Consider the following 57,671-nt stretch of genomic DNA (forward strand, 5'->3'; position numbering starts at 1 on the left):
CCCCCACCAAACCCCCCCTCTTCCACCCCCCCCCCCCCCCCCCCCCCCCTCCCCCCCCCCCTCCCCCCCCCCCCCCCCCCCCCAGGCGGGGGTGTGGGTGTGTCCGTGGTTGCTACGCGGGGGCCGGGTGCCCGTTCCACCGCGTCGTCACACGGTTCGGGTCCCGGGTCCGACGGTCGGTCGCGATCCGCCTCGGGCGCATCGCCGATCGACGACTGTCGGCAAGTCAGTCAGCGCAACACAGGCAGGTCTGCGTGCGGCACAGGTCCACTGCGCGCCGCTTGGTGAGGTCGTCCGCCTGTCGCTTCACACCATCGATCGTAGGGAGGGTGGGCCACTCGTGTCATGCACGGCCCAAGATGTGAGACAAAATTGTCCGCCCATTGAGATGGGCGGACAATTGGCACCGCTTTGTCATGGTTGGGCGGGCGGGATCTCCAGCAGTTCCGCGCCGTCGCCGACGGTTTTGACGGCGAATCGGGTGATCTCCCCGACCGGGATGCTGGTCGCGCCCCGGATCGGGTCGCCGGGGCCGTAGTCGCCGTTCGGGACCACCCACGAGGACGCCGTCTCCACCCGCCCCCGGGTGCCGTAGACGTCGAGCTGACAACGGGTGCCCGGCCGGATGCCGGACAGCGACAGGTCCACGCTGCTGCCCCACGCGGTGGCGGCGTAGCGCAATTCGGCGCCCATGCCCGAGCGCGGGTCGCCGCCGCGGGCGATCCGAAGGCCCGGCAATCCGGGCGGCGCCGCGGTCCCGGCCGGACCGGCCGTCGCGGTCGGGCGCCCCGGGGGCGCGGTCGTCGACGGTGCGCCGGCCGCGTCGCCGGTGTCCGAGGAGTCGCCGAGGGCCCAACCGGTGAGCCCCGCGAGGACCATCAACACGGCCGCCGCGGCGGCCACCGCATGGCGCGACCGGCGGCGCCGATCCGCCTGTCGGGCCGCGGCGGACAACACGCGTGCGGGCACGACGCCGTTCGCGGCCGCGCCGCTTGCCTGCGCCTCGGCCGCGGTCAGCCGGGCGAGCAGGGTGGGCAGGCCCGCGAGTTCTTCGTACTCGGCCCGGCAGCGCGGGCACGTGGCCACGTGTTGACGGACCCGGGCGGCCTCGTTCTCGTCGAGGGCGCCGACCACGAACGCGCCGAGGTCCAGGCGGGCCACCGCGCAGCCCAGCCGGGCGGGTGGGCCCGCCGGCTTCGGCGGATGCGCGTCGGGAGCGGCGCCGCTCGCCGCCGCGTTCTCGTCCCCGGTGTCCGTCACGGGACCAACCCCCTTTCCTCCAAGGCCACGCGCAGCGCTCGCAGCGCGTAGTACGTCCGTGATTTGACCGTGCCCTCGGGTACTCCCAGGGCCTTGGCCGCGTCGGCCACCGAACTGCCCCGGTAGTAGGTCTCCAACAACACCGCGCGGTGCTCGGGGCTCAGCGCGGCCATCGCGTCGGCGACGTCCCACGCGAGCACGGCCCGGTCGAACTCGGCCTCGGCGCCCTCGTCCGCCACCGTCGCCAGCGCCGCGTCGCCGGTCTCGGGCGGGCGGGCCTTGCGGGCCCGCCCGACGTCGATCACCACGTTGCGGGCCACCGTGCACAGCCAGCCCCGGACCGAGCCTCGGGTGGGGTCCAGCGCCTCGGGGTGGCGCCACGCGCGCAGCAGCGTCTCCTGGACCACGTCCTCGGCCCAGGCCCGATCGCCGCCGGTCAGCCGCAGCGCGAAACCCAGCAGCGGGCCGCCGTGTTCGAGGTAGAGCGTGCGGATGACCGCCTCGTCGGCGGTGGATATTCGGGACGCCGAGTGCAGCGGGTCGGCGGCGGGACGGTCGTCCCCGCGAGCGGGACGGGCCAGGAAGGCCCGAGCCGCCGCCGGGTCCGCCTGCGCCTCGGCGCCGAGCAGTTCCGAACGATGCGTCACACCCGCCATACGGGCGGGCGGGTCCGGCGGTTCATCCCGGCTCCCGGGGCGGGACCGGCGGTATATCCACGGCATGGCCGCATCCTCCCGTGGCGGAGCCGCCGCCGTACGGTCAATCAGCCGATCATGACCCGTCCCAGCAGGTACGCGGCCGGCGCGGCGAGCGCGAGCGGCAGGGACACACCGGCGGTGAAGTGCACGAACCTGGACGGATGGTCGTAGCCGGCGATCCGCCGGCCGAGCAGCCCGAGCGCCGCGGCGCCGGCGCCGAGCAGCGCGGCGTACGGCGCCTCGCCGCCGAGCGCGATGCCCGCGCCCGCGCCGGCCGCGGCGCCCAGCAGCCAGGACGGGATCGGTGCCACGGCCGGCGGCAGCGGCACCGCCCGGACCAGCGTCGCGACACCGGCCGCGAACACCGCGGCGACCACGGCCGCGCCCGCGTCGATCGGCCCGCCCTCGAGGTCGCCTGCGACCAGGTAGGCGACGTCGAACGCGGCGATCAGCGCGGCGGACGTGGTCACGGTGAGCGCGGGCAACAACTCGCCCGGTCGGGCTCCGCTCCGGGCCTGGAGCGCGAGCACCACCAGCAGCGTGCAGGCGAGCACGGCCGGCACGCTCGCGAGCCCCTGCTCGCCCTTGGCGTACACCGCGATGTCGGTGGCGAAGGCGGCGAGCACGACCAGCGCGATGCCCTGGCGCGCGGGCCACATGCCGTTGAGCCGGAACCACCCGGCGGCGGTGAGCACTTGCAGGAACGCGACGCCGAGCACGAGGGCCGGCTTGCCGGCGATCGCGGTCACCGCCAGGACCGCGGCCAGGCCGACCGTGCACAGCGCCGGCAACATGCCCGGCGGATCCCAGATCGGCGTCCGGGGCGTCCGCGCGGCCCGCGTGGACGGCTCGCCCGTGCGCTGGGCGGGCACCCGCGCGACCCGACGACCGGTGCCGACGGCGGGCTCGAGGGCGGGCTCGAGGGCGGTGGCCCCGGCCGCGTCGAGGGCGTGGTCCGCGTCGTAGTCGGTCCCCGGGTAGTCGGTCCCGGAGTAATCGGTCCCGGAGTAGTCGGTCCCGGAGTAATCGGTCCCGGCGTAGTCGGCGCGCCCCTCGTCGTAGAGGTCGACCTCGGCCCCGTACCCGCCGGAGTGGTCCGTCCCGGCCTCGGGAAGCGGCTCGACGATCGCCGGCAGCACGCTCGTCGCGCCGTCCTGGTCCGGGTATCCCGAGCCGTACGCGTCGTCCCGGCCGGATTCGGCGAGCGCGGGCGACATCTCCGTCGCGTCCGGGTAGCCGTACCCCCCGCCGGGCCCGCTCGGGACCGGCTCGGCGTACGCCTGCGGAGGGGACTCCTGCGGATAGGACCCCTGCTGGGGGTAGGGCTCCTGTGCATAAGGCTCCGGCGCGTAGGACTCCGGCTCGTAGCCCTGCGCGGCGTAACTCCCGTGCGACCCGTCCGGCCCGGCGTAGGACTGTTGCGGGTAGCCGTGGCCGCCGTGCTCGACGGGCTGCGCGTACGGCCCGGGCTCGGCGTGGCCGCCGCCCGGGTGTGGCCCCCCGTACGCCTCGCCGGCCGGGGCGCCGTACGGCTCGCCGTAGTGCTCCCCGGCCGGTGCGAAGGCCGGTTCGCCGTAGCCGGGTCCCGACGCGCCCGGGTCGGCCTGCGGGTCGCCCTGGTACATCGCCGCCGGGTCGTACCCGCCCGGCTCCTCGTATCGGTCGCCCGTCGGGCGTCCGCGTCGCCCGCTCATCCGCCGGCGAAGGGGGGCAGGACCTCGACGGTGCCGCCCTCGGTCAGGGTGATCGCCGAGTGGTCGCGCAGTCCCACCGGATCGCCGTCCACGAGGAAGGAGCAGTTCGCGACGACCGCGCCGAAGCGGGTCGAGTCGCCGTGCCGCTCTCGGGCCCGCCGCAGCGCGTCGGCGAGGGTGACCGCGTCGTACGGCTCCTCGGGCGTGCCCGCGGCTTCCTTCGCCGCGGCCCAGTACCGCATGGTGCCGACCGCCATCGCGCGCCCTCCCGTGTGTCCGTGTGTGCGTCCGCGGCTGGTGTGCCCGAACGGCGCCGAAGTGTGCAGCATCCATGATGACGCCTCCCGACGGGCCGTTCGGTCCCCCGGCACCCGGATCACCCCTCGGCGTGCGCCCGGGCCCACCGCGCGATCCGGTCCACCAGGTCGGCGCCGACCGCGTTCTCGGCGTGGCCGAGGCCGGGCTCGACCCACAGGTCCTTCGGGGCTCCGGCCGCGTCGTGGATCTGTCGGGGGTGGTCCAACGGGAAATACGGGTCGCTGTCGCCGTGCACCACGAGCAGCGGCGTGGGCGCGATCGCCGCGGCGGCCTCGAACGGGGCGAGCGGCACCGGATCCCACGTTCGGGCGGAGATCCGGGTGCGCAGCACGAAGCGGGCCACCGCCCGCCCGGTCCGGCGCTCGATCGCGAAGTGCACCCGGCGCATCGGCGGGGTGTCCCGGTAGTACCAGCGGGCCGGCGCGCTCACCGCGACCACCGCCGCGACGCCGTCGTACAGCGCCGCGTGCCGCAGCACGACGCTGCCGCCCATCGAGAAGCCGACCGTGACCACCCGTCGGTAGCCGAGCCTGCGGGCCCATCCGACCGCCGCCTCCAGGTCGCGCACCTCGCGATCGCCCACCGTGCTCAGCCCCGTGGACGCGCCGTGGCCGCGGAAGTCGAAACCGATCACCCCGCCGTGCGCGCGCAGCCCGTCCAGCACCGCGCCGACGGCCGGCCGACGCCACGAACCGGTGAACCCGTGGGCGACCACGAAGACCCGATCGCGGGTGCCGACATCGGCTCCGGGTCGGTGGACGGCGCTGATCCGCACGTCGTCGTCGGTGATCAGGACGGCCTGCTCGGGTGCAGGCATTCCGGTGAAAGACGGACCCGAAGGTGTCCGCAGTGCGGGAAGATCCCCGGGTAGGTCGGTTCCTCGAGACATGTTCGCTATCCTGACCCCGCAGGCTCACCTCCGATGACGGGCACACCCCACGGACCCCAGAAGTGGTTCCCGAACGGTTACGGAATCGGACGAGCCGGCGACCAATGAAGGATCCGGGCGACGATGCCCCGGGTCCTTTCGTGTTTCTGTGCCTGTTTTGGGAGGTGTCCCGTTGAGTGCACTGCTGCTGCTCACGAACGCGCTCCAGCCGTCGGCCGAGGTGCTGCCCGCGCTCGGTCTGCTGCTGCACCAGGTACGCGTGGCCCCGGCGGAGGCCTCCGCGCTGGTCGACGCGCCCGCCGCGGACGTCATCCTGGTCGACGGCCGGCGTGACCTCCCCCAGGTGCGCAGCCTGTGCAGGGTCTTGCGCACCACCGGGGTCGGTGCCCCGCTGGTGCTGGTGGCCACCGAAGGCGGCCTGGCCGCGCTGACCGCGGACTGGGGGGTCGACGACGTCCTGCTGGACACCGCCGGGCCCGCCGAGGTCGAGGCCCGGTTGCGGCTGGCGATCGGCCGGCTCCAGGCGGCGCAGGGTGCGGAGGACGAGCCCACCGAGATCCGCAACGGCGACCTGAGCATCGACGAGGCCACCTACAGCGCGAAGCTGCGCGGCCGGGTGCTCGATCTGACGTTCAAGGAGTTCGAGCTGATCAAGTACCTCGCGCAGCACCCGGGCCGGGTGTTCACCCGGGCCCAGTTGTTGCAGGAGGTGTGGGGATACGACTACTTCGGCGGCACCCGCACGGTCGACGTGCACGTACGCCGACTGCGCGCGAAACTCGGGCCCGAGCACGAGTCGTTGATCGGCACGGTGCGCAACGTCGGCTACCGGTTCGTGGTGCCCGATCGGGGCGTGGGCGAGCCCGCGCTCGCCGACCGCACGTGATCCACCCCTCGGCGCCGGGCCCGTCGATCGACCCGACGGGGCGTCACATCCCTTGCCCACACGCACAAAGCAGACTTATCCGGAGCAACACGGAGGACCATCCCGTCCCGCGTCCAGGTTGTGAACTCCCGTGAGTCGCGCCGGTCGCCGTCCCTACAATGACCGGGTGCCCAAAGTGACCCGCGACGACGTCGCCCGCCTCGCGGGGACCTCCACCGCGGTGGTCTCCTACGTCGTCAACAACGGCCCGCGCCCGGTCGCGCCGGCCACGCGCGAGCGTGTGCTCGCGGCGATAGACAAGCTGGGTTACCGGCCCGACAGTGTGGCCCAGGCGATGGCCAGCCGCCGGACCAACCTGATCGGCCTGGTGATCCCCGACGCCCGACAGCCGTTCTTCGCCGAACTCGCGCACACCGTCGAGCAGGCCGCGTTCGAACAGGGCCGGTTGGTGCTGATCGGCAACTCCGACTACGAGGACGACCGCGAGCTGCACTACGTGCGCGCGTTCCTGGGCATGCAGGTGTCCGGACTCGTGCTGGTCAGCCAGGGCCCCTCCGAGCGCGCCGCGCGCGAGATCGCCACCCGGGACGTCCGGGTGGTGCTGATGCACCGTCAGCCCGACGCGCTGGGCGGCGACGCGGTCATCGTGGACGACGTGGAGGGCGCCTACACGGCGGTCCGCCACCTGCTCGACACCCACGGCTTCACCCGGGTGGACTGCCTGGGCGGCCCGCCCAGCACACCGGACTCGGGCGACCCGGTCACCGACCACGTCACCGGTTGGCGGCGGGCGATGGCCGAACGCGGGCTGCCCACCGACGGTCTGCTGCACGAGGCGCCGTTCGGCCGGTTCGGCGCCTACCAGGTCGCGCTGTCGCTGCTGACCGGCCCGGATCGGCCCCGGGCGCTGTTCTGCTCGACCGACGACCAGGCGATGGGTGTCCTGCACGCGGCGCGCGAGGCGGGCCTGCGGGTACCGGACGACCTCGCCGTGGTCGGCTTCGACGACATCGCCGAGGCGGCGATCGCCGATCCGCCGCTGACCACGGTGACCTCGGACCGGCCGGGCATGGCCCGCGCGGCGGTCGAGCTGGCCCTGGAGCGCGAACCGGCCGCGGCCGGCGACCCCAGGGTGCGTACCTTCCCGTCCACGCTGGTGGTCCGGCGAAGCTGCGGCTGCGGCTGACGGCGGCGCGACGACCCGAGGCGGCGCTCAGTACCGTAAAGGCCATGGACCTCGCGGATGTGTCGATCGAGACGGTGAATCGGGCCTCGGCGCAGGACGCCGAAGCCGTACTGGCCCTGGCGGAGACGGCGGCCGGCGTCGACGGTGCCTCGCCGCTGTCCGAACAGTCCCGGCTGGAGTTGCGGCACGGCGCGCCGGCGGCGCGCGAGGTGCTCGCCCACCACGGCGACACGATCGTCGGCTTCGCGCACCTGGACGGCTCGGACCCCGTGGACGGTCCGTCCGCCGAGTTGTTCGTCGCACCGCACGCGCGCGGCGGGGGCCTGGGCCGGGCGCTGCTGGAAGCGCTGGTGACCGAGGCCGCCCACATCGACGGGGACGGCAGGCTGCGGGTGTGGGCGCACGGCAAGCTGCCCGCGGCCGAGCGGCTGGCCGCGGCACTCGGCTTCACCGCGTTCCGTGAGCTGTGGCAGATGCGTCGCGCGGCCGGTACCGCGGTGCCCGACCTGGACGTGCCCGCCGACGTGCGGCTGCGCGCCTTTACCCCCGGCACCGACGACCGGGCCTGGCTGGCGCTCAACGCCAAGGCCTTCGCACACCACCCCGAGCAGGGCGCGTGGACCGCGGACGACCTGCGCCGGCGGTTCGCCGAGCCGTGGTTCGACCCGGCCGGCTTCTTCCTCGCCGAGGACACGAACAGCGGCGAACTGCTCGGTTTCCACTGGACCAAGACGCACCCCGCGACCGCGGACTCGGGCCCGCTGGGCGAGGTGTACGTGGTCGGTGTCGACCCGGCGGCCCAGGGCCGCGGGCTGGGCGCGCTGCTGACCTCGGTGGGTCTGCGGCACCTGGCCCAGCACACCGTCGACGGTCGTCCGCTTGCCGAAATACTGCTTTATGTGGACGCGGACAACGAGGCGGCGGTCAAGGTGTACACCCGTTTGGGCTTTCGCGTGCATACCGTCGATGTGATGTACCGACGCTGAACACCGTGTGAAACCTGGCGAACATCTGTTTCGGGTCGGGGTCGCACAGGTGCACATAGACCATCGCGAAAAGACAATGGTCTGATGAACGCCGAAACTCCCGCCGCGCGATCCTCCCGACACCTGGCCGTGGCCGTGCCCCCGGCGAAGGCAGGCGCCACGGCCACGGTCACCGCGGCGGCGCCGCGAGTGGAGGCCGACCTGCCGCCGGACCGGTTCCTGGACCGCGAGGGCAGTTGGCTGGCGTTCAACGAGCGGGTCCTCGAACTGGCCGAGGACCCGAGCACGCCGCTGCTGGAGCGGGCGCGGTTTCTGGCCATCTTCGCCTCCAACCTCGACGAGTTCTTCATGGTCCGGGTGGCCGGCCTCAAGCGCCGGATCGCCACAGGCCTGGCGGTGCGCGCGGCCAGCGGGCTCCAGCCGCGCGAGGTGCTGGAGAACATCTGGTCGCGCAGCCGTGCGCTGATGGCCCGGCACTCCACGTGCTTCCACCACGACGTGCTGCCCGCGCTCGGCGAGGCCGACATCCAGTTGCTGCACTTCGACGACCTGACCGACGGCGAGCGGCAGTCGTTGTACGCGCTCTTTCGCGAGCGGGTCTTCCCGGTCCTGACCCCCTTGGCGGTGGACCCGGCGCACCCGTTCCCGTACATCTCCGGCCTGTCGCTGAACCTGGCCGTGATCGTGCGCAATCCGCGCTCGGGCAACGAGCACTTCGCCCGGGTCAAGGTGCCGCCGCTGCTGCCGCGCTTCGTGGAGACCTCGCCGGCCCGCTTCGTGCCGCTCGAGGAGGTGATCGCCGAATTCCTCGGCGACCTGTTCCCGGGCATGGACGTGCTGGGCCACCACGCGTTCCGGGTCACCCGCAACGAGGACCTGGAGGTCGAGGAGGACGACGCGGAGAACCTGCTCCAGGCGCTCGAGCGGGAGTTGATGCGCCGTCGGTTCGGGCCGCCGGTCCGACTCGAGGTCGAGGAGAACATCGACCCGCACGTACTCGACCTGCTGGTACGCGAGCTGGGCGTGGGTGAGAAGGAGGTCTACCCGCTGCCCGGTCCGCTCGACCTGACCGGGCTGCACGCGATCGCCGACCTGGACCGGCCCGAGCTCAAGTTCGGCCGGTACGTCGCCGGCACCCACCGCGACCTGGCCGAGGTGGAGACCGCGCAGGCCGCCGACGTGTTCGCCGCGATGCGCAAGCGCGACGTCCTGGTGCACCACCCCTACGACTCGTTCGCGACCTCGGTGCAGGCCTTCCTCGAGCAGGCCGCCTCCGACCCGCACGTGCTCGCGATCAAGCAGACGTTGTACCGCACCTCCGGCGACTCGCCGATCGTGGACGCGCTGGTGGACGCCGCCGAGTCCGGCAAGCAGGTACTGGTCCTGGTCGAGCTCAAGGCCCGCTTCGACGAGCACGCCAACATCACCTGGGCGCGCAAGCTGGAGCAGGCCGGCTGCCATGTCGTGCACGGCGTGGTGGGGCTCAAGACGCACTCCAAGCTGAGCCTGGTGGTCCGCCAGGAGGGCGACACGCTGCGCCGCTACTGCCACATCGGAACCGGCAACTACAACCCCAAGACGGCCCGGCTCTACGAGGACCTGGGCCTGCTGACCGCCGACCCGCAGGTCGGCGAGGACATGTCGAACCTGTTCAACCGGCTCTCCGGCTACTCGCGCGCGCAATCGTTTCGGCGGTTGCTGGTCGCCCCGCACTCGCTGCGCAACGGCCTGGTCGAGCGGATCGAGCGCGAGGTGGACAACCACGAGCAGGGGCTGCCGGCGTACGTGCGGCTCAAGTCGAACTCGCTGGTCGACGAACTGGTGATCGACGCGCTGTACCGCGCCTCGCAGGCCGGGGTCCCGGTCGATCTGTGGATCCGCGGCATCTGCGCGCTGCGCCCGGGTGTTCCCGGACTGTCCGAGACCATCCGGGTGCGCAGTATTCTCGGGCGATTTTTGGAACACTCGAGGGTATGGGTGTTCGCCGGCGGCGGCGAACCGGAGGTGTGGATCGGCAGTGCCGACCTGATGCACCGCAACCTGGACCGCAGGGTCGAGGCCGCGGTGCGGCTGCGCGGCGATCGACACCGCGACGAGATGACGTCCTTCATGGACCTGGGGATGAGCCCGGAGACCGCGTCCTGGCATCTGGACCGGGACGGCGTCTGGACCCGGCACGCGACCGCCGCCGACGGGACCCGGCTTCGTGACGTGCAGGAGCACCTCATCGAGACCCGGAGGCGCAGACGTGGCCCGGAGTAAGCAGGCGACGACCATCCCTCGGCAGCGCGCGGCGGCCGAGGACACCTCGGCCGGCGCGATCCTGCTCGCGCATCTGGTCGGGGAGGCCGGGGCGTTCATCGACGAGTTGCCCCGATTGAGCGCGGGCGAGGAGGAGGCCGCACACAACGCGCGGGTGGCCGCCCGGCGCATCCGCAGCGCGCTGGCCACGTGCGGACCGCTCCTGGCGCCGGAGCCGGCCGCGCTGCTGCGCACCCGGCTGCGCGACGCCGCGGACGCGCTGGCGGGCGAGCGCGACGCGGAGGTGCTCCTCGAACGCCTGTCGGCCGACCTGGACGCGCTGCCCGAGCGGCCCGGCACGGCCAGGGCCCGGGCGATCCTCACCCGCCGGCTGCGCGGCGATCAGGGCGCCGGCCGGGCCCGCGCGCTGGACGCGCTCGGCTCGGGGGTGTTCACCACGCTGTCCGCGGACCTGGTCGAACCGGCCCTGGGCCTGACCTTCACCGAGCGCGCCGCGGCCCCGGGCGCCGAGGTCGTACCCAAACTGGTCGCCCGCACGCTGCGCCGGCTCGACCGCGCCGCAGGGGCGCTGCCGCTGGAGGCGGCCGGGGTGCCCTATCCGCCGGACCACGCCGGGTTCACCCCGTACGCGGGCACCGACGACGAGGCCTGGCACCGGGTGCGGATCCTGGCCAAGCGGGCCCGCTACGCGGCCGACATGTGCGTACCCGCGTTCGGGCCGCCGGCAGCCCGACTGGCCCGGCGGCTCAAGGCGGTGACCGAGGTGCTCGGCGTGCACCAGGACGCGACCATCGCCGCCGACGCGATCGCCGAGCTCGCCGCCGGGCCCCGGGTCGGCGGGCCGGCCGCCTTCGTGTTGGGCGAGTTGTACGCGCACGAGCGGCAGGTCGCCACCGCTCGGCGGTACGCGTTCACGCGCGTGTGGCCCAGGGCCTGCACGCCGGACGTGCGGGCGTGGCTCGATGGATGACCCCGCTCGGGTCGCGCACACCGGGCGCGACCCGGTGCTCGCCGCGGGCGGGGTGTTGTGGCGCCGGTCCGGGGACGGCGTGGAGGTCGGGCTGGTGCATCGACCGCGCTACGACGACTGGTCCTTCCCAAAGGGCAAGCTGGAGTCCGGCGAGCCCGCGGTGGTGGCCGCCGTGCGCGAGATCGCCGAGGAGACCGGTTACCGGGCGATCCTGGGACGGGAGTTGGGCGTGCTCAGCTACCCGATGCACTCGCGCGATCGCCTCAAGATCAACCGCTACTGGGTCGCCGAGGCGGTTGCCGGCGAGTTCGCCCCCAATCCGGAGGTGGACCGGATGTGGTGGGGCCCGCCGGAGGAGGCCGCGACGTTGACCGGGACCCCGGACTACACCGCGTCGCTGACCGACGCGTTTCGCACCGGACCGCCGCCCGCGACGGTCCCGGTGCTGGTGCTGCGCGCGGGTCCGGCGTACGCGCGGGACCTGGTGCCGATGCTCGCCGCGTTCGGTCCGGTCGAGGTGCACGGCGCCACGACGCCGGCCGCGGTGGCGACGGTGGCGCCGTATGTCGCGGCGGTGGGCGCTCGGATGCGCTCTACCGCGTGCTCGGTGGCCGACGCGCTGCGCGGCGGCCGGCCCACGCTGCTGTGCGCGCCGGTTCCGGACCTGCCCGGCGGCGCTCCCGGGATGACCGCCGCGCGGCTGGCCGCCGAGCCCCTGCTGCCCGGGGAATTCGCCGTGTTGCACGCGTGGGCGGGCCGCGTGGTGGCCATGGGCCGGTACGCCCCCTACCCGACGGGGAGCTGAGCACTCGGTCAAGTCGTGATCACGGTTCACTGAACGTCACCCGGCGTGCATCTGAACAGTGGGTGAACGCGATTCGGCGTGCGCGACAAAGGGCCAGTTCACGGGCGGTAAATGGCTACATGAGCGGACAATTCATCCAGCGGTCGGCTTATCTGACTCGACCGTTCGAGTTCACCCTCGGTTCACTTTGCGCGGCGGATCGCTTCATTCTCACGGCCTAACTTCATGGATGACGGCGACCGTTCGGGTCGTCGCACCACGAGTCGAGTTCGATCGAAAGGGAGCGCCGTGACCATTCGGCCCCGCAGTGTCCGTCGCGGTATCGGCTTCACCGGCCTGGCACTCGCCGGCGCGCTCACGCTGGCCGCGTGCGGCTCCGACGACAACAGCTCGGGGGACGACAACAAGTCGTCGACGAAGGCGGCCTCGGCTCCCGGCGCAGAGGCGCCCAAGGGTGACTGCGGCACGGGCAAGATCGCCGGCGCCGGCTCCAGCGCCCAGAAGAACGCGCTGGACGAGTGGATCAAGGCCTACCAGGCCAAGTGCTCGGGCGCCTCGATCGACTACGCGGGCTCGGGCTCGGGCGCCGGCCGCCAGTCGTTCTTCGACAAGCAGGTCACCTTCGCCGGCTCCGACTCGGCGCTCAAGCCGGAAGAGGTCGCCAAGGCCGGCGCCGCGTGCGCTCCCGGCCAGGCGATCAACCTGCCGATGGTGACCGGCCCGATCGCGGTGGCGTACAACCTCTCCGGCGTCAAGGACCTGGTCCTGGACGCGAAGACGATCGCGGGCATCTTCAACGGCAAGATCACCAAGTGGGACGCCGCCGAGATCAAGGCGTTGAACCCGAACGCGCAGCTGCCGTCGACCCCGATCCAGACCGTGCACCGGTCCGAGGCGTCCGGCACCACCGAGAACTTCACCAAGTACCTCAAGGCCGCGGCCCCCGCCGACTGGACCTTCGACGCCGCGCAGGACTGGAAGGCCCCGGGCGGCCAGGGCGCCAAGGGCAACGACGGTGTCGCGGCGATCGTCAAGCAGACGCAGGGCGGCATCAGCTACATGGAGCAGTCCTTCGCGGAGAACTCCGGCCTGGGCATCGCGCAGATCAACACGGGCGCGTCGGCTCCGGTCAAGCTCACCGCCGAGGCCGCGGGCAAGGCCGTCGAGGCCGCGAAGATCGCCGGTCAGGGCAACGACCTGAAGCTGACCGTGGACTACGCGACCAAGGCCGAGGGCGCCTACCCGATCATCCTGGTCACCTACGAGATCGTCTGCGAGAAGGGCACCCCGGCGGACAAGCTGCCGCTGCTCAAGTCCTTCCTCACCTACACCTCCAGCGCCGAAGGCCAGAAGGTCCTCGCGGGCATCGGCTACGCGCCGCTCCCGACGACGATCGCGGACAAGGTCCGCGCCGCCGTGGCCGGTCTGTCCTAGTCCGAGCCCGCTGAGCGACCGACTCGTACGGAGAGAGATGTCCACCACCACCCCCACCGCACCGGCGGAACCCGAGCGCAAGGCCCCTGCGGCCAAGCGCACCAAGGTTCGGCCGGGCGACCGGATCTTCTCCGGTGCCGCCCGCGGCGCCGGCATCAGCCTGCTCGCCATCATGGCCGCGATCGCGATATTCCTCGTGGTCAAGGCGACGGACGCGCTGTCGAAGAACCAGGGCAGCTTCCTGACCGACCAGGGTTGGGACCCGAACGCGGCGAAGCCCGCCTTCGGCGTCGTCACCCTCGTGTTCGGCACGGTTGTCAGCGCCACCATCGCGATGGTCATCGCGGTGCCGGTCGCGGTGGGGGTGGCGCTGTTCATCACGCACTACGCTCCCCGGCGGATCGCCCAGACACTCGGTTACATCGTCGACCTGCTGGCCGCCGTGCCCAGCGTGGTCTACGGCCTGTGGGGCTACATCTTCCTGGCCCCCAAGCTGCTCGGCCTGCACGCGTGGCTGTCCGACTACCTCGGCTGGATCCCGCTGTTCGACAAGGAGCAGGCGGGCGTCACCGCCCGCACACTGTTCACCGTCGGCATCGTGCTCTCGATCATGATCCTGCCGATCATCGCGGCGGTCACCCGAGAGGTCTTCCTCCAGGTGCCCCGCGCCCACGAGGAGGCCGCGCTCGCGCTCGGCGCGACCCGCTGGGAGATGATCCGGGTCGCGGTACTGCCCTACGGCAAGCCCGGCATCATCAGCGCCTCGATGCTCGGCCTGGGCCGGGCGGTCGGCGAGACCATCGCGGTGGCGATGGTGCTCTCCCCCAGCTTCGTGGTCTCGGTGCACATCCTGGACCCGGGCAACAACACGATCGCGGCGAACATCGCGAACCAGTTCGGTGAGTCCAACGACATCGGTCGCGGTGCGTTGATCGCCTCGGGCCTGGTCCTGTTCGTCATGACGCTGCTCGTCAACGGCGCCGCGCGCGTCGTCATCAACCGGCGCAAGGCGTTCTCTGGAGCGAACTCATGACCGTCCTCGACACGGGCGACAAGCGCCCGGGCATCGGTTCGGACGCGGTGGAGAAGGCCGGTGGTCTGCCGGATCCGCGCGCGGCCTCGCTGACCCGCCGGACCCTCCCGCGCTCGGTGCCGTGGGCGATCGCGGGCGGCGGCGTGGCGCTGACGGTCGTGCTGAAGCTGGTCCTGGACAACTGGGCCCTCGCGGTCTTCCTCGCGGGTGTGGCCTTCATCGTCGCCCTCTCCGCCGTCTCCTGGCGCTACGAGGACAGCCGTCGGGCCCGGGACCGGTTCGCCACGAGCCTGATCTCCACCGCGTTCGTGCTCGCCGTACTGCCACTGATCTCGCTGCTCGGCTACACGATCCAGCGCGGCTGGGACAAGCTGACCCCTTACTTCCTGACCCACTCGATGCGCGGCGTGGGCGCCCGGGACGACACCGGCGGCGTCTACCACGCGATCGTCGGCACGCTGGAGCAGGTCGGCCTGGCCACCTTGATCGCGGTCCCGATCGGGCTGCTCACCGCGATCTACCTGGTCGAGTACGGGCGCGGCCGGCTGGCCAAGACGGTGACGTTCTTCGTGGACGTGATGACCGGGCTGCCCTCGATCGTCGCGGGTCTGTTCATCTACGCCTTCTGGATCATGATGCTGGGCTTCGAGGCGTCCGGCTTCGCCGGGTCGCTGGCGCTGATGATCCTGATGTTGCCGACGGTGGTGCGCTCCGCCGAGGAGATGCTCAAGCTGGTCCCGAACGAATTGCGCGAGGCCAGCCTGGCGCTGGGCATCCCGAAGTGGCGCACCGTGCTCAAGGTCGTGCTGCCCACCGCGTTCGGCGGCATCGTCACCGGTGTCATGCTCTCGATCGCCCGGGTCATCGGCGAGACCGCGCCGCTGCTGCTGCTGGTCGGACTCACCCAGTCGATCAACACCGACCCGTTCTCGGGCTGGCAGTCGGCGCTGCCGCTGTACGTCTTCGACCAGAACCACGCGGGCAACCAGTTCGCCGAGGAGCGGGCCTGGGCCGCCGCGCTGACGCTGATCCTGATCGTCATGATCCTGAACCTGGCGGCGCGGTTGATCGCCCGCTGGAAGGCCCCGAAGGGGAGCCGATGAAGTCCCTGACGACCCGACCGGCCGACCGCGGCACCGACAACCGCACCGATTCCGAGGCAGGAATGACCAAGCGCATCGAAGTTTCCGGACTCAACGCCTACTACGGCTCGCACAAGGCCGTCGAGGACATCTCGATGACCATGGAGCCGCGTTCGGTCACGGCCTTCATCGGTCCCTCCGGCTGCGGCAAGTCCACCTTCATTCGCACCCTCAACCGCATGCACGAGCTGATCCCGGGCGCCTCCGTGGACGGCTCGGTCGCGCTGGACGGGCAGGACCTGTACGGCAGCGAGATCGACCCGGTCGCGGTGCGCCGCACGGTCGGCATGGTGTTCCAGCGGCCCAACCCCTTCCCGACCATGTCGATCTACGACAACGTCGCGGCCGGGCTCAAGCTCGCGGGCATCAAGCGCAAGGGCGACCTGGACGCGATCGTCGAGCGCTCGCTGCGCGGCGCGAACCTGTGGACCGAGGTCAAGGACCGACTGAACAAGCCCGGCGCGGGCCTGTCCGGCGGTCAGCAGCAGCGGCTGTGCATCGCCCGCGCGATCGCGGTCGAGCCGCAGGTGTTGCTCATGGACGAGCCGTGCTCGGCGCTCGACCCGATCTCCACGCTCGCGATCGAGGACCTGATCGCGCTGCTCAAGGAGCGGTACACGATCGTCATCGTGACCCACAACATGCAGCAGGCCGCGCGCGTCTCGGACAAGACCGCGTTCTTCAACCTCGCCGGCCCGGGTCAGCCCGGTCGCCTGGTGGAGATCGGCGACACCGAGACGATCTTCTCCGCGCCGACCCAGGAATCCACGGCGGACTACATCGCCGGCCGGTTCGGCTGACGGTCGAAGCGTCGACGGACGTCGGGATGGACATGCGAGAGGGCCCACACCGGGACGGGTGTGGACCCTCTCGTTCGATATGTCGCCCGCGGGCCGGTTACCCCGTACGTCCTGCATCGCGTACGCGGCACACGGTCCGCGGATCAGCCCGCGATCAGGTGGGTGATCCAGTACACGCAGGCCGCGACCAGGCCGGCGGCCGGCATCGTGGTGAACCAGCCGATCAGGATGTTCTTGGCGACGCCCCAGCGCACCGCCTTGACCCGCCTGGTCGCGCCCACGCCCATGATCGCCGAGGTGATGATGTGCGTGGTGGAGATCGGCGCCTTGAAGACGTACGCCGTGGTGTACAGGATCGAGGCGGCCGTGGTCTCGGCCGCGAAGCCCTGCGGCGGGTCCAGCTCGATGATCTTGCGGCCGAGCGTGCGCATGATCCGCCACCCGCCCGCGTAGGTGCCCAGCGAGAGCGTGACGGCGCAGGCGAGCTTGACCCACACCGGGATGCTGTCGCCCTGTTGATGACCGCTGATCACCAGCGCCATCACCACGATGCCCATCGTCTTCTGGGCGTCCTGGATGCCGTGCCCGAGCGCCATGCCGGCGGCCGAGACGGTCTGCGCCAGCCGGAACCCGCGCTTGGCCTTGTGCGGGTTGGACTTCCGGAACAGCCAGATGATCCCGACCATCACCAGGTAGCCGGCGACCAGGCCGACCACCGGCGACAGGAACATCGGGATGACGACTTTGTCGATCACCCCGCTCCAGTAGACGGTGCTGGAACCCGCGAGCGCGGCGCCGACCAGGCCACCGAACAACGCGTGCGACGAGGACGAGGGCAGTCCGAAGTACCAGGTCAGCAGATTCCAGAAGATCGCGCCGACCAGCGCCGCGAACAGGATGATCAGACCCTGGTCACCTTCGGGGGTGGCGATCAGCCCCTCGCTGACGGTCTTGGCGACGCCTTCGCCGAGGAAGGCTCCCGCGAGGTTCATCACCGCGGCCATGGCCAGTGCCGCGCGCGGAGTCAGTGCCCGGGTGGACACCGAGGTCGCGATGGCGTTGGCCGAGTCGTGGAAGCCGTTGGTGTAGGTGAAGAAGAGCGCGACGCCGATGACGATGATCAGACCAGTGAGTTCCACTGGGTCAGGACTCCTTGACGGCGATCGTCTCGACCGTGTTCGCCACGTGCTCGAACCCGTCCGCGGCCTCTTCGAGCACGTCGACGATGCCCTTGAGCTTGAGCACCGTCAGCGCGTCGTACGCACCGCTGAACAGGTGCGCCAAGAGCTTGCGGTGGATCTGGTCGGCCTGGTTCTCGAGCCGGTTGATCTCGATCCAGTACTCGGTCAGGTCCTTCATCGTGCGCAGCCGGGGCATCGCCTCGGCGGTCAGCTCCGAGGCCCGCACCAGCACCTCGATCTGGTCCGCGACCTGCGGGGGGAGTTCGTCGAGCTGGTACAGCACGACCAGGTCGACGGCCTCTTCCATGTAGTCCATGACGTCGTCGAGTTGCGACGCGAGGGCGTAGATGTCCTCGCGGTCGAACGGCGTGATGAAGGAGGCGTTGAGCTGGCGCATGATCGCATGCGTGGTGTCGTCACCGGCATGCTCGGCCGCGCGCATCCGTTCGGCGATCTCCGGACGAGCGGAGACCTCTGCGCCGAGCAACTCCGTGAGGAGCTTGGATGCGGTGACCAGGTTGCTCGCCGCTGCGGCGAACATGTCGTAGAAGCTCGTCTCCCTGGGGGTCAGACGCAATCGCACTGGAGGTCTCCGGGATAATGAAAGTGGTCGGCGTCGATGCTAGGCGCTCCGGCAGTGCCGCACACAAACCGGGGAGCCGACGCGGACCCCGACCGTACCCGGCGGTAATGCGACGCGCGCGCAGAGCGACGAACGGGCATGCGGAACCGCCCGTTCCGCCGCCCATGGCGCCCGTCACACGGCCAGAGTATGGGTCCGGGCACCCCTCGAAGGACAGAGCGGCCTACGCTCGATCCATGTCGCCCACATCACACGAACCGGAATCGGCGATTCGGCATGACCGCCGGCGGATCGGGTCGACGGGTGCGGGCGGCGCCGTCGGTGCGTGATCGAATGCTTGCCGGATATACCCCCCGGGGGTAAATTTGGAACGTGGACGGTCACCCGATCGGGCCATGGACACGTGGGGAACGGCCACAGAGATACGGGAGACGACGGTGGAACAGGATCCGCAGGCACCGGAGATGGCGGCGACGCACGGCGCATCGGGGCACGGGCACGGCTACAGCGGGCGCAAGGACGAGCACCTCAAGCGACTGCGCCGGGTCGAGGGACAGATCCGCGGGTTGCAGCGGATGGTCTCCGAGGACGAGTACTGCATCGACATCCTGACGCAGGTCTCGGCGGCGACCAAGGCACTCCAGTCGTTCGCGCTGAGTCTGCTGGAGGAGCATCTGGGCCACTGCGTCGCGAACGCGGTGGAAAAGGGCGGACCGGAAGCGGACGAAAAGGTCAAGGAGGCGTCCCAGGCGATCGCACGCCTGGTGCGCTCCTGAGGCCGCGGCGACGGGGGCCGGCCCGGGTGTGGGTCGCCGTCCCCCAGCCGCCGACCAGCCCGAGCACGGCGTCGATCTGAGCCTGCGTCAGCGGACCCTCGCTCGCCGACGCCGCGATCATCAGGTCGCCGTAGAGTTCGATCTCGTCGAGGACGACGTGGTCGTGCACACCGCGATCGGAGAACCGTGACACCCACATCACCTCCTCGTGCGCACCCCGGACGGGCCTCGGCCCATCCAGCGTAGGGGCGGGTCCGCGGCGCGGACATGGCACGCCTGGGTCATATGGGGACCGCCCGGAACGACTCCGCGGGAGTGACTCAGCCGCGCTTGGCGGGTGTTCCCGGCGGGGTCGGCGCGACGTACAGGTCCTTGGCCTCGGGCGGCTTGACGTCGACCACGACCCCGAAGTCGTACAACTCGGCCGAGGAGTGCACCTTCGCGGTCGGCGGTGCCGCCTTGCCCTCCTCCGGGCCCATCACGAACGCGAACGACTCGTCGACCCGGCGCAACCGGCCCGCGTCGTCGAGGTAGGCGTCGAACGGGATCGGCGCGCCGTCGAAGGTCTTCAGCGCCGCGGCCAGCGGCCCGCGCACCTCCGGCGCGGTCAGGTCGTGCGCCTTGCGGATGTCCAGCGTGCCCCGATAGTGCCGCACGGTGTCCGCGCCCATCTTCTCGGTGCCCACGAGCACGACGTCGTCGTTGACCCCGCGCAGTATCTCGAAGGACGTCCCGGGGTCGGTCGCGCCGCCGCTGACCAGGTTGCCGTCGGCCAGCCCGTCGATCGCCAGTCGCACCCACTTGTCCTTCGGGATGCCCGGCGACCCGTTCTTCATGTAGAGCGCCTCGGGGGTGAGGATCTCCTGGAGCGGACCGGCGATGCCGGAGTCCTTGGGCGCGTCCACGGTGAGGGTGCCGATGTGGCGGACATAGTCGAACATGCCCTGACCGGTGAGCTTGACCACCCGGTCGTTGTTCTGCATGGTCATCGTGGTTCGGGTGCGTGAACTCTTCGCGCCGGTGGTGACGTCCGCCGCCTTGCGGACGGCCAGCACCGCCTCGGACGGGCCGCTCGCGGCCCCGCCGCCGCCCTCGACCCGTGCTCCCTGGGGCTGCACATCGTCACCCTGACAGCCGGTGACCCCGGCCAGGACGAGGGCGCAGCAGGCACTCGTGAGCACGGTGCGGACCAACATGTGGGTTCTCCCGGATGCTCTGAATCCTCGCGTGACGGCCGGCCACGCGGCGGCGGCTCGACGGGACAACGAGCGAGGCGGCGCCGGGTTACGGCCGTTCGGGGGACCTCGGGTCCACGAGCGCCGGGTCCGGGACCGGGGCCGGGTTCGGTGTGCGCGACCACTCCAGGTGCCGGCGGGTCAGTTCCTCGGCGCCGGCCGGATCGCGTGCCTCGATCAGGTCGAGCAGCCGGTGGTGTTCGGCCGCGATCAGGCTCCGGTCGGCCGGCTCGGTCAGCGGACGCGGACCGTACAGCCGGGCCTGGGCCCGCAGTTCGCCGACCATCCGGACCAGGCGCGCGTTGCCGGCCAGGCCGAGCAGGTGGGCGTGGAAGCGGTCGTCGGCGTCCACGTAGTCGAGCACGTCGGCGCGGTCGATCGCGTCGGCGAGTTCGTCCACCAGTGCGCGCAGGGCCGGCAGCGCGTCCGCGATGCCGTCCCGGGCGAGCCGCCCGATCGTGGGTATCTCCAGGAGTTCGCGCAGGTCGTGGATGTCCCGCAGGTCGGCCGCGGACACGGCGCGAACCCGGAAGCCCTTGTTGCGGACCGGCTCGACCAGGCCGTCCTTGGCCAGGTCGAGCAGCGCCTCGCGGACCGGGGTCGCGGACACCCCGAAGCGGGTGGCCAGGGCCGGCGCGGAGTAGACCACCCCCGGCTGCATCCGGCCCGCCACCAGCGCCGCCCGGACCGCGCGCGCGACCTGTTCACGCAGGCTCAGCCGCTCGCCCAGGCGTCCCGCGTCGCGGCCGCCCTCGGTATCCGTTCCCATCGTGTGTCCGCCCCCCTCGGCCGCGTCGCCGTCAGCCGGCCGGGCGTGCTCGGTCCGTCACCAGCACCCGCAGCGGGCCGCGTTCCACCTGCCGCACCACCGGTTCCAGGACCCGTCCCACGACCATCGACCCAACCACTGCGACCAGCGCGCCGAGCGCGAACCCGGCGAGCACGTCCGTCGGGTAGTGCACGCCCACGTACAGCCGGGAGAAGCCGGTGAACACCGCCGCGAGCACCGCCAGGATCCCCAGTCGCCGGTCCACCAGCAGGATCCCGACCGCCAGCGCCATCGTGGTCAGCGCGTGGTCGGAGGCGAAGGACGGGTCGGTCTTGCCCTCGACCAGCACGTGCAGCCCCTCGTGGCTGAGGAACGGACGCGGTCGATCGACCCAGTCGCGCAGCGGCGCGTTGGCCAGCTCCGCGACCAGGGCCGCCAGCGGGGCCCACACCAGGCCGGCCACGGCCGCTATGTGGTCGGGGCGGGCGCGGGCCCGCCACCACGCGAGCAGGCCCAGTACGGCGAGTACGGCGAACATGCCGTACTCGCCCATGAACTCCATGCCCCCGTGCGCCCATGAGGTGTGCTCGGTGAGTCCGTTGACGTCCCGCAGGACCTCGATGTCGAGGTTGTCGTCCGTACTCTCCGCCAGGACCTGCAAGGACACCGGTGAACCCCTTCGCGTGGTGCTGTTGGTGCTGTTGGTGCCGTCGGTGCCGTCGCAGCAGCGGACGGAACCGTCGGAGTGGTGTCGCCGCTACTTGCCCTCGTACGCGTTGACGACTTCCTCCATCGGACCATCCATCTTGATCACGCCCTGGTCGAGCCAGATCGCCCGGTCGCAGGTGTCCCGGATCGACTTCATGCTGTGGCTGACCAGGAAGACCGTGCCGGCCTCCTTGCGCAGCTCGCGGATCCGGGCCTCGCTCTTGAGCTGGAACTCGCGGTCGCCGGTGGCCAGCGCCTCGTCGATCATCAGCACGTCGTGTGTGCGTGCGGCCGCGATGGAAAAGCGCAGGCGGGCCGCCATGCCGGACGAGTAGGTCCGCATCGGCAGCTTGGTGAAGTCCTTGCCGTTGTAGTTGTTCAGCCCGGAGAACGAGGCGATCTGGTCGTAGTTGGCCTCGGCCTCGCGCTGGGTCATGCCCATCGCCAGGCAGCCCAGGATGATGTTCCGCTCGCCGGTGAGGTCGTTCATCATCGCGGCGTTGACGCCCAGCAGGGACGGCTGGCCGTCGCTGTAGATCTTGCCAGTGGTGGGCGGCAGCAGGCCGGCGATGCACCTCAGCAGCGTGCTCTTGCCCGAACCGTTGCGCCCGATCAGGCCGATCGCCTGGCCCTTGTAGGCGACGAAGCTGACGCCTCGTACGGCGTGTACCTCGGTGATGCCCGCCGCCTTCTTGCGCAGCGCGAGCCGGGACAGCGCGGACGTGGCACTGCCCTTGCCCGAGGAGGCGCCGTGCACGCGGTAGATCAGGTGCACGTCGTCGACCACGACGGTCGGCGGGATCTCCTCCTGCGGCTGCGCGGGCTGCGGGGCGTTCTGCTCGGGCACCTCGACCTCGGAATTCGCGCCGGCCTCGGCCCAACTCATGATCGCGGGCTGCTCAGCCACGGCCGTACCTCTCTTCCGCCTTCCAGAAGTACACGTAACCACCGATGCCCATCACCAGCGCCCAGCCCACCGCGTAGCCCCACACGTGCAGCGGGAGCGTCTGGTGGCTTTCGATGAGCGAGTCGCGGATCACCTCGATGTAGACCGCTCCCGGGTTCGCCTCCAGCACGCGGGCCACCCAGGCGGGCGCCTTGTCGGTGTAGGAGTCCAGGCTGTAGAAGACGCCGCTGAGGTACAGCCAGGTGCGCAGCAGGAACGGCAGAAGCTGCTTGATGTCCACCAGCACCGCGCCGATCCGGGCCAGGACCAGGCTCAGGCCGACGTTGAAGACGAACTGCAGCACCAGCGCGGGCAGCACGAGCAGCCACTTCAGGGTGAGCGGCTCACCGGTGCCCAGCACGATCGCGCACAGCACGACCATCGAGAACATCAGTTGCTGGAGCTGCACGATCGTGAAGGAGATCGGCAGGCACGCCCGTGGGAAGTGCAGCGCGCGGATCAGGTTGAGCTGATCGCTGATCGCCCGACTGCCCGCGAGCACGGCGCTCTGCGTGAAGGTGAACACGAAGACGCCGGTGACCAGGAAGGCGACGTAGTTGTCGATGCCGTCCTTGGTCTGCACCAGGTAGCCGAAGATCAGGTAGTACACGGCCGCGTTCATCAGCGGTGTGAGTACCTGCCAGACCTGGCCGAGCTTGGCGGTGCTGTACGTCGCCCGGGTCTTGGCGTTGGCGAAGGCCACGATGAAGTGGCGTCGGGCCCAGAGCTGCCTGGTGTAGGAGAGCAGTCCGGGACGGGCCCCGCTGACCGTCAGCTTGTAGCGGGCGGCGAGGTCCGCCAGGGGTTCGGTGGAACCGGGGGGCGCCGACGTCCCCTGTGGGCTCAGGGTGTCGGCCTGCGCGCTGTTGGCCACGTTGACACTTTCGTCTGCGTCGGGTCGAAATCGAAACGGTACGGGGATTCCAGCCTGTCAGATGACCGGCGGACGGCCGAGCCTGGTCATCCGCCAGACCGTGCGCCAGGACATCGGCTTGCGCGGGCCACTCGGGGTCTTCCACCCCTCGCGGAAGCCGGCCAGCCAGGCTTGGGCGTTCTCCTTGGACGGCCGGCGGGCGGCGGTCAGGACGACCCACGTGCCCAGATAGGCGGGCACGATCGGCCACGGCAGGTTGCGCCGGGCCAGGTAGACGCGGTTGCGCGCGTTCATCCGGAAGAACGCCGCGTGCCGGGCCGGGCTGGTCTTGGGGTGTTCCAGCACGATGTCCGCGCGGTAGTCGATCTCCCAGCCGGCGTCGAGCGCGCGCCAGGCCAGGTCGGTCTCCTCGTGCGCGTAGAAGAAGTCGTCGGGCAGCCCGCCGACCTCGCGCAGCACCGCCGCGCGCACCGCGCTGGCGCCGCCGAGGAAGGTGGTCACCGGGCCCGAGCGCAGCGGGTCGCCGACCCGGATCCGGGGCACGTGCCGGCGCTGGGTCTCGCCGCTCTCCGGATCCACGATCCGGAAGCTGACGATGCCCAGGCGCGGGTTCGCCGCGAACGCCTCGCGCAGCAGTCGGCCGGCGTCGGTGCCGGCGAGTCGGCCGTCGTCGTCGAGGAAGAGCACCACGTCGACGTCGTCGGGCAGGCCGGCGGTACCCACGTTGCGGCCGGCCGGGATGCCCACGTTCTCCGGCAGGGTGATGCCCACCACGCCCTCGGGCAGCTCCGGCAGCGGGCCGCCGTTGGCCACCACGACCACCGTCATCGGCTCGCCGTGCTGATCGGCCACCGAACGCAGCAGCCGGTTCAGCTCGTCCGGGCGGTCGCCCATGGTCAGCACCACCGCGCCGAGCGCGATCGCCTGTGCCTTCGCCTCGCCCGCGCGCTGCCCCTCGGCAGCCTCGGCGGTCACCGGAGCCTGCTCGACATCAGCACGCTGACCAGGTGCAGCACGGTCTGCAGGAGCGCGATGGCGGCGAGCGCGCTCACCGCGATCCTGCTGTACAGCAGGCCGCCGTCGTCGGCCACCAGGTCGAGTACACCCGCCAGGAGCAGGAAGATCGACGCCTCGACGGCGCCGACCAGGCGGTGGAACTTGAGCGAGGCGACGATCTTGCGCGCCGACGCGGCGCCCGAGGAACGCGGCACGGCGGCGGCGTCCTGGACCGGCGGCAGGCCGCTCTTCGCCCGCGCGCCGTCGACCAGGTCGGTCTCCGACTTGATCAGGATCGCGCCCAGCGCGGCGACCACGCCCAGCGTCGCGTAGCCGTTGAAGCCGCCGCCGTCCAGGACACCCGCGGCATGCAGGCCCGCGCCGGAGAGCAGCGCGGCCTCGGAGAGGTAGTGGCCGACCCGGTCGAGGTAGACGCCGGTGACCGAGGTCTGCCGCCGCCAGCGCGCCACCTCGCCGTCGACGCAGTCGAGCAGCAGGTAGAGCTGCACCAGGAGCAGCGCCGCGAGCGGCCCCGCGATCCCGGGCAGGATCAGCGCGGCGCCGGCGGCGATGCCCGCGAGGATCATCATGTAGGTGAGGCCGTTGGGCGTCACCCGGGTCCCGACGATGCGTCGGGTGACCTGGAGGGAGATCTGCCGCATGTAGATGCGTCCGGCCCAGTGTTCGCCACTGCGCCGATCGAGCAGGCCCTCGGGGTGTACGACCGAGCGAAGCTCAGCCGCCGTAGGTGTGGACATATTCGGTCACCGAATCCCGGATGGCGTCATTGTCGAGGTCGAGATGTTCGAGGATGGTGAAGCGTCCCGGACGGGTCTGGGGCGCGTGACTCACCGCCGCCACGAATTCGTCGATGGTCAGGCCGAGATGCTCCGGCACGACCGGCAGCCTGTGCCGATCAAGGGCGCTCGTCAAGAGCTTCGTCAGTGCGGTGTCGCCACGCAGGTGGGTGGCGAACGCGGCGCCCAGGCCGACCTGTTCGCCATGCAGCCCGTCGTGGCCGTCGCGCTCGCCGTAGAGCAGGTCGATGGCGTGCGAGATCTCGTGACAGGCTCCGCTGCAGGGGCGGGTGGTGCCGGCGACGGACATCGCGATGCCGGAGAGTACGAGGCCCTCGGCCAGGGCCACGAGGAAGTCGTCGTCCTCGATGCCGCCGGGGCGGTGCAGGATCGAGTCGCCGGAGGTGCGGGCCAGCGCGACCGCGAGGCCGTCCACCGGCTCGCCGGTCTCGCGCTGGGACAGCTCCCAGTCGGCCACCGCGCACAGATTGGACAGGGATTCGCCGATGCCGGAGCGGACGAAGCGCTGCGGCGCCGCGCGGACCAGGTCCAGGTCCACCACCAGGGCGATCGGTGTGGGCACGCCGTAGGAGCCGCGCCCCGCGTCGTTGTCCAGGATGCTCACCGGCGACGCGATGCCGTCGTGGGCGAGATTGGTGGCGACCGCGACCATGGGCAGGCCCACCCGCGCGGCGGCGTACTTGGTCGCGTCCAGGACCCGGCCGCCGCCCAGACCGACCACGGCGTCGTAGGCGCCGCCGCGCATGCGGTCGGCGAGGTCTACGGCGGCGGTCAGTGTGCCGCCGGCGACGGTGTACCACTCGGCGCCGGGCAGGTGCGGCGCGAACCGCTCGCGCAGCCGGGCCCCGGAGCCCTCGCTGACCACGACCGCTATCCGACCCGACGTGGAGACCCGGCGGTCGGCCAGGATGCCCGCGAGGTCGTCGACCGCACCCGCGCGGATGTCGACGGTGAGCGGGGTGGGGACCAGACGGGTCAGTACCGGCACGCGATCTCCCGCGCGACCATGAGGTCCTCGGTGGTGTCGATCTCGGTCCACGGCACCCGGGTGTCCGACGCGCTGATCGGCTGCACGTCGACCCGACCGCCCCGGTTCACCAGTTCCTGGTAGCCGTCCTCGTAGTAGAGCTGTGGGTCGCGCTCGAAGGTCGCGCGCAGCGCGTCGATCAACGCGGGCGCCGCGTGGCCCTCGATCAGCGTGACGCCGATGTACTCGCCGGCCGCCTCGGCCGGGTCCATCAGCTTGGTGATCCGGCGCATCCGGCCGTCCTCGCCGAGGGTGACCTTCATTTCCTCGTCGGCGAGCGGCTTGGCGGTGTCCAGGGCCAGGATGATGCCCTTGGCGTCGGCCCCGGAGGTATCGCGCGCGGCCAGCATCGTCTCCTGGACCGAGACCGGGTGCAGCGTGTCGCCGTTGGCCAGCAGCACGCCGTCCGCGAGATGGTCGCGCGCGCACCACAGGGAGTAGGCGTTGTTCCACTCCTCGGCCTTGTCGTTGTCGACCATGTGCAGCTTCAGACCGTAGCGGCGCTCCAGCAGGCCCTGCCGGTCGCGGATCGCGTCGCCGCAGTAGCCGACCACGATCGCGGCCTCGGTCAGGCCGACCGCGGCGTAGTGGGAGAGGGTGACCTCCAGGATCGACCGTTCGCTGTCCGGCGCACCGGGCGCGCCCACCGGCACCAGGGCCTTGGGCAGCGTGTCGGTGTGCGGGCGCAGCCGGCGGCCGGCGCCGGCGGCGAGAACGAGGCCGATCATGAGAGGTCTCCAGTTCGATCGGAGGCCGCCGCGGCGGCGGCCTCCAGGGGGCGGTACGGCGGCGTCGAGGCCGAGGGAGCCGGTCCCACCGGGGTCACGTCGTCGATGTCGGGGCGCGCGCCGCGCACCCAGAACACGACACTCTCGGTGAGCACGATCGCCGCGAGCACGACGGCCGTCGCGATCAGGCCGGTGCACAGGGTGCCCGAGCCCAGTGCGGCCAGCAAGGTCACCAGGAGCACCCGCCCCTCGTGACCGAGCACCAGCCACACCAGCGCCCGGGGCGGGGCGCCGTAGCCACCGCGCAGGCGGTACACCGTGTCGTAGTGATGGTAGGCCGTGGCCGCGACCAAGCCGAACGCGGCGGCCACCGCGGTGGGCACCACCCGGGCCGCGAGGATGGTGATCGCGGCGTACTCGGCGGCCCGGAAGATCGGCGGCACCACCCAGTCGAGCCGGCGCACCAGTGGCCGGCCGATCGCGATCCCGGCGCACAGCGCGTAGGCGCCGGCACCGGCCAGGCCCCACCACTCGCCCGCGCCGCCCGCGAGCAGCACCGCGACCAGTGCGGCGGTGCCGAGCAGGGCGGCGGCGGGGGCCGGGACGCGCAACCGCAGCCGGCCCACCAGTTCGGCGAGCGGACCGCTGTCGGCGAGTGCGGCGAGGTGTTCGCCCACCTGCGGGACGAACGCGGCGCGGCGCGGCAGCGAGCGCAGGATCCGGCCCAGCGAGGTGTAGCAGGCGGCGAGCACGCAGCCGACGATCAGCACGACGAAGGTGATCCGCGGCGTGGTGGTGGCGGTGAGCACGGCGATCAGCGCCCAGCGCTCGCCGATCGGCAGGATGATCATCCGCCGGGCCCACACGGTCCAGCCGACCGAGTTCAGCTTGCCGGAGAGCTTGGCGCCCGCACCGCCGTCGGCGCTGTCGTCGTCTCCGCCGCCGATGCCGCGTCGGGTCTCGTTGAAGGCGAAGTCGACGATGTGCCGGGTGGTCATCACCACCATCGCGACCAGCGCGAGGGTCCACACGTCGTCGTCGTGCCGGGCCGCGCCGAGCGCGAGGCCCGCGTAGACCGCGTACTCCTTGGCCCGGTCGAAGGTGGCGTCCAGCCACGAGCCGATCCGCGAGTAGCTCACCGCGTAGCGCGCGAGCTGGCCGTCGGTGCAGTCCAGCACGAAGGAGAAGTACAGGCCCAGCGCCGCGGCGATGTATCCCGCGCGGGTGCCGGTCGCGGCCCCGGCCGCCGCCATCAGTGCGACGAACAGCGACGCGACGGTGACCTGGTTGGGGGTCAGCCCCCGGCGGGCGCACCAGCGCGCGAGGTAGCGCGACCACGTGCTCACCGCGAACGTGGTGAAGAAGCCGTCCCGGGCCTTGACCGCCGAGTTCAGCCGGATCCGCTCGTCGTCCACGGCCGCCACCGCGGCCAGCGCCCGGGTGCGCGCGGCCTCGTCGTGGGCGACCTCGGCGACCAGGTCGCCCAGCGGGACCTCGCGCGGCGCGATGCCGGCCTCGGTCAATCGTTCGGCCAGCAGGTCGGGGACGCACACGTTCGCCGGCTGCCGGTCGAGCGCGGCCAGGATCCGGGCCGCCTCGGCGCGCGCCTCGCCCTCGAGCGCGAGCACGCCGGGCACGTGCGCGACCGGGAAACGGGTGTCGGCGATCACCAGGCGCAGCGCATGCCGGTGGCCGACGAAGCGCGCGTCGACGAGGGTCACCCGACAGTCGCCGCCGGCCAGGGCGCTCGCGAGGGCGTCCGCCGCGACCACCTCGATCTCGGGGACCCGGCGGTCGATCGCGGACAGCTCGGCGAGCAGCGGGGCGGGATCCGGCCGATCCGTCCGAGCCGTCGAACCGGTGGAGGTGGGCTCTGTGACGACCAGGGCAGTGGACAGGCGCCATCACTCCTTTGAGCAATCGCCGCAGCAACGCCGATCGAGCGGAGGGTGTGGGGAGTTCCCCGAAACAACGAGACAGGTTAACGGATCATCCGCCGTCGTCCGCCACCCGCGAGCGAGAACCGATTTCCGGCCGCCCTCGCGAGGCCGCCGGGCCGAACCGCGCGCACCGCGTTCGCGTCTCCATTGTCCGTGCGGTGTCCGTCCCGTGTCCGTCCCGTCGATGCCCGGCGGATGTGCCGCCGCCCGGCGTGTGGCGTCCCGCGACCGGGATTGGCCCGGCCCTCCGCAGCCTGACTAAGCTCGAAGCACCGTTCCCGAACCCCGCCCGCGGAGGTGGCCGCATGAGTGTGTCTCGCGCACCCGACGTGAGCGTGATCGTGATCGTCTACAACGACGCGGCCCGACTGCCGCGCGCGGTGGACTCGGTGCTGCGTCAGACGCTGGACAACCTCGAGATCCTGATCGTCGACGACGCCAGTTCGGACGACAGTTTCGCGGTGGCGGAGCGGTTCGCGGCCGAGCACCCGGACAAGGTGCGAGCGATCCGGCTGCCGCACAACAGCGGCGGATGCAGCCGACCCCGCAACGAGGGCATCGACCAGGCCCGGGGCACCTTCGTGATGTTCCTGGACAGCGACGACACGCTGGACCGGCACGCGTGCAAGAACATGCTGGTGGCCGCCGAGGAGACCGGGTCGGACCTGATCTCCGGGCTGTGCGTGCGCGTGCACGAGAGCCGCAAGGGCAAGCAGACCCCGTGGTACCCGGAGCTGTACGCGGAACGCGCGGTGCTCGAGTCGCTGGACGAGCGCCCGGAGTTGCTCTACGACACGCTGTCCACCAACAAGTGCTACCGGCGTGCCTTCCTGGACGAGCACGAACTGCGCTTCCCCGAGGGCCTGCACTACGAGGACCTGCTGTTCTCGGCCCGTGCCTACCTGGCGGCGAACCGGATCACGCTGATCCCCAACACCGTCTACCAGTGGCGGGTGGTCGAGGACGCGAAGGTGCGTTCGATCTCCAACCGCCGCGGCGAGCTGCGTAACTTCGCCGACCGGCTGACCATCCACCGCCGGATCGACGAGGAGTTGCACGGCGAGGAACACCGGGCGCTGAAGCTGCGGAAGGACATCAAGTTCCTCCAGCACGACCTGGTGCTCTACCTGTGGGGCCTGCCGTTCCAGACCGAGGAATTCCGTCGCGAGTTCATCCCGATGGCCCAGGAGTACCTGGCCACGCTGGACCCGCGCGCGTTCCGCCAGGCCAAGCACATCCCGGCGCTGGCCGCGTATCTGGTGCTGCGCGACGACTGGCCGAACCTGCTCACCGCGATCGACATGGTGCTCAACCGCACCAAGGTGTGCGCGCCGCTGCACCGGCAAGACGGCCGGGTCTACTGGTGCGCGGAGCACCTGGACGACGAGCTCGGTCGCGCGGTCCTGGACGTCACCGACCTGGTGACCTGGTCCAAGCCGCTGAACCTGGTCTGGCTGGGCAACGACCTGACGCACTACTCCTCCTCCGGCGGCTCGCTCCGCCTCGCCGGGCTGATCGTCAATCCGCTGGACCGGATCGCGCCGACCGCGAAGCTCTCCGCCCGTCTGGAGTTCCGCTCCCGGCGCAAGAAGCTCGCGATGACCACGGTGCACGTCCCGGTGGACTCGATCCGGCACACGCCCGAGGGACTGGTGTGGGAGACCACCGTCGACCTCACCCGCACACTGCACCCGGTCGGGGTGCTGGACCCGGTGTGGGACGTGCGGATGGACCTGACGGTCGACGGCGTGGTGACCACGAGTCGTATCTTCGCCACCTCGCTGCCCGAGGACGCGCGGCGGATCCCGATCCGGCCCCGGCTGAGCAAGGCCGTCGGCGACCACGTGGTCCCGTTCATCACGGACAAGGGGCACCTGTCCTTCACCATCACGCACGAGGGCGCGATCGCGCGCAAGGGCCGCGAGTTGGTGCTGCGTACCGCAGACAGCCCGTTCGGTCACAAGCTGGTCGCCACCGCCCGCAAGCAGATCACCCGGACCGGGGCGCGCAAGCGGGAGGCGTTCCGACTGGCCCGGACCGCGCTGGCCAAGCTGCCGGTGCGCAAGGGTCTGGTCGTCTTCGAGAGCCACCTCGGCCTGCAGTACAGCGACAACCCGCGCTACATCCACGAGGAACTGCGGCGCTCCGGTGCCAGGTTCGAGGCGGTGTGGGTCTACGCGGAGAGCCGGGCGGGCTTCCCCAAGGACGCCACGCTGGTCAAGCGCGGCTCGTGGGCGCACTACAAGGCGCTCGCCCAGGCCGAGTTCTGGATCGACAACCAGGGCGTGCTGGGTGACGCGGTGAAGAATCCCGGCACCACGTACATCCAGACCTGGCACGGCTCCGCGCTCAAGCGCATGGGCTTCGACATGCCCTCGGTCAAGCAGTCCGACGCCGCGGCCCAGGCCCGGTTGCAAAAGGGCGTGGACCGCTTCGACTACTTCGTGGTCCGCTCCGAGCACGACGTCGACACGCTGATGGCCGCCTACCGGCTGCGCGCCGAGCCGCTGCGCGTGGGCTACCCGCGCAACGACGCGCTGGCCGACAAGGACGCCGGGACCGCCGATGTCGAGGCGCTGCGGGCCGAGTTGGGCCTGGTCGACGATCCGCGCCGGATCGTGCTGTACGCGCCGACGTTCCGGCCGCGCGGCGAGGACGAGGACTTCGAGATGCCGTTCGATCTCGAGCGCTGGGTCGCGGAGCTGGGCGAGGAGTTCGTGCTGCTGGTGCGTACGCACTACCTGGACGAGGTGGAACTGCCGCCGTCGCTGGCGGCGGACGTGCGCGACGCGTCCACCACGCACGACGTCACGCCGCTGTTGCGGCTGGCCGACGTGCTGATCACCGACTACTCGTCGCTGATGTTCGACTACGCGCTGCTGGATCGGCCGATGGTGTTCTACACCTACGACTACGACGCCTACACCCGGCAGTCGCGCGGTGCCTACTTCGAACTCGCCGAGCAGGCGCCCGGGCCGCTCGCCGGCGACCAGGACGCGCTGTTCGCGGCGATACGCGAGGTGGAGGGCATGCGCGAACGCTACGCGGACCGGCGCCGGGCGTTCGTGAAGTCCTACGGCGAATACGACCGGGGCACCGCCGCCAAGGAGATCGTCGCCCGCTTCTTCCCGACCGGGGGCGCGCAGTGAGCGAGGCAGCAGTGAGCGAGGCAATCGTGACGCGCACACCGCGCGACATCTTCATCGTCTGCAACAACATCGAGGAACTCGGCGGGCTCCAGCGCTGGGCGCACCACACGGCGGGGATGCTCCAGGCGAGCGGGCACACCGTGCACCTGATCGGCGTGGTGCACCCGGAGACCGTGCACGACTACGGCCGTGATCTGCCGTATCGCACCAGCGTGCTGCACCGCGTGCACCCGCCGTCGGCCTGGGGTCCGCGCACCGTGCGGGATCGGCTCAACGTCGGCGCGCAACGCCGCGAGATGTTGCGCAAGGCGTCGATGCGGCAGGCCGCCGACCGGCTGACCGCGTTGTTCCGCGCGGCCCGGCCGGGCGCGATCGTGATCGCGCCGCAGGTCTGGGCGATGGAGTGGGTCGCTCTCGCGGACACCTCCGGGCTGCGGGTGATCGGGATGAGCCACGAGTCGTTCGAGGCGTCCGCCAACTCCTCGCGCGCGCGCCGGGTGCGCCGCTGGTTCGCCGACGTGGACCGGTTGCTGCTGCTCACCGTCGAGGACGCGGACGCGTGGAGCCGGGACGGGCTCAACAACGTCGACGTGCTGCCGAACCCGCTGCCGATCAGGCCGCAGACGTTCTCCGAGCGGGCCGATCCGCTGGTGGTGGGGCTGGGTCGGCTCTCCTTCGAGAAGGGCTACGACCTGCTCCTGGAGGCGTGGGTCGAGGTGGCCCGGCGCAATCCCGAGTGGCGGCTGCGGCTGTACGGGTCGGGTCCCGAGGAGGGCCGGCTGCGCGCCCAGGCGGCGGCGCTCGGCCTGACCGGCACCGTCGAGTTCGCCGGGCAGACCGCCGATGTCGAGGGCGCGCTGCGCGAGGGCTCGGTGTTCGTCGCCCCCTCGCGCGCCGAGGGCTTCCCGATCTCGCTGATGGAGGCGATGGCGATGGGCGTGCCCAGCGTCGCGTTCGACTGCGCGCCGGGCGTGCGCGAGATCCTCACCCACGAGCGCAACGGTCTCCTGGTGCCGCGGGGCAACACCCACGAGTTCACCGCCGCGCTGGAGCGCCTGATCCGCGACCGCGACCTGCGCGACCGGCTCGGCAAGCGGGGGCTCGAGGACGTCACCCGGTTCGCGCCGGAGGCGGTGCTGGAACGCTGGGAGCAGATCTTCGACTACGTCTACCGGTGAGCCCGCCCGGCGGGTCGACCCCGCCGGGCGGATCGGGTCGGTCGGGTCATGACGCCCGGCGGCGGCGGAGCCGGGCGCCCAACACCTCGCGCACACCGACCCCACCGCCCGCGTGGCGAATCGCCAGCGAGCGGCTCGCGGTCCGGTAGAACTGCACGAACGCGACTCCGTGCCGCAGGTCCGGGCGCAACCGGCGGCCCAGTCCCGTCCCGGCCCGAACCTTGGTGACCAGCGGCGGGCCCTCGGCCAGGTGCACCCGGGCCCACACGTCCCACACCGTGAAGGGCTCCGCGCCGGCCAGCACGGTTCCCTCGACGGTGACGGTCGTGGACCAGCCGGACGCGTCCGCGAGACCGCGCAGCAGCCCCTCGCGCACGCCCACGGCCCGGACCTCGATGCCGTGTCGATCGCGCAGTTCCAGGTCGAGCCGGACCGGGCCGGCCGCCGCGAGCCGGCCGTACAGGTCGTGCACCGTGACGTCCAGCGTGTTGCCGACCGTGCCGCGCACGTTCGCCTCCACGACCGCGGGCAGGTCGGCGGGCGCGATCTCCGCGAGCCCGTCCAGGACCACCTTCGGTCCGGTCTCGTCCCACACCGGCGTGCCCGCGTGCTCCGGGTACGGACCGATCAGGCGCGGCGGCTCGGCCGCCAGTTCGGCGAGCCGCGCGACGCCCGCGGGCGTCTCGTGTGCGGCGATCACGGCCGCGGCCCACCGAGCGGTGGGGAACGCCCGCGCGAACGCCTCGGGTTCGAAGGAGGCGAGGTGTGCCCGGCAGGCGCGCCACCACTCCTCCCGGTACTCGGCGGTGCGCGCGCCCAGGTCCCGCAGGTACAGCCGCAGGTCGTGCTCGAGGAACTTGGTCAGCGCCGCCGCCCGCAGCGCGGTGCGGCCGGCCTCGGTGAAGATGTCCACGACCTGTCGGTGCGCGTCGAGCCGGTCGAGCCAGTTGGCCACCCGGTCCCGGCGCAGCGAGATCGAGGGGTCGCCGCCGTCGCGGCGCACGTGCCACGTGTACACGTGGTCCGGCACCACCGCCAGGCGGGGCCCGGCCGCGTACACGCGCGCCGTGAACACGAAGTCCTCGTAGTGCGCGGCGCCGTCGGGAAAGCGGATGTCGTGCTCGAGCAGGAACGCCCGGTCGTAGAGCTTGTTGACCGAGAGGGTGTCCCACACCGTCTCGGGTCGCAGCTCCGGGTCGGCGTGCACGGCCGCGGTCGTGAACAACTGCGGCTGCCAGGGCACATCGCGCACCCTGGGCAGTTCCCGGCGTACGCACAGCCCGGCCACGACCTCGGCGTCGTGCGCGTCCGCGGCGGCCGAGAGCACCGCCACCGCGCCGGGCGGCAGCACGTCGTCGCTGTCCAGGAACACGATCCGGGCGGCGCGCGCGGCGCGCACCCCGTCGTTGCGCGGGGAGCCGCATCCACCGCTGTTGTCCGCCCGGCGCACGATCCGCACCCGCGGATCCTCGGCCGCGAGCCGCGCGCACACCTCGGGCGTGGCGTCGGTCGAGGCGTCGTCCACGATCACCAGCTCACCCACCACCTCGCCCTGCGTCAGGGCCGAGCGCACCGCTTCGGCGAGTCGGTCCGCGTCGTTGTACACGATGACGACGACGCAGACCCGGAGGTCGAGGGGCTCGCTCATGTCACTTCCTGTCGGGCGCGTCTTGCGGGCTCTTGCAGCCGTTGGCGGGGAACGGGATCCGCGGCACCGACGCGAGACGCTCGCCGGGCTTGAGCATCGGCTGGGCCTTGAAGTCGTAGGTGCACCGGGTGGGGTTGCTGAACAGTACTTCCAGCCGCAGGTCGGGGCGGTCCCGCCGCAACGTCTGCAGGGTCGCCAGGGTCACCGGGTCGTCGGTGACCACTCGCATCGGCAGCTTGGGGAACTTGACCGCGATGCGCTGGGTGAGTTGCTCCGGGGTCTCCTGGTTGCCGTAGGTGGGCTTGGTCTGCCACGCGGTGCCGAGGTTGCGCGAGAGCACGTCGACCCACAGCGTCCCGTAGTAGTTGGCCTGCCAGTCGTTCTTCATCTGCACTATCGTCGCGTGGCCCTGGGGCTTGGGCTGGGCCTTCATCACGGCCAGGATCAACTGGGCAAGCCTGGGCTGGTCCATCTTCTTCTCGAAGTAGCCCACACCCCAGCTGAGATCCTTCGGCGGCTTGCGCCAGACCTCGCGGTCGGGGTTCGCGTTGTAGCCGATGGAAACCACCACGCACAGCGCCAGCGCGCTCGCGGTCAGCGGACGGGTGAACGGCTCGGCGACCCGCGAGCGGGCGGCGAAGTGGCCGGGCCGCCATCTCGGCGCCACGAACCAGGTACCACCCAGGCAGACCAGGCCGACCACGATCAACTGGTGCAGCAACTTCTCGTAGTAGTAGGAGGTCTCGCCCAGGATGCGGCTCTGGTAGAGGTACATCAGCGCGACGATCCCGGTCGCGCCGCCCAGCCACAGGATCGCCATCCGCCGGACCGGGTGGCGCCACGCGGACCGGGAGGCCAGACCCAGCGCGGTCACGAAGACCAGGACCACGATCAGGTGCCGGATGGTGGGGCTGATCCCGCCGCCCGCGTTCAACGAATCCGACTTCACCGACTCGCTGTTGAGGATCGGCAGGTACAGCGCGCCGACCGCGGTGACCACGACCGCGCCGACGGTCCACAGCGGCTGCACCCACAGTCGCTTGCGGTTGCCCACCACCCAGACCAGGAGCAGCACGCCGGCCAGCGGCAGGAACAGGTAGTAGGTAAAGGACAATCCGGTGGTCAGCGCGGCCAGCACGCACATCTGCTCGCGCAGCCGGGGAAGCGGTCGGGTGGTGACCGCGACCATCAGCGCGAGCAGGCCGAGCCCGACGAACTCGCTCGGGAACCCGCGCAGGAACATCGACATGCCGTCGCCGAAGTACAGGTACGCGGCGGCGGCGCCGCCGACCACGACATAGCGCCACGTCGACAACGCGGGTCCGGCGATCCAGCGCATCGACCACAAAACCGCGAAGACGAGGAAGACGAATGTGGCCGCGTAGAAGTAGACGAAATGGTTCAACGCGGTCGTGCCGGAACCCGCGGTGGTGCTCGAACGCAGGAAGTTGTCGAACAGACTCATCCCGAAGTGGCTGCCCTGCGGATAACCGAAAAGTTCATTCGTCAGTCCGGTTCGCGTTTCCGAGCGATTCAGGAACGTGTAACCACCGGCGGTCCTGATCGTGTCGTAGAGCGCGAAATGCCGGCCGAGGTCCTCGGCCACCGCGACCAGGGACAACCGGCCGACCAGGCCGCGACCGAGGTAGGGATAAAGGGTCCCGAAGGTGACCACCGCGGTCAGCGCCGCGGTCACCACATCGCCCGGGGCCAGGATCCGCGGCAGCGCCGGACGGCGGCCGGCGACCACCGCCACGATCGACACGGCACTGAAGCCGACTCCGGCCACCGGCACCGGGTGCAGGCCCCACGGCCACACCGAGAACACCAGCCCGGCCAGGCAGGTCGCGCCTGTGACCAGGGCGAACGCGATGACCAGCCGGTCCGTCACGGTCCGCCCCGAGCGCAGCAGCGACGCCACGAGGCCGACGAAGAGCACCGGCAACACGACCGCGACGTGGGCCGCGTAGGCCGCGATCGGCACCAGCCAGGACAGCGCCAGGGCGGCGAGCAGGATCAGCACTCCTCGCACCAGCCTTCCGGATCCACGGGGTCGAGGCGGGCCCGGCGAGGCGACCGAACCCATCGGTGGAGCGGTCGTCCGCGCGCTGTCTGAGACGGTCACGAATCCTCGTTCGGTCCGGGTGAAACACACGTCCTGGGCCGGGCAAGGATATCGCATGGCATAAACGAGCCGAATTCAGACCTTGATGAAGTCCCATTTTTGGGCGTCCCCGCCGCCGGGCGGTGCCTGAAATACATCTCCGCCCGGTGCGCGGGCTCCGGTGAGCGCCATACCGGAATGCGCGAACAGCAGGCCGAATCCGCCGGCGACATCGCCGCGCACGCGCAGCGCCTGCGCCGGGTCCAGGGCCCGCGCGGCCAACCGGGGCACACAATCGGCGGTCGTGGCGGCGCCGGGGATCGCCACGATCCGGTCGCCGGCGACCGGGAGCAGCCCCCAGCCGTACCGGATACCGGCCAGCCGGAACACGGTGCCCTCGTGGCCCTTGGCCGCCGCGGCGGTCAACGGGGCGTCGGGTTCCGGGCGTACGGTCAACTCCAGCCCGTTGCCGCGATTGCGGATGCGATATCGCGGCCCCAGATAGGGATGCCCGGCGATCGGGGCGGCCCGATCGGGAACCGGCATCGGGAGCACGAGATCACGGCGCCACGCGGCGTTCGCGAGATAGGACTTGTGCAGCCACGGACCGTATACCTTGCTGCGCTTGGCGTCCGCGTCGTATTCGGTGTAGATGGCGAATGCCTGCTTTTTCTTCGCCGCCTGTTCGGGGCTCAGATTCGGCGGTTCCTGCTGGATCGTGTAGTCGCGGTGATATACGACGGGCGACGCCGGAACGTCCTGCTCCAGGGCGTACATCACCATGCGGGCCACGGCCACGTGATCCTGGTGGAATCCGCCCACCGGATCCGGGTCGCCCTGGAGGTCGGAGGTCGGATCCAGCGTGTTGACCCGATCCGGCTTGAACTCGTCCCGCACCCCGCGCAGAAAGGCGGCCAGGCCGTCGCGGTCGAACTCCTGGGCCGGGAAGGCGTCCCCGGGGCGGGTGGCGATCCGGGTGTTGTCGGCGTACAGACCCCACATGCGTTTCGCGCCGAGCGGAGTGCGCATGAAGCCGTCCGGAATCCGGGTCTCGAGTATGGACACCCGATCCCCCAGCGTCCACAACGTCGCGCGCACGCCGCCCATGTCGTAGGGCTGCGCCTTCCACTCGCCGGGCTTGGCGCCCACGGTCTGCGCGTAGGCGTCGCGCAGACCCGCCTCGCGATCCTTCATGTACTTCGGATAGTCCGCGTAGTCCGAGGCGTTGAAGTACACCGTGCGCAGCGCGGCGCCCGCCGCCAGGTTGTCCAGCAACTCCGGACTGAGGAACAGCAGATCGTCGTCGTGGTGCGCGACCACGTTGAGCACCCTCGATGCGCCGGAGCCCGCGGGCGCCGGGCGGACGGGCCGCGGCTTCGCGGTCCCGCCCCGGTCGAGCAACTCGACCGCCCCGATCGCACCCGCGCCACCGAGCGCGAGAGCGCAACCACCGACAAACACATTCCTGCGCGATACGACCATCTTCGGACTCGGGTCCACTTCCGTGTGCGTGCGGCGCGGCCCGGTCGTCCGCCCGAGAATCGAATCAGCTGGTCGAGATGTGCTCGGAGGCCGGAACCTCGGCGACCTCCGGCGGCTCGGCACCCTCCGTGAGCTCGACCCGAGCCGGCGCCGGCGGCCGGTTCGCGTTGAGCAACTGCGCCTCGCGGATGGCCACGCTGCGCGCCAGGTCGGTGATCTTCTTCTCCAGGGACCGGAACCGCATGAAGGTGTTCATCGCCATGAAGGCGACACCCACTACGAGGCCGTAGAGGATCAAGTCGGTTCCACGACCGACGCCCACCTTGTGTGCGAGCCACGTGGTGTCGGAGGGACGAATCACCGCGTAGGCGTTCACACCGACGAACAACAGGAACGCGATGCGCTTCCAGGCCCGGGTACGCACCTGGTCCCACTGGATGACGAACAGGGCCAGCAGGCCCGCGGCACCGAGGAGGAGAATTCCCTGGATCAACATACGATCATTTACCCCGCTGCCGAACCGACATGTCAAAGAGGATGTTCACGCCATTGATGAGCGATTGCCCCTTGGCTTTCGAGTACTCGGTGTAGATCACGGAGACGGGCATCTCCGTGATCCGCAGACCCGAGCGCGCCAGGAAACCGACGATCTCCGACGCGTGCGCCATTCCGTTCATGCTGATGCGCAATCGCGCCGCAGCCTCTCGATTGAAGACGCGCAGTCCGTTGTGCGCGTCCGTCAAGCGGAGTTTGCGCGACGTGAGACTCAACGCCGCGACGGTGCGCAGAACGATTCGCTTTATCTTGGGGATCTCCGTGGTGGATTCCAGGAATCTGGATCCGAGCACGACGTCGACATCACCCACCCGCAGGCGTTCGATCATGGCCTGGGCATCCTCGACACGGTGTTGCCCGTCCGCGTCGAAGGTAACGAAATACCGGGCACCGGGTTGGGCGAGCGCGTAGGTCATTCCGGTCTGCAAAGAGGCGCCCTGGCCGAGATTGACCGGGTGCTTCACCAGATGGGCGACGGTTCCGAAGATCTCCCGGGCGGAGTTGTCCGAACTGCCGTCGTCCACGCAAACAATGTTCGGGAATACTAGAGATGCATCCGTGACGACTTGGGCGATGACCTGATCTTCATTGAAGACAGGAATCACCAACCATACGTCGCTGTAGTCCCGCACCAGACACTCCAAGAGATGAGTTTTCGCTACCGCGTCTGATTATTCCGAGCAACAATCCGAAGGGACGAACCGACGCGCACTCGGCCCGGCCCGCGCGGCCTCCGGTCGATCATCGGTCGAACCTGTCGCCTCGTATGTCCAGTAGACTCGCGAAGCTATGGGCCCATCACCTCAGAGGATCCTAACCGATCGGCTGCCTGGTAGGTCGCCCTTGATCGCCTGTACGGTCATGTCCTGAGGGCCCGAGCGGTCCGTCGAGCGGCGACGCGGGTGGGTCCGATCCCCCATGCCGCCCCATCCATCCCAACTTCGCATCGGCCGGGTCACCGTGAATCTCGTAGTACGCGCCGTCCGGGCCCTGCCCCCGGGCACGCTCCGAGTCGGCATCGGCGTCGTCGTCCTGGGCGCCGCCTCATATGTGCATCTCGCACTCGCCGGCCACACGCTGTCCTCCGACGGCATGGCAAATGTATCGGTTTTGTGGACGATCGCATTCTCGGTGGGATATGGATTTTATACCCCTGTCGAGCAGGAGATCACCCGAATCGTCGCCGCCCGGAAAATAGGGGGCGAAGGGGCCGCGCCCGTGCTGCGGCGGGGAATGATCCTCGCCGGCGCAATCCTGCTGGCCGTGCTCGTGGTGGTCGCCGCCGGGGCCGTGCCGATCTCCGATCGCCTGTTCGCCGGACAGCGCAGCATGCTCGTCGCGCTGGCGGGCGCGTTCCTCGGGCTCGCCGCGACCGCGGTCACCCGCGGAATCCTCGCCGGACTCGGCCTGTTCCGCGAGTACGGCGCGCAGCTCGCGATCGACGGCGGCCTGCGGATCGCCTTCGCCGTCGCCCTCGGGGTCGCCGACGTGCAGTCGGCGCTGATGTTCAGCCTGATCCTGACCGCGGCCCCGCTCCTGTCGGTCCTGGTCACCCTGCGACCGGTGCTGCGGCACGCGCTGCCGGGGACCACCGTGCCGTGGAAGGCGATGTACCAGGGCCTGGCCCTGTTGATCGTCTCGATGATGTTGTCCCAGATCGTGGTGAACATCGCGGTCATCAACGTCAAGCTGCTCGAACCCGGCGAGGTCGAGCTGGTCAGCGCGTTGCTGTCGGCGATCGTGCTGGCCCGAGTGCCGCTCTTCGTCTTCAGCTCGCTGCAGACCTCGCTGCTCCCGGGGCTGGCCGGCGCGCACGCGGCCGGGAATCGGGCCGCGTTCCGCCAACTGGTGCTGCGCAGTTGCGGAATCGTCGCGGTCCTGGGGCTGGGTGGCGGGCTCGTGGCCACGGTCGCAGGCCCGTGGCTGGTACCGACGCTGTTCGGCGCGCCCAGGGTCCTGGGCACCGCGGACTTCGCGTGGTTCTCCATGGGCACCCTGTGCTACATGCTCGCACTCGTGCTGGGACAGGCCCTGATGGCCCAGGGCGCCCACCGGCAGCAGATGTGGTCCTGGGTGGTCGGCGTCGCCGCGCTCGTGGCGGTGACCGCCTCGCCGGGTTCGATCCAGCTCCGGGTCGAGGCGGCCTACCTGACCGGCTCTCTGGTCACCACGCTGATGATGGCGTTCCTGCTGTGGAGTCTGGGAAAGCGCGATGTGGGGCACCATGTGAGCGATGCCCGACGGGACGACGCGTTGCGGGGTACGCCGTCCGACACAGTCGTGCAGGCCTGACAAGCACCTCGTTCACTCAACTCGGATCCGGAGATGGTGTTGGAAACGATCGACGTCGCGATGCCCTACTACGGCGACGTGGGCATGATGCAGCAAGCCGTCCGAAGCGTCATCGCCCAGACCGACCAGAACTGGCGCCTGATCGTCACCGACGACGGCTCCGAACCCGGTGTACCCGAGTGGTTCGCGAGCCTCGAGGACAGTCGTATCGACTATCGGCGCAACGACCACCGGTTGGGTGTGACGAAGAACTACCAGAAGGTCCTCTCGCTGGTCGAGAACCCGCTGTTGGTCTTCATGGGCGGGGACGACGTGATGCTCCCGCACTACCTGGCCACCGTGCGGGACTGCCTGCGGGAGTTCCCGGACGCGAAGATCGTGCAGCCCGGCGTGCAGGTCATCGACACCGCCGGCAACCCGGCGATGCCGTTCGTCGACCAGGTCAAGCGGCATCTGTTCGCGCCCAAGGCGCAGGGCCGCCGGCTCTACGGCGGTGAGGACCTCGCGGTCGGACTGATCCGGGGCAACTGGCTGTACTTCCCCTCGCTGGCCTGGCGCAGCGACATCGCCAAGAAGGTCGGCTTCCCGGACGACCTGGACGAGGTGCACGACCTCGCCATGGTGATCGACGCGCTGTGCCTGCACGCGACCATGGTGGTCGACGACACGGTCTGCTTCCGCTACCGGCGGCACGCGGTCAGTCACTCCTCCGCCGCGGCCACCAGTGGCCGCCGGTTCGTCACCGAGCGGACCTACTTCACCGGCATGATCGAGCGCTTCGAGGCGCTGGGCTGGCACCGCGCGGCAGCCGCCGCGCGCAACCACATCGGCTCGCGGCTGCACGCGCTCACCCTGGTGCCCAAGGCGGTTCGCCGCGGGGACAAGGGCGGGGTGCGCAACCTGACCCGGCACGCGTTCGGCAACCCCCGCGCGCACTGACGGCACGAGCCCCCGACGACGCGGTCGCGTCGTCGGGGGCTCGTGCTGTCGGCGCTCGTGCTGTGCGGACGCCGGCGCGGTCCGTGCCGGGCGGCGGGGTCCGCGTCGCGGCGGCGGGTCAGGACACCCGCTCGCCGGCGTGGTGGGCCCACAGGCGTTCCATCGCGTGGCCGAGCGAGTGTCGCGGCCGCCATCCCAGCAGTTCGCTCGCGTGCTCCAGGGACATGCACTGCCACTGCTCGTCCGGGCCGGGGTCGGGCGATTCCTCGACCAGTTCGGCCGGCACGCCACTGGCCTCGATCAGCAGGCGGACCAACTCGCGGGCGGGCACGCCGGCGCCACCGCCGACGTTGACCACTCCGCGCGCGCTCGACTCCGCGGCGGCGACCGTGGCGGCCACGACATCGTCGAGGTCGACGAAGTCCCGGCGCGCGCCCAGCGAGGCGAAGGTCAGCCGCACCGGCTCGTCGAGCCCGGCGCCCGCCGACAACTTCGCGGCCACACCGCCGAGCAGGCTGTGCCCGGGTTGGCCGGCGCCCACCACGTTGCCCACCCGCAGCACGATCGCGTCCAGGCCGCGCGATTCGACCGCCGCGCCGATCCGCTCGGTGCAGCGCAACTTCAGCTCGCCGTAGGCCATCGCGGGCCGCGCCGGGGAGTCCTCGCGGAGCACCGTGCCGACCGGGACCAGACCGTATTCGTGCACCGTGCCGAACTGCACCAGCCGCGGGGCCGGGGTCAGCAGCGCGATCGCCTCGATCAGGTTCTCCACCAGGGTCAGGTTCGCGCCGACGAGTTCCTCGTCGTTCAGCCCCCACATGCCGCCCGCCGCGTTGATCACGTGGGTGATCCGATGCTCGCCCAACACCTCGGCGACGACCTGCGGTCGGGCCTCCTGGACGTCCAACGCCACGAAGGTCGCGGCGAGCGGTGTCGCCGGCTCGCGCCGACCGATCGCGACGACCTCGTGGCCGCGTTCGGTCAGGGCGGCGCACAGGGGGCGACCGATGAATCCGCTACCGCCGAGGACGGCGACCCGCGCGGGCACGGCCTGCGGGGCGGCGCCGGTCGGTTCAGCCATGGTGCGATTCTCTTTCCGTCGAGGCCGCCGAGACGCGGGTTATCGCGCCTGGCGCACCGAACCGAACGCGTGCGCGACGATGTTCGACACGCTCTCCTTGCGCCCCGTACGCACGGCGCCCGGCAGCAGCGTCAACGCGTGCAGCCGCGACGCGACGTGGAAGCGGGCCGCCTTGGCCGTGCGGGACCAACCGTGCTCCTGGGCGACTTTGGCCAGTTCCAGGAAGTAGCGGCGCTCCTCGGCGAACCGGGCACCGGTGCCGGCCGTGGTCGAGGAGATGCTGGCCGCGTGCCTGCGGTACTGGAAGCAGGTCGTGCTCGAGACGAGCAACTCCTCGCCGCGAAGCAGCAGTTCCATGACCAGCGCGAGGTCCTGGGTGACCCGCAGATCCTCGCGGAACGACACCGCCTTGAGCGCGTCGGCACGCCAGCACATCGACGGGAAGTACAACCAGTTGCCCCGCACCAGCCCGGTGGCCAACTCCTGGCCGCCCATCAGCCGATGGCCGTCCACCTTGGGTGCGTAGATCCGCCGCTTGGTCCCGTCCACCAGGGTCCGCAGCGGCTGGCCGAGGCCGTCGATGACCTCGACACCCGGCTGGATCATCGCGACGTCCGGAGCCACCGCGAGCGACGCGCGCATGCACTCGAGGTAGTTCGGCAGCATGATGTCGTCGGTCCCCATCAGGACCACCCGGTCGAACTCGACCAGACCGATGCACTTGCGGTAGTTGCCGGAGACGCCGAGGTTGCGTTCGTTGCGCTGGTACCGCACGCGCTTGTCGCCCAGCGCCTCGAACCACTCCGCGACGCCCTCCTCGCGGCCGTCGTCGACCACGGTGAGCCGCCAGTCCCGATCGGACTGCGTCATGACGCTCCGCACGGCGGCCTGCATCAGCGAAACGGGGCCGTAGTACGGCAACATGATGTCGAACGTGGTCATGGGATTCATACACCTAAGTGATCGGGCGACGGAGCGAGCGGTGGTGCGTCCACCATCGAGCCGGATCAGGCCCCGGATGCCCGGGCCTTCAACGGTTCCCACCAGGGTCGATTGGCCCTATACCAGGCTACGGTGTCCGCGAGACCTCGGTCGAAGGGTATGGCCGGAGCGTAACCGAGTTCGTCCTGGATCTTTTGGATGGACAACGAGTAGCGCAGGTCGTGCCCCTTGCGGTCCTCGACCCGGCGAACCATCCCCCAGTCCGCCCCGCACGCTTCCAGAAGCAGGCCGGTCAGTTCCTTGTTGGTCAACTCGACGCCACCGCCGATGTGGTACGTCTCGCCGGCACGCCCGAGGCGCATGACCTTCTCGATGCCCGCGCAGTGGTCCGACACGTGCAGCCAGTCCCGCACGTTCGCGCCGTCCCCGTACAACGGCACCGAGTGTCCGTCGAACAGGTTGGTCAGGAACAGCGGGATCATCTTCTCCGGGAACTGGTACGGCCCGTAGTTGTTGGAGCAACGGGTGAGCACGACGTCCATGCCGTGCGTGCGGAAGGCCGCGAGGGCCAGCAGGTCGGAGCCCGCCTTGCTCGCCGAGTACGGCGAGTTGGGGGCCAGCGGCCAGCCCTCGGTCCACGAGCCCTCGGCGATCGAGCCGTACACCTCGTCGGTGGACACGTGGACGAAGCGGTTCACCCGGTGCTTGCGCGCGGCGTCGAGGAGGACCTGGGTGCCCACGACGTTGGTGGTCACGAACTCCATCGCACCGGAGATCGACCTGTCGACGTGGGATTCGGCCGCGAAGTGCACCACGACGTCGTGACCGGGCACGATCTGATCGACCACGTCCGCATCGCGAATGTCGCCCTGGACGAAGGTGTATCCCGGGTGTCCCGCGACGTCGGCCAGATTGGCGATGTTGCCCGAGTAGGAAAGCTTGTCCAAAACGGTGACCGTGTCGGACACGCTCGAACGGGACAACAAACCCCGAACGAACTCCGAGCCGATGAAGCCGGCCCCACCTGTAACCAAGATCTGCATAGAGAGGGGATTCTACACGCAGCCCCCCAAGCCTTTCCGGTGACCCCGCGAGTCGTTCGGGACCCACTCGTGATCCGACCGAACCTGGTGTTCACCCGCACCACGTAGGGTGTGCGCCATGCGCGGCATTCTTCTCGCGGGTGGCACCGGCTCCCGTCTGTGGCCTTTGACCCAGGCTGTCTCGAAGCAACTCATGCCAGTCTTCGACAAGCCGATGATCTACTATCCGCTGTCCACTTTGATCATGTCCGGCATCCGCGAGATCCTGGTCGTCACCACCCCGCACGACCAGCCGCAGTTCCGACGTCTGCTCGGGGACGGGTCGCGACTGGGCCTGCGGCTCGAATACGCCGTGCAGGAGCGGCCCGAGGGAATCGCGCAGGCTTTCGTACTCGGCGCGGACTTCATCGGCGACGAACCGGCCTCCCTCGTCCTGGGCGACAACATCTTCCACGGTGTCGGTCTGGGACGGCAGTTGCGCGGCCACACGAATCTGACGGGCGCACGCGTCTTCGCCTGCCCGGTCGCGAACCCGAGTGCCTACGGCGTGGTGGAGTTCGACGCCGAGGGTCGGGCGCTGTCCATCGAGGAGAAGCCCACTCGGCCCAAGTCCCGTTACGCGGTCCCGGGGCTGTATTTCTTCGACAACCGGGTCGTGGAGTTCGCTCGCGACCTCAAGCCCAGCGCACGCGGCGAGTTGGAGATCACCGAGATCATCGACGCCTACCTGCGCGCGGACGAACTGAGCGTGACGCTGCTCGATCGCGGCACGGCGTGGCTGGACACCGGGACCTTCGACTCGATGGTCCAGGCGTCCGAGTTCGTCCGGGTCATCGAGCAGCGCCAGGGGCTCAAGATCGGCTGTATCGAGGAGGCCGCCTGGCGGGCGGGCTTCATCGACGAGGACGCGGTACGGGCGATCGCGACCCCCCTGCTCAAGAGCGGCTACGGCAAATACCTGCTCGATCTGCTCGACTACGGTGAGGGCCTGTCCCCCAATCCCGACAAGCGTTGACGAGGAAGCTCGCATGGATATCCGCCCGCTCAGCATCGACGGGGTCTGGGAGATCACGCCGCGCCTGCACGGCGACCCGCGTGGCATGTTCACGGAGTGGTACCGGTTCGACCACCTGGCGAAGGTCGTGGGTCACCCGCTGGATCTCGCTCAGGCCAACATGTCGGTGTCGGCTCGCGGCGTGGTCCGCGGCGTGCACTTCGCCGACGTCCCGCCCGGGCAGGCGAAATACCTGACCTGCGTGCGCGGCGCCCTGCTCGACGTCGTGGTCGATCTGCGGGTCGGGTCCCCGACGTTCGGTCGCTGGGAGAGCGTGTTGCTGGACGATGTCGAGCGCAAGGCGCTCTACGTCTCCGAGGGCATCGGGCACGGATTCTGCGCGCAGTCCGAGGACGCGACGCTGGTCTACCTGTGCTCGGCCACCTACGCCCCCGAGCGGGAACACACCGTGCATCCGCTCGATCCCCGGTTGGCGATCGACTGGCAGACCGACGCGCCTGTGCTCTCCGCCCGGGACGCCGAGGCCCCTTCGTTCGACGACGCGACCTCCTCGGGGCTGCTCCCGCAGTACTCGATCTGCAAGGACTTCACCGACTCGCTCGGTTCCGTCGGCGCCTGATCCGGCGCGGTCGACGCCCCGTACGCGCAACCCGCGACGGGGTTGTGAACGTCTCGATTCCTGTCCTGCCGGTCCATCCGCGCGTGATCGCCCGCGGGTCGACCGGCAGGCCCTTGCCCGGCCCCATTGAAGGAGATACCAGGTGGAGTGCGCCCCGTCGCCCGACCTTCCCACGTCCTCACCACCGAAGACCCTGCCGACGACGGCGGCCTCGTCGCCGGCGCCCTGGTGGCGGCGCCCGCTGTTGGTCTGTGCGGAAGGCGCTGTGGCGGTACTCACCGCGGTGGTGTTCGCCGTGTGGGCTCGCAACATCCGGGTCAACCCGATCAACCGGATCGGCCAGGTCAGCGGTCTGGCCATGCTGCAACTGCGGATGACGCTGATCGCGCTGCTGGTCATCGCGGCGCTGGTGATCGCCTACCGGCGGTTCGGTCCGGACCTGCAGGCGCTGTTCGTGCGCCTCTCGTGCGCCGTCGTGGCCGGACTCGCCACCGGCTTCGTCGCGGGCGGCACCACGATCGGCCTGCGCGGCACGCCGTGGCCGATCAACGGCGTCGGCGGTGACGTGGGCACCCTCGCGAACTGGGCGGGGGCGATCAACCGGGGCGAGTCGATTCCTTCGGGCGTGTACCCGCCGCTGTTCCCGGAACTGCTCGCGCTGTGGGCGAAGGTGTTCCGGCACGGGAACACCTCGTACGCCCTCCAGGACCTGCAGATCCTGATCATGGCGCTGATCGGACCGGCCGCCTACCTCGCCTGGCGCCTGTGGTTCCAGCCGCTGTGGGCCCTGGCCATCGGCGTGACCAGCTCGATCCCGCTGTACGAGCCGGTCAAGCCCTACACCACGATCGTGCTGGTCGTGTTCGTGCCGATCATCGCGAAGTTCATCCAGGTCCTGCGCCGATCACCGCAGATGACGACACGCGATCGGGTGACCACCGGTGTGGCCTTCGGCGTGATGCTGGGCGTGATGGTGATCGCCTACTCGGGCTGGTTCGTCTGGTCCGCGGCCGGTGTGCTGGTGACCTGTCTGCTGGTGTTGCCGTGGAAACGCGGCTTCAAGGCGGCGATGGTCTTCGTGGTCGCGACGATCATCCCGTTCCTGATCATCGGCGGCCTGTACATCAAGGACCTGCTGCTCAAGGGCGGCGGCGAGAAGGACGACTACTTCTACTTCGACACCAAGGTCGACCCCGCGTACTTCCTGATGTGGCGCGGCGACTCGCCCGGCGAGGTGGGCATGTGGCCGCCGCCCGGCGAGCTCGGCGGCGTCGGCGTGTTCATGTTGATCCTGCTGCTGGGTCTCGCGGTCGCGCTCGCGCTCGGCATGCGGCGCTCGCTGGTGCTGGCACTCGTGGCCTGCCTGGCCAGCTCGTGGCTGATGCGATTCTGGTTCGCGTCGCACATGTTCCAGGACCAGGCGGTGCAGCTCTACCCGCGCACCTCGATCGAGCTCGCCTACGTGATGCTGCTCCTGGTGGGCGTGGCGATCCACCTGTCCGCGCAACGGCTGAAGTCGCTGTGGAACCGGTTCGTCGTGCACCGCGCGGACCCGGCCACGGACGCCGAGCCCAAGCACGTCGGCGCGCGCTGGCGCACGACTCCCGGGATGGCGAGCACGATCGGCGCGCTGGCCGCGATGGTCCTGCTGTTCGGCACCGCGGCCTCGTCGGTCGCCGACGACATCATGCCGGTGGACGACTCGAGCATCGGTTCGCTGACCTACCGCTCGCACCAGTTGCAGAAGGCCGGCGGCGAGTGCCCGCGCTACGCGAACAAGCAAAAGTGCCAGCGGTTGGGCACCCCGCCGTGGAAGCTCCCGGTCCGCAACACCCCGGGGGCGAACAACGGCTGAGCGGGGACCGCGGGACCCAAGGGCCGGGCGGTCCTAGCGGTTCACCGATACGGAGGGCGGCGTCGAGGTCGAGGAACCCGGCGCCGCCTTCGTCGTGTCCGGGGTGGCCGTGTCGGCTTGGGCGGGCTTGGGCTCCGGCAACCGGGACCGGAACAGGCCCGGGGTCCAGTCCTTCAACCGCATCGCGGGCTTCTCCACCAGGTACCACGAGGCGGCGGCCAGAACGAAGGTGCCGACCAGCGACAGGCCGAGGTAGGCCATGAAGCCGTGTCGGTTGTACCCGAGCACGACCAGGAACTGCTCGACGACGAAGCCGTAGATATAGATGCCGTACGACAGGTCGCGCTTGCGGCCGACCACCCGGAAGGGCTTGGGCAGGCGCACCGCGAGCCACATCAGCGCGTACGCGAAGGCCGGGAAGCCGATCACGAAGAAGCCGCCGAAGCGCATGCTCGCGAACAACGCGACGATCGAGACCACGCCGAGCACGTCGTTGACCGGGATGCGCTCCTGGTAGAGCTGGAAGAGCATGCCGACGCAGAACAGGAAGCTCAGGTAGATCAGGTACTGGCTGTGCAGCGGGCCGATGAACTCGCTCAGGATCGGCACGTGGATGTCGGTGCCGTTGGTGTTCTGCGGACCGCGCCAGCCGGGGGCGTTCACCAGGTCCATCACGATCCAGCCGTACAGCAGGGTGGTCACCAGCAGCACGAACCGGCGGGATCCGCGCAGCACGCCGGACCAGGCCATCGCCGCGACGACCACGTAGCAGGTCATCTCGTAGCTCAGCGACCACAGCGCGCCGTCGAAGCCGGGGTCGAAGGCGTGCCCCTCCTTCTTCCCGGTGGCCAGGATGTTGGAGATGTCCAACTGCCGCAGACCGGTCCACCAGTTCGCGCGGATGTAGTCGAACGGGCCTTCGCCATGGCGCCAGAAACCGTCCAGCGAACCCTGCTGGTGACGGAACATGATCGGCGCGGCCACCAGCGCGGTGAACAGCACGCAGACCCACAGACCGGGCAGGATGCGCAACATCCGGTGCCACAGGTAGCGCCCGGTCGTGGTGCGCATGCCGCTGCGGGTGATCAGGAAGCCGGACAGCACGAAGAAGCCGTACACGGACATCCGGCCGAGGCCGACCTGCATGCCGGTGAAGCCGTTGCCCGGCTCATGCTTGCCGAAGCCGCCCAGGATGTGCGCGTGCGCCACCACGACCGCTGTCGCCAGCAGGAGCCGGATCAATCCGATGCTGTTGTCCCGGCCGGAGAATCGTTCGGCCAGCGTTCCTTGCCGACCCACTCCGAAGTCGCGTCGCACGCGCTTTACGCCCTTCCCGATGTGGCCGCCCGGAAGCGACGCAGGATCCCCCCTGGGCGAATATGCGCCCTGCCCACGAGATCCTGTGCATGGTAACGGTCGACCCGACCCCGGGTCAGGCACCCTGGAGGGCGGGCGCCGCGGGGGTCGCCACGCGCGATTCGCGCACCCTCCGCGAACCCGGGATGCCGGGTAGGGTCGCCTCATGAAGTGGCTTGTCACCGGCGGTGCCGGGTACATCGGGACGCATGTCGTGCGGGCGTTGCTCGCGGCCGGCGAGGATGTGGTCGTCCTCGACGACTTCTCCACGGGCGCGCGCGAACGGGTTCCCGAAAACGTGCCGCTGGTGGTCGGCTCGGTGCTGGACCGGGCGCTGCTGGACGAGACGTTCCGGGCGCACGCCGTGGACGGCGTGGTGCACATCGCGGCGAAGAAGCAGGTGCCCGAATCGGTCGCGCGCCCCCTCTACTACTACGAGGAGAACGTCGAGGGTCTGCGCGTCCTGCTCGCGGCCATGGTCGCGGCCGACGTCACGCGCGTCGTGTTCTCCTCCAGCGCCGCCGTCTACGGCATGCCCGACGTCGACCTCGTCGACGAGGAGACCCCGTGCCTGCCGATCAACCCGTACGGCGAGAGCAAGCTCGTCGGCGAGTGGATGATCAAGGCCACGGCGCGCGCGCACGGCATCTCGTACGCCGCGCTGCGCTACTTCAACGTCGCGGGCGCGGGCGCGCCGGAGCTCGCGGACGAGGGGGTGTTCAACCTCGTGCCGATGGTGCTGGAGAAGCTGACGGCCGATCAGGCGCCGGTGATCTTCGGGGACGACTACGACACCCCGGACGGCACCTGCGTGCGCGACTTCATCCATGTGGTGGACCTGGCCGAGGCGCACGTGGCGGCCACCCGTCGGCTCGGCACCGACCCGGACGCGCGTCTGGTGCTCAACGTCGGTCGCGGTGAGGGCACGTCGGTGCGCGAGATGGTGGAACTCATCCGCGAGGTCACCGGTTTGCGCGACATCGCGCCGGAGCTGCGACCCCGGCGCGCGGGCGACCCGGCCCGGGTGGTCGCGAGCGCCGATCGCATCACCACCGAACTGGGCTGGAAGGCCCGGCACGACACGGCGGACATGGTGGAGAGCGCGTGGGCCGGCTGGCGCGCGCAGCGCGGCTGAGTCCCGCACACACCGCCCGCGGCGCCGCGCATCAGCCGGCGCCGCGGGCGGTGTCGCGTCGCGATCCCGTGACGACGCAGAGTGAAGCCCCCTGGGGCAAATCGGACATGATGCGCTTCGTCTGTGGGCCGAATCACGTCGATCACGGGTGCGTACGCCCCTGTCGGTGGGCAGGGGCCCGGTCCGCGCGACGCCACACGCGATGCGGGTGTGACGAACGGGGCGCAGGTGATCTTTCCCGGGTGATCGGCGTACGCCGTGACCAAGGGCCGATGTCACGCGTTCCCTGCCCTTCCACCACGGAACGCCAACTACGGTCCTTTCCGTAAGGGATCATCTACATTGCGCTCATCCGCAAAACGGATAATCGACGTCTATCCGACACAGACTTGTGATCTTCGGCGAGGCCTGCTTAGCGTTCGATCCGTCCGTATCCCACACGGACCCCGATCGCCGGTACGCCGAATCCTGTCGCCGGCCGTTCGGGAGGCTGACGAGCACCACACGACAGGAGCGGGGGAACCACAGGTGAACCGCCGCGAACGGCCCCGATCTCGATGATCGGACGCCGCGAACGGCTTGGGGTGAAGCCATGTCCTTCGGGACGTGGCCGGGCTATCGATCTCCGGCCCGAATCCGACAGCTCACCTCGTAGGCGTGGGAGAGGATCCAGCCATGCTGTCCGGAACCGGGCGTCATCGCCGTCGCAGCACCAGTAGGACCACGCGTCTGATCGCCGCGGCGGGTGTCGCCGGAGTCGGCGTCGCCATGCCGATCATCGGCGCGGGCACCGCCCAGGCCGCCTCCGTGAGCACCTGGGACAAGGTCGCCCAGTGCGAGAGCACGGGCAACTGGCAGATCAACACCGGAAACGGCTTCTACGGCGGCCTGCAGTTCACCGCGAGCACCTGGAAGGCGTTCGGCGGCACGGAGTTCGCCGCCCGCGCCGACCTGGCGACCAAGGGTCAGCAGATCGCGATCGCCGAGAAGGTCCTCAAGGGCCAGGGCCCCGGCGCGTGGCCGGTGTGCTCGGTCAAGGCCGGCCTGACCCGAGGCGGCGCCGCCGCCGACGTCGACACCGGCTCCTCGGCCGGCAAGACCGCGCCGAAGACCGCTCCCAAGACCGAGACCGCCAAGCCGGCCCCGAAGAAGACGGCCGCCGCGCCGAAGATCGAGGTCAAGACCGAGGCTCCGAAGACCGAGGCCCCCAAGGCCGAGGCCCCGAAGACCGAGGCGCCCAAGACCGAGACGCCCAAGACCGAGCCGGCCGCCGCGACCTCGTCCTATGTCGTGGTCACCGGCGACACGCTCTCCAAGATCGCGAACGCCGCGCACGTGCCCGGCGGTTGGCCGAAGCTGTACGAGGCCAACAAGTCCGTCGTCGGCGAGAACCCCGACCTGATCTTCCCGGGCCAGAAGCTCACGGTCGACGGCAAGGCCGCGCCGACCACCACCAAGACCGAGGCCGCCGCGCCCAAGGTCGAGGTGCAGAAGGCCGAGACGCCGAAGACCGAGGCCCCCAAGGCCGAGGCTCCGAAGGCCAAGACGGAGAGCAAGCCGGCTCCGAAGGCCGCGACCACCAAGACCGAGGCCGCCAAGACCGAATCGACGACGACCGCCTCCGGCTCGTACGTCGCCCCGGTCTCGGGCGCCACGCTCACCGCGAGCTTCGGCTCCGGCGGCTCGCGCTGGTCCAGCGGCAGCCACACCGGCCAGGACTTCGCGGTCTCGACCGGCACCACGGTGCGCGCGGTCACCTCGGGCACCGTCGTGTCGGCCGGTTGGGGCGGCGCGTACGGCAACGAGGTCGTCATCCGGCACGCGGACGGCAAGTACACCCAGTACGCGCACCTGTCCTCGATCTCGGTCAAGGCCGGGATGAAGGTGCAGACCGGCCAGAAGATCGCGCTCTCCGGCGCGACCGGCAACGTCACCGGCCCGCACCTGCACTTCGAGGTCCGCACCACGCCGAACTACGGCTCCGCGGTCAACCCGATGACCTGGCTGCGCAGCCACGGCGTCAGCGTCTGAGTCACCCGCTCCACCCGCTGCATCGAACGGCGGGCGTTCCCTCCAGGGAGCGCCCGCCGTTCGCGTGTTCAAACCGGTGCGCGTGTGCGGACGATTCGCATGTGCGGACCGGTGCGCGTGCCCGGACGGTGCCGTCAGGGCAGCCGCGCGGTGCGCAGCGCACCGTCCGGACCGAGCCACAGGGCCACCGCGTGCCCGGCGCCGTCCGGCGCGCCGGTGGGATCGACCGCGACCGCGCGCTCGTCGAGCACGACCGGCGCCCCGGACGCGCCGAGGACGATCGGCCGGCCGTCGGCGTCCCGGGTCAGCGTCGCCGTCGTGCCGTCCGGTCGGGGCACTCGGCTCAACGCCTCGTAACCCGCGCCCGCGGCTCCCGAGTCGGCCGGCACCCACCCGTTCGGCCCGCCCTCGACCACGCTCGCGATCTCCGGTGTGCCGGCCCGCCGGTAGGCGACACCCACCCGGCCGTCGGCGCCCACCGACACGGCGGGCGGGCCCGCCGGTCGCTCGGCCGCGATCGTGCGCGGCGGCCCCGACCGCTCGCCGACCGGTTCCCAGTAGCGAATGCCCTCACGCGCCGTGCCGAAGACCACGACCCGGCCGTCCGGGCGGGTCACCGCGCCGGGCCCCTCGACGATCTCCCCGCCGCCCAGGTCCCGCCACGCCGACCACGTGTCGCTCCCGGCGGGCCGATGACGGCCGCTGATCCCCTTGTCCCGGTCGCGCACGAACAGGTACAGCCCGCCCGCGCCGTCCACCCCGACCACCGGTGTGCCCGGGCCGCGTCCGTCGCCGTCGGGGTTGCCCAGGCCGCGCCACGGCCCCAGTTCGCCGCCGGGCGTCGTCTCGGTCGCCGTGAGGATCTCGAACCGGTCCCGATCGGCCCGGCGGGCACCGCCGATGCGCAGCACGAACACCGCGATCCGGCCGTCCGCGATGCGCACCGCGGCGAGCCCCGGGGCCAGTTCGCCGTCGCCGGGGCCGGGCATCGAGTGCGCCGGGGACCAGTTCGGGCCGCCGACGGCGTCCTGGGTCCACCGGGTGACGCGCCCGCCGAGCACGGCCCAAGCGGTGAGCCGGCCGTCCGCGCCGAGCACCGGGCGCACTCCCGCGTTCGGGTAGCGATAGGTGGTGCTCTGCGGCCAGTTGGTCCCGGGCGCGGTGTCCCGCACCTTGAGGTCGCCGCAGTCCACCCGACCCGGGCAGTGACGCACCCGGTCCGTCCAGCCGTACACCCGGATGATCCCGTCCTTGCGCTCGCGCGCCGCCGGCGCCAGATTGTGCGGCCAACGCTCGTTGTAGTAGCCCCGGTAGGCGATCGCGGCGGCGCTCGCGGCCGGTCGATCGGCGTTGTACCGGCGCAGCGCCTCCCACGTGAACTGTGCGGCGGCGGTGTGGTCCTGGTGGTCCGAGACACCACCGTTGTCGGCGTGTACGGGGTGCGCGCCATCGTGTCGCTGCCGGTCCGGCTCCGGGTCGAGCGTGCGCACCACGGTCGGCGTCTGGGCCCGCATCAGGTCCGCGAGCGAGTCGATCAGGCCGTCCCTGGTGTACGTGTAGGGTCCGCCCGCCGGCTCGTCCCGCGGGGCCAGCGTGTCCAGTTCGCGTTCCGAGCCGTTCCACAACGTGCGCAGCCGCCCGTGCGCGCCGATGCCCTCCTCCTTGCGGGTGTTGAGGAACACCAGCTTGATGTTCGGGGCGTCCACGAGTCGGTCGAGTTCGGCGTGCGCGCCGTCGCGCAGCCGTACGCTGTGCCGCTCCCAGCGCGCCGCGCGATCCCCGAGCGCCATGAACGCGTACGCGGCGCGTGAGCCGTTGTTGCGCGCGGCGGCGTACGCCTGGGGATCGGGCCGTCCGCCGGGGCCGTTGCGCCCGTCCGCCTCACCCGCGGTGAGGAAGACCGTGACGCTTTCCGTGCCCGCCCGCACCGCGCGGTCCACGTCGGGGTTCATGAAGTAGAGGTCGTCGTCCTGGTGCGCGACCACCTGCATCACCGCACCGGTCGTGCCGGGCCGCGGTGTCAGGGTCTCGATGCCGATCGGTCGGGTCGGCGCGTGGTACGGGGGCGAACCGTACGGACCGGTCAACTTCACCACCCCGAGCGCGAAGCCCAGCGCCAGGACGCCGACCACCGCGGTGAATCTTCCGGTGCCGGGGATCATCGCCATCTCGGCCGGTACCTTTCTGCCGTCGCGGGCGAACCGACCTCATCATCGCCGGTCGCCGGCGCCCGCCCGCACCCGGCACGGCCCGATCGGCCGGCGGGAATCGCGTGGCGCCCCGGCGGTCAGCGCGCCCGCGCGCCGCCCGCGTCCGCGCCGCGCGGCTCGGCCGCGGCCGGAAGTCGGGCCGGCACCTTGCCGCCCGACGCGGTGGAGCGGCCCGGGTCGGCGGCCGGACTGCCCGCGCCCGAATCGTTGTTCGCCGAGCCGGGGCTGCGGTCCGGCAGCGACTTCGCGCCCTCGGGCGTGACCCGGGTCGCGCCGATGTAGTCCGGCTTGTCGATCGGGCCGAACTTGATCACCGTGCCGGTGTACGGCGCGTGGATCATCTGGCCGTTGCCCACGTAGATCCCGACGTGGTGGATGCTGCGCGGGTCGCTCAGGTCGGTGGCGAAGAACACCAGGTCGCCGGGCAGGAGTTGGTCGCGTGAGGGGTGCCGGCCGGCGTTCCACTGGTCGTTGGCCACCCGGGGCAGCTTGATGTTCACCGTCTCGTAGGCGGCCTGGGTCAGCCCCGAGCAGTCGAACCGGCCGCCGTCGGCCGCGGTGCCCTCACCGCCCCACAGGTAGGGGGTACCGAGCTTGGTCTGCGCCCAGTTGACCGCGCCCGCCGCCTGCGCCATCGGCTGGAGCGGGGCCTGCACCACGCCGAAGCTCTGCTCCAGCGAGCGGATCGACTTCACGTAGTCCTGGGTCTGGGTGTACGGCGGGATGCCCTTGTACTGCATCACCCGGTACGCGCCCGCGTTGTACGCGGCGAGCATGTTGTTGGTGCGGTCGCCGGGCACCGAGGCGACATATTTGGCCAACGAGCAGTCGTAGCGCGCCGCGGCCGGGATGGCGTCGGCGGGATCCCACGGGCTCGACTTGCCGTCCCCGTTGCCGTCGGTGGCCCACTCCGGCCACGTCGTGGGCATGAACTGGGCGATGCCCTGGGCGCCCACGTTGCTCACCGCGTTCGGGTCGAAGCCGCTCTCCTGGTAGAGCTGCGCGGCGAGCAGCGCCGGGGAGATCTCCGGGCAGAGCCGCCCCCACTTGTCGATCGCCGCCGCGTACGCGGCGGGCACCGTGCCGGGAGCCAGCGCCATCGTGCCGCCCACGCCGGTCTGCGTACCGGACGCGGATTGCATCGCACCGACGCCTACAGTGAGAAGACCGACCAGACCGAAGGGAATCGCGAACGCGATGCCACCGGCGACCCAGGCTTTGCGCATGGCGGGCACCCCCGATTCTTCGCGGCCTGGACGGGCCGCGACGGACTCTCCGTCCACATTGTGCGTGCCACGATTGCTCAGCGCAATCACCCGTGATACACACAGTGAGCAGACACACTTGCCGAGGTGGTAGCCCGATCGGCTTCCCCACAGCACAATAAACGAACGACCACTCCTCCGGTCGAATGCGACCGGAGGCAACCAAAAGCCCGACCTCGGGGGCGGTGAACAACGTGTTTCTTGGCGAAGGCAATGGCGACATCAATACGATCATCGGCGGGATAGCTCCGGACTGGGGCCCGTTCGCGAAGCTGGGGGCGGAGGCCCGGATCATGGTCGAGGTGATCATGGCCGTCGCACTGCTGCTTTGTCTGGCCCTGGCCATCTGGGGCGCGGCGAAGCAGCGCATAGGTGCCACCGCGATGCGCGACACGTTCAGCGCGGAGCAGGGCAAGGGCCTCATCATCGCCGGCCTGACCGGTGTCTTCATCATCGGATCGCTCGGGACGCTGTTCACGATCGTGTACGGAATGGCGATCTAGACCGATTCGCACCCTGCCGTCCCAAGGTGGCGAATCCCGTGGTGTTTCATCCCGGGCGCGGCGCACTTCGGTGTGCCGTGCGCCCCGAAACCGGAATGCCCCATTCCGCATTCGAGGCAAAGCAGCAATTCCGGTTCCTTTACCGGACAATCGAGCCTGTGTTCACGCAACAGCGCGGTGCCACCGGAATGAGTTCCCGTCTGGGAAGATCGTTCCGGCTGCAACCGAACCCGGCGGCGCTCCGCCGCCGGGGACAGTGTTGTGCGCGCGGGTCGTCCGTATCTTCCGGCCTGCCGCGGTAAGGGGGACAGGCCATGAGCGACGA

General features: G+C 70.7%; 51 protein-coding genes and 1 riboswitch (1 of these 52 running past the window's edge). Of the genes, 22 read left to right on the forward strand and 29 right to left on the reverse strand.

Going from position 1 to position 57,671, the window contains the following annotated elements:
- Positions 1–226 precede the first annotated feature (226 nt).
- The 6 genes from ACZ4FV_RS11675 to ACZ4FV_RS11700 all read right to left on the reverse strand — a co-directional run bounded on the left by ACZ4FV_RS11675 (position 227) and on the right by ACZ4FV_RS11700 (position 4,859).
- Complete coding sequence (locus ACZ4FV_RS11675) at positions 227–310, reverse strand: putative leader peptide (RefSeq protein WP_360319360.1); 84 nt, start codon at positions 308–310, stop codon at positions 227–229.
- Between the two features lie 104 nt (positions 311–414).
- Entirely contained in the window at positions 415–1,260 is an 846-nt protein-coding gene (locus ACZ4FV_RS11680) for an anti-sigma factor family protein (RefSeq protein WP_402236068.1), read from the reverse strand.
- Entirely contained in the window at positions 1,257–1,907 is a 651-nt protein-coding gene (locus ACZ4FV_RS11685) for a sigma-70 family RNA polymerase sigma factor (RefSeq protein ID WP_395864389.1), read from the reverse strand. Before ACZ4FV_RS11685 ends, ACZ4FV_RS11680 begins: the two co-directional genes overlap by 4 nt.
- Positions 1,908–2,023: 116 nt before the next feature.
- Positions 2,024–3,652: a hypothetical protein gene (locus tag ACZ4FV_RS11690; RefSeq protein ID WP_465322555.1), complete on the reverse strand. Its 1,629-nt coding sequence runs from the start codon at positions 3,650–3,652 to the stop codon at positions 2,024–2,026.
- Positions 3,649–3,909, reverse strand: a complete 261-nt coding sequence (locus ACZ4FV_RS11695) for a MoaD/ThiS family protein (protein ID WP_465322556.1) — start codon at positions 3,907–3,909, stop codon at positions 3,649–3,651. The genes ACZ4FV_RS11690 and ACZ4FV_RS11695 overlap by 4 nt, the downstream gene beginning before the upstream one ends.
- Before the next feature lie 119 nt (positions 3,910–4,028).
- Positions 4,029–4,859, reverse strand: coding sequence for an alpha/beta hydrolase (locus tag ACZ4FV_RS11700; protein ID WP_465322557.1), 831 nt, complete (start codon positions 4,857–4,859; stop codon positions 4,029–4,031).
- A 172-nt stretch (positions 4,860–5,031) separates the two neighbouring features.
- Between ACZ4FV_RS11700 and ACZ4FV_RS11705 the strand changes: the two genes are divergently transcribed.
- The 10 genes from ACZ4FV_RS11705 to pstB all read left to right on the forward strand — a co-directional run bounded on the left by ACZ4FV_RS11705 (position 5,032) and on the right by pstB (position 16,363).
- On the forward strand, positions 5,032–5,745 hold the full coding sequence (locus ACZ4FV_RS11705) for a winged helix-turn-helix domain-containing protein (RefSeq protein ID WP_395864396.1): 714 nt from the start codon (positions 5,032–5,034) through the stop codon (positions 5,743–5,745).
- 166 nt (positions 5,746–5,911) lie between these two features.
- A complete protein-coding gene (locus tag ACZ4FV_RS11710; RefSeq protein ID WP_395864397.1) occupies positions 5,912–6,931 on the forward strand; it encodes a LacI family DNA-binding transcriptional regulator in 1,020 nt (339 codons plus the stop codon).
- A gap of 44 nt (positions 6,932–6,975) precedes the next feature.
- Complete coding sequence (gene mshD, locus ACZ4FV_RS11715; RefSeq protein ID WP_395864399.1) at positions 6,976–7,917, forward strand: mycothiol synthase; 942 nt, start codon at positions 6,976–6,978, stop codon at positions 7,915–7,917.
- Positions 7,918–8,001: 84 nt separating this feature from the next.
- On the forward strand, positions 8,002–10,179 hold the full coding sequence (locus ACZ4FV_RS11720; RefSeq protein WP_402236059.1) for an RNA degradosome polyphosphate kinase: 2,178 nt from the start codon (positions 8,002–8,004) through the stop codon (positions 10,177–10,179).
- Positions 10,166–11,149, forward strand: coding sequence for a CHAD domain-containing protein (locus ACZ4FV_RS11725; protein ID WP_395864403.1), 984 nt, complete (start codon positions 10,166–10,168; stop codon positions 11,147–11,149). The genes ACZ4FV_RS11720 and ACZ4FV_RS11725 overlap by 14 nt, the downstream gene beginning before the upstream one ends.
- Entirely contained in the window at positions 11,142–11,954 is an 813-nt protein-coding gene (locus ACZ4FV_RS11730) for an NUDIX hydrolase (protein ID WP_395864405.1), read from the forward strand. Before ACZ4FV_RS11725 ends, ACZ4FV_RS11730 begins: the two co-directional genes overlap by 8 nt.
- A 288-nt stretch (positions 11,955–12,242) precedes the next feature.
- The gene (pstS, locus tag ACZ4FV_RS11735; protein WP_465322558.1) at positions 12,243–13,388 is read left to right on the forward strand and encodes a phosphate ABC transporter substrate-binding protein PstS; all 1,146 of its coding nucleotides are present in this window, start codon (positions 12,243–12,245) and stop codon (positions 13,386–13,388) included.
- Between the two features lie 37 nt (positions 13,389–13,425).
- Positions 13,426–14,421: a phosphate ABC transporter permease subunit PstC gene (gene pstC, locus ACZ4FV_RS11740; RefSeq protein WP_395864409.1), complete on the forward strand. Its 996-nt coding sequence runs from the start codon at positions 13,426–13,428 to the stop codon at positions 14,419–14,421.
- Positions 14,418–15,524, forward strand: coding sequence for a phosphate ABC transporter permease PstA (gene pstA, locus ACZ4FV_RS11745; RefSeq protein WP_402236055.1), 1,107 nt, complete (start codon positions 14,418–14,420; stop codon positions 15,522–15,524). Before pstC ends, pstA begins: the two co-directional genes overlap by 4 nt.
- Positions 15,525–15,586: 62 nt before the next feature.
- Positions 15,587–16,363: a phosphate ABC transporter ATP-binding protein PstB gene (pstB, locus tag ACZ4FV_RS11750; protein ID WP_395864719.1), complete on the forward strand. Its 777-nt coding sequence runs from the start codon at positions 15,587–15,589 to the stop codon at positions 16,361–16,363.
- A 143-nt stretch (positions 16,364–16,506) separates the two neighbouring features.
- Here pstB and ACZ4FV_RS11755 read toward each other — a convergent pair whose 3' ends face one another.
- Complete coding sequence (locus tag ACZ4FV_RS11755) at positions 16,507–17,502, reverse strand: inorganic phosphate transporter (protein WP_465322559.1); 996 nt, start codon at positions 17,500–17,502, stop codon at positions 16,507–16,509.
- A gap of 4 nt (positions 17,503–17,506) precedes the next feature.
- Positions 17,507–18,127 (reverse strand): DUF47 domain-containing protein, encoded by a 621-nt coding sequence (locus ACZ4FV_RS11760; RefSeq protein ID WP_020552276.1) that lies wholly within the window; start codon positions 18,125–18,127, stop codon positions 17,507–17,509.
- A 395-nt stretch (positions 18,128–18,522) separates the two neighbouring features.
- On the opposite strand from ACZ4FV_RS11760, the gene ACZ4FV_RS11765 reads away from it, so the two are divergent.
- Positions 18,523–18,903: a metal-sensitive transcriptional regulator gene (locus ACZ4FV_RS11765; protein ID WP_395864414.1), complete on the forward strand. Its 381-nt coding sequence runs from the start codon at positions 18,523–18,525 to the stop codon at positions 18,901–18,903.
- Positions 18,904–19,223: 320 nt separating this feature from the next.
- On the opposite strand, the gene ACZ4FV_RS11770 is transcribed toward ACZ4FV_RS11765, so the two are convergent.
- The 10 genes from ACZ4FV_RS11770 to ACZ4FV_RS11815 form a co-directional block, all read right to left on the reverse strand.
- On the reverse strand, positions 19,224–20,099 hold the full coding sequence (locus tag ACZ4FV_RS11770) for an SCO4651 family lipoprotein (protein WP_395864416.1): 876 nt from the start codon (positions 20,097–20,099) through the stop codon (positions 19,224–19,226).
- Between the two features lie 88 nt (positions 20,100–20,187).
- Positions 20,188–20,907: a GntR family transcriptional regulator gene (locus ACZ4FV_RS11775; RefSeq protein WP_465322560.1), complete on the reverse strand. Its 720-nt coding sequence runs from the start codon at positions 20,905–20,907 to the stop codon at positions 20,188–20,190.
- Between the two features lie 31 nt (positions 20,908–20,938).
- Positions 20,939–21,574 carry a phosphatase PAP2 family protein gene (locus tag ACZ4FV_RS11780; RefSeq protein ID WP_465322561.1) on the reverse strand — a complete coding sequence of 212 codons (636 nt, stop codon included), beginning with the start codon at positions 21,572–21,574 and terminating at the stop codon, positions 20,939–20,941.
- Positions 21,575–21,664: 90 nt separating this feature from the next.
- A complete protein-coding gene (locus tag ACZ4FV_RS11785; RefSeq protein WP_395864721.1) occupies positions 21,665–22,501 on the reverse strand; it encodes an ABC transporter ATP-binding protein in 837 nt (278 codons plus the stop codon).
- A gap of 13 nt (positions 22,502–22,514) precedes the next feature.
- Entirely contained in the window at positions 22,515–23,435 is a 921-nt protein-coding gene (locus tag ACZ4FV_RS11790) for an ABC transporter permease (protein ID WP_395864422.1), read from the reverse strand.
- Positions 23,436–23,492: 57 nt separating this feature from the next.
- Entirely contained in the window at positions 23,493–24,329 is an 837-nt protein-coding gene (locus ACZ4FV_RS11795; RefSeq protein ID WP_395864723.1) for a glycosyltransferase family 2 protein, read from the reverse strand.
- Between the two features lie 77 nt (positions 24,330–24,406).
- Complete coding sequence (locus ACZ4FV_RS11800; protein ID WP_395864423.1) at positions 24,407–25,189, reverse strand: CDP-alcohol phosphatidyltransferase family protein; 783 nt, start codon at positions 25,187–25,189, stop codon at positions 24,407–24,409.
- Positions 25,167–26,237, reverse strand: a complete 1,071-nt coding sequence (locus ACZ4FV_RS11805; RefSeq protein ID WP_395864425.1) for an iron-containing alcohol dehydrogenase family protein — start codon at positions 26,235–26,237, stop codon at positions 25,167–25,169. The genes ACZ4FV_RS11800 and ACZ4FV_RS11805 overlap by 23 nt, the downstream gene beginning before the upstream one ends.
- Positions 26,225–27,004 (reverse strand): phosphocholine cytidylyltransferase family protein, encoded by a 780-nt coding sequence (locus ACZ4FV_RS11810; protein WP_395864427.1) that lies wholly within the window; start codon positions 27,002–27,004, stop codon positions 26,225–26,227. The genes ACZ4FV_RS11805 and ACZ4FV_RS11810 overlap by 13 nt, the downstream gene beginning before the upstream one ends.
- Positions 27,001–28,776: a DUF5941 domain-containing protein gene (locus ACZ4FV_RS11815; protein WP_465322562.1), complete on the reverse strand. Its 1,776-nt coding sequence runs from the start codon at positions 28,774–28,776 to the stop codon at positions 27,001–27,003. Before ACZ4FV_RS11815 ends, ACZ4FV_RS11810 begins: the two co-directional genes overlap by 4 nt.
- Before the next feature lie 473 nt (positions 28,777–29,249).
- Between ACZ4FV_RS11815 and ACZ4FV_RS11820 the strand changes: the two genes are divergently transcribed.
- Complete coding sequence (locus ACZ4FV_RS11820; RefSeq protein ID WP_402236044.1) at positions 29,250–32,093, forward strand: bifunctional glycosyltransferase/CDP-glycerol:glycerophosphate glycerophosphotransferase; 2,844 nt, start codon at positions 29,250–29,252, stop codon at positions 32,091–32,093.
- An 11-nt stretch (positions 32,094–32,104) separates the two neighbouring features.
- The gene (locus ACZ4FV_RS11825; protein WP_402236041.1) at positions 32,105–33,271 is read left to right on the forward strand and encodes a glycosyltransferase; all 1,167 of its coding nucleotides are present in this window, start codon (positions 32,105–32,107) and stop codon (positions 33,269–33,271) included.
- Between the two features lie 46 nt (positions 33,272–33,317).
- Here the strand turns inward: ACZ4FV_RS11825 and ACZ4FV_RS11830 are convergent, their stop codons facing one another.
- The 5 genes from ACZ4FV_RS11830 to ACZ4FV_RS11850 form a co-directional block, all read right to left on the reverse strand.
- A complete protein-coding gene (locus tag ACZ4FV_RS11830; protein WP_402236038.1) occupies positions 33,318–34,919 on the reverse strand; it encodes a glycosyltransferase family 2 protein in 1,602 nt (533 codons plus the stop codon).
- A gap of 1 nt (position 34,920) precedes the next feature.
- A complete protein-coding gene (locus ACZ4FV_RS11835) occupies positions 34,921–36,951 on the reverse strand; it encodes a hypothetical protein (RefSeq protein ID WP_395864436.1) in 2,031 nt (676 codons plus the stop codon).
- 168 nt (positions 36,952–37,119) lie between these two features.
- On the reverse strand, positions 37,120–38,343 hold the full coding sequence (locus tag ACZ4FV_RS11840) for a hypothetical protein (RefSeq protein WP_395864438.1): 1,224 nt from the start codon (positions 38,341–38,343) through the stop codon (positions 37,120–37,122).
- A 226-nt stretch (positions 38,344–38,569) separates the two neighbouring features.
- Positions 38,570–39,001 (reverse strand): DUF2304 domain-containing protein, encoded by a 432-nt coding sequence (locus ACZ4FV_RS11845; protein WP_395864440.1) that lies wholly within the window; start codon positions 38,999–39,001, stop codon positions 38,570–38,572.
- A 4-nt stretch (positions 39,002–39,005) separates the two neighbouring features.
- Positions 39,006–39,692 (reverse strand): glycosyltransferase family 2 protein, encoded by a 687-nt coding sequence (locus ACZ4FV_RS11850; RefSeq protein WP_395864442.1) that lies wholly within the window; start codon positions 39,690–39,692, stop codon positions 39,006–39,008.
- A 328-nt stretch (positions 39,693–40,020) separates the two neighbouring features.
- Between ACZ4FV_RS11850 and ACZ4FV_RS11855 the strand changes: the two genes are divergently transcribed.
- Together ACZ4FV_RS11855 and ACZ4FV_RS11860 are read left to right on the forward strand one after the other, a co-directional pair.
- Positions 40,021–41,352: a lipopolysaccharide biosynthesis protein gene (locus ACZ4FV_RS11855; RefSeq protein ID WP_395864443.1), complete on the forward strand. Its 1,332-nt coding sequence runs from the start codon at positions 40,021–40,023 to the stop codon at positions 41,350–41,352.
- 33 nt (positions 41,353–41,385) lie between these two features.
- A complete protein-coding gene (locus ACZ4FV_RS11860; protein ID WP_402236033.1) occupies positions 41,386–42,291 on the forward strand; it encodes a glycosyltransferase family 2 protein in 906 nt (301 codons plus the stop codon).
- A gap of 118 nt (positions 42,292–42,409) precedes the next feature.
- Here the strand turns inward: ACZ4FV_RS11860 and ACZ4FV_RS11865 are convergent, their stop codons facing one another.
- The 3 genes from ACZ4FV_RS11865 to rfbB all read right to left on the reverse strand — a co-directional run bounded on the left by ACZ4FV_RS11865 (position 42,410) and on the right by rfbB (position 45,357).
- Positions 42,410–43,372: an NAD-dependent epimerase/dehydratase family protein gene (locus tag ACZ4FV_RS11865; RefSeq protein ID WP_395864447.1), complete on the reverse strand. Its 963-nt coding sequence runs from the start codon at positions 43,370–43,372 to the stop codon at positions 42,410–42,412.
- Between the two features lie 39 nt (positions 43,373–43,411).
- A complete protein-coding gene (locus tag ACZ4FV_RS11870) occupies positions 43,412–44,314 on the reverse strand; it encodes a glycosyltransferase family 2 protein (protein WP_395864449.1) in 903 nt (300 codons plus the stop codon).
- A gap of 65 nt (positions 44,315–44,379) precedes the next feature.
- Complete coding sequence (gene rfbB, locus ACZ4FV_RS11875) at positions 44,380–45,357, reverse strand: dTDP-glucose 4,6-dehydratase (protein ID WP_395864451.1); 978 nt, start codon at positions 45,355–45,357, stop codon at positions 44,380–44,382.
- Positions 45,358–45,475: 118 nt separating this feature from the next.
- Here rfbB and rfbA point away from each other — a divergent pair, with 118 nt between their 5' ends.
- The 3 genes from rfbA to ACZ4FV_RS11890 all read left to right on the forward strand — a co-directional run bounded on the left by rfbA (position 45,476) and on the right by ACZ4FV_RS11890 (position 48,846).
- Positions 45,476–46,372 carry a glucose-1-phosphate thymidylyltransferase RfbA gene (rfbA, locus tag ACZ4FV_RS11880; protein WP_395864453.1) on the forward strand — a complete coding sequence of 299 codons (897 nt, stop codon included), beginning with the start codon at positions 45,476–45,478 and terminating at the stop codon, positions 46,370–46,372.
- A 13-nt stretch (positions 46,373–46,385) separates the two neighbouring features.
- Positions 46,386–46,991, forward strand: coding sequence for a dTDP-4-dehydrorhamnose 3,5-epimerase family protein (locus ACZ4FV_RS11885; protein WP_395864455.1), 606 nt, complete (start codon positions 46,386–46,388; stop codon positions 46,989–46,991).
- Positions 46,992–47,256: 265 nt separating this feature from the next.
- A complete protein-coding gene (locus ACZ4FV_RS11890; protein WP_395864457.1) occupies positions 47,257–48,846 on the forward strand; it encodes a hypothetical protein in 1,590 nt (529 codons plus the stop codon).
- 33 nt (positions 48,847–48,879) lie between these two features.
- Here the strand turns inward: ACZ4FV_RS11890 and ACZ4FV_RS11895 are convergent, their stop codons facing one another.
- On the reverse strand, positions 48,880–50,163 hold the full coding sequence (locus ACZ4FV_RS11895) for an acyltransferase family protein (protein WP_402236028.1): 1,284 nt from the start codon (positions 50,161–50,163) through the stop codon (positions 48,880–48,882).
- 205 nt (positions 50,164–50,368) lie between these two features.
- On the opposite strand from ACZ4FV_RS11895, the gene galE reads away from it, so the two are divergent.
- Both galE and ACZ4FV_RS11905 read left to right on the forward strand, forming a co-directional pair.
- Positions 50,369–51,337, forward strand: coding sequence for a UDP-glucose 4-epimerase GalE (gene galE / locus ACZ4FV_RS11900; protein ID WP_402236025.1), 969 nt, complete (start codon positions 50,369–50,371; stop codon positions 51,335–51,337).
- Between the two features lie 488 nt (positions 51,338–51,825).
- Positions 51,826–52,010: riboswitch (cyclic di-AMP (ydaO/yuaA leader) on the forward strand.
- 5 nt (positions 52,011–52,015) lie between these two features.
- Positions 52,016–53,368, forward strand: a complete 1,353-nt coding sequence (locus ACZ4FV_RS11905) for a transglycosylase family protein (RefSeq protein ID WP_465322585.1) — start codon at positions 52,016–52,018, stop codon at positions 53,366–53,368.
- Positions 53,369–53,502: 134 nt separating this feature from the next.
- Here the strand turns inward: ACZ4FV_RS11905 and ACZ4FV_RS11910 are convergent, their stop codons facing one another.
- Positions 53,503–55,536: a PIG-L family deacetylase gene (locus tag ACZ4FV_RS11910; RefSeq protein WP_395864465.1), complete on the reverse strand. Its 2,034-nt coding sequence runs from the start codon at positions 55,534–55,536 to the stop codon at positions 53,503–53,505.
- Positions 55,537–55,655: 119 nt separating this feature from the next.
- Positions 55,656–56,804 (reverse strand): C40 family peptidase, encoded by a 1,149-nt coding sequence (locus tag ACZ4FV_RS11915; RefSeq protein WP_402236017.1) that lies wholly within the window; start codon positions 56,802–56,804, stop codon positions 55,656–55,658.
- A 233-nt stretch (positions 56,805–57,037) separates the two neighbouring features.
- Between ACZ4FV_RS11915 and ACZ4FV_RS11920 the strand changes: the two genes are divergently transcribed.
- Positions 57,038–57,346: a hypothetical protein gene (locus tag ACZ4FV_RS11920; RefSeq protein WP_395864725.1), complete on the forward strand. Its 309-nt coding sequence runs from the start codon at positions 57,038–57,040 to the stop codon at positions 57,344–57,346.
- A 314-nt stretch (positions 57,347–57,660) separates the two neighbouring features.
- On the forward strand, positions 57,661–57,671 hold the 5' portion of the coding sequence (locus ACZ4FV_RS11925) for a DUF8175 domain-containg protein (RefSeq protein WP_402236014.1). 796 nt of this gene lie beyond the right edge of the window; 11 of the gene's 807 nt are visible here — the first part of the coding sequence; it begins with the start codon at positions 57,661–57,663; its stop codon lies beyond the right edge, outside the window.

It is taken from the genome of Embleya sp. NPDC025285 (assembly GCF_055558835.1).

Excerpts from the sequence above, each read along its gene's own strand:
- ACZ4FV_RS11690 (WP_465322555.1), bottom strand. The coding sequence starts at position 3,652 with ATGAGCGGGCGACGCGGACGCCCGACGGGCGACCGATACGAGGAGCCG.
- ACZ4FV_RS11695 (WP_465322556.1), bottom strand. The coding sequence starts at position 3,909 with ATGGCGGTCGGCACCATGCGGTACTGGGCCGCGGCGAAGGAAGCCGCG.
- ACZ4FV_RS11700 (WP_465322557.1), bottom strand. The coding sequence starts at position 4,859 with ATGTCTCGAGGAACCGACCTACCCGGGGATCTTCCCGCACTGCGGACA.
- mshD (WP_395864399.1), top strand. The coding sequence starts at position 6,976 with ATGGACCTCGCGGATGTGTCGATCGAGACGGTGAATCGGGCCTCGGCG.
- ACZ4FV_RS11720 (WP_402236059.1), top strand. The coding sequence starts at position 8,002 with ATGAACGCCGAAACTCCCGCCGCGCGATCCTCCCGACACCTGGCCGTG.
- ACZ4FV_RS11730 (WP_395864405.1), top strand. The coding sequence starts at position 11,142 with ATGGATGACCCCGCTCGGGTCGCGCACACCGGGCGCGACCCGGTGCTC.
- pstC (WP_395864409.1), top strand. The coding sequence starts at position 13,426 with ATGTCCACCACCACCCCCACCGCACCGGCGGAACCCGAGCGCAAGGCC.
- pstA (WP_402236055.1), top strand. The coding sequence starts at position 14,418 with ATGACCGTCCTCGACACGGGCGACAAGCGCCCGGGCATCGGTTCGGAC.
- pstB (WP_395864719.1), top strand. The coding sequence starts at position 15,587 with ATGACCAAGCGCATCGAAGTTTCCGGACTCAACGCCTACTACGGCTCG.
- ACZ4FV_RS11765 (WP_395864414.1), top strand. The coding sequence starts at position 18,523 with ATGGACACGTGGGGAACGGCCACAGAGATACGGGAGACGACGGTGGAA.
- ACZ4FV_RS11770 (WP_395864416.1), bottom strand. The coding sequence starts at position 20,099 with ATGTTGGTCCGCACCGTGCTCACGAGTGCCTGCTGCGCCCTCGTCCTG.
- ACZ4FV_RS11775 (WP_465322560.1), bottom strand. The coding sequence starts at position 20,907 with ATGGGAACGGATACCGAGGGCGGCCGCGACGCGGGACGCCTGGGCGAG.
- ACZ4FV_RS11785 (WP_395864721.1), bottom strand. The coding sequence starts at position 22,501 with ATGAGTTGGGCCGAGGCCGGCGCGAATTCCGAGGTCGAGGTGCCCGAG.
- ACZ4FV_RS11795 (WP_395864723.1), bottom strand. The coding sequence starts at position 24,329 with ATGGGCGACCGCCCGGACGAGCTGAACCGGCTGCTGCGTTCGGTGGCC.
- ACZ4FV_RS11800 (WP_395864423.1), bottom strand. The coding sequence starts at position 25,189 with ATGTCCACACCTACGGCGGCTGAGCTTCGCTCGGTCGTACACCCCGAG.
- ACZ4FV_RS11810 (WP_395864427.1), bottom strand. The coding sequence starts at position 27,004 with ATGATCGGCCTCGTTCTCGCCGCCGGCGCCGGCCGCCGGCTGCGCCCG.
- ACZ4FV_RS11820 (WP_402236044.1), top strand. The coding sequence starts at position 29,250 with ATGAGTGTGTCTCGCGCACCCGACGTGAGCGTGATCGTGATCGTCTAC.
- ACZ4FV_RS11830 (WP_402236038.1), bottom strand. The coding sequence starts at position 34,919 with ATGAGCGAGCCCCTCGACCTCCGGGTCTGCGTCGTCGTCATCGTGTAC.
- ACZ4FV_RS11845 (WP_395864440.1), bottom strand. The coding sequence starts at position 39,001 with ATGTTGATCCAGGGAATTCTCCTCCTCGGTGCCGCGGGCCTGCTGGCC.
- ACZ4FV_RS11860 (WP_402236033.1), top strand. The coding sequence starts at position 41,386 with ATGGTGTTGGAAACGATCGACGTCGCGATGCCCTACTACGGCGACGTG.
- ACZ4FV_RS11865 (WP_395864447.1), bottom strand. The coding sequence starts at position 43,372 with ATGGCTGAACCGACCGGCGCCGCCCCGCAGGCCGTGCCCGCGCGGGTC.
- ACZ4FV_RS11870 (WP_395864449.1), bottom strand. The coding sequence starts at position 44,314 with ATGACCACGTTCGACATCATGTTGCCGTACTACGGCCCCGTTTCGCTG.
- rfbB (WP_395864451.1), bottom strand. The coding sequence starts at position 45,357 with ATGCAGATCTTGGTTACAGGTGGGGCCGGCTTCATCGGCTCGGAGTTC.
- rfbA (WP_395864453.1), top strand. The coding sequence starts at position 45,476 with ATGCGCGGCATTCTTCTCGCGGGTGGCACCGGCTCCCGTCTGTGGCCT.
- ACZ4FV_RS11885 (WP_395864455.1), top strand. The coding sequence starts at position 46,386 with ATGGATATCCGCCCGCTCAGCATCGACGGGGTCTGGGAGATCACGCCG.
- galE (WP_402236025.1), top strand. The coding sequence starts at position 50,369 with ATGAAGTGGCTTGTCACCGGCGGTGCCGGGTACATCGGGACGCATGTC.
- ACZ4FV_RS11910 (WP_395864465.1), bottom strand. The coding sequence starts at position 55,536 with ATGGCGATGATCCCCGGCACCGGAAGATTCACCGCGGTGGTCGGCGTC.
- ACZ4FV_RS11915 (WP_402236017.1), bottom strand. The coding sequence starts at position 56,804 with ATGCGCAAAGCCTGGGTCGCCGGTGGCATCGCGTTCGCGATTCCCTTC.